The organism is Pseudomonas fluorescens, from assembly GCF_902497775.2.
Taxonomy (GTDB): domain Bacteria; phylum Pseudomonadota; class Gammaproteobacteria; order Pseudomonadales; family Pseudomonadaceae; genus Aquipseudomonas; species Aquipseudomonas putida_F.
The window spans coordinates 4,184,761-4,241,692 of record NZ_OZ024668.1 but is presented as its reverse complement, the minus strand read 5'-3'; the positions used below and the strand labels follow the sequence as shown (position 1 = coordinate 4,241,692).

53 protein-coding genes (2 of these 53 running past the window's edge) are annotated in these 56,932 nt (G+C 63.8%); 35 read left to right on the top strand and 18 right to left on the bottom strand.

Annotation, left to right across the window (positions count from 1 at the left end; genetic code table 11):
- Both purL and F8N82_RS19525 read left to right on the top strand, forming a co-directional pair.
- Positions 1-1,496 carry the 3' portion of a phosphoribosylformylglycinamidine synthase gene (gene purL, locus F8N82_RS19530; RefSeq protein ID WP_038996858.1) on the top strand. The gene continues 2,404 nt to the left of window position 1, outside the view, so the window shows 1,496 of its 3,900 coding nt (coding positions 2,405-3,900); its start codon lies beyond the left edge, outside the window; its stop codon occupies positions 1,494-1,496.
- A 2-nt stretch (positions 1,497-1,498) separates the two neighbouring features.
- Positions 1,499-1,810, top strand: a complete 312-nt coding sequence (locus F8N82_RS19525) for a YqfO family protein (protein ID WP_038996857.1) — start codon at positions 1,499-1,501, stop codon at positions 1,808-1,810.
- 61 nt (positions 1,811-1,871) lie between these two features.
- On the opposite strand, the gene nagE is transcribed toward F8N82_RS19525, so the two are convergent.
- The 8 genes from nagE to tatA all read right to left on the bottom strand — a co-directional run bounded on the left by nagE (position 1,872) and on the right by tatA (position 10,291).
- Entirely contained in the window at positions 1,872-3,539 is a 1,668-nt protein-coding gene (gene nagE, locus F8N82_RS19520) for an N-acetylglucosamine-specific PTS transporter subunit IIBC (protein ID WP_038996856.1), read from the bottom strand.
- Between the two features lie 12 nt (positions 3,540-3,551).
- Complete coding sequence (gene ptsP, locus F8N82_RS19515; protein WP_038996855.1) at positions 3,552-6,092, bottom strand: phosphoenolpyruvate--protein phosphotransferase; 2,541 nt, start codon at positions 6,090-6,092, stop codon at positions 3,552-3,554.
- Positions 6,093-6,111: 19 nt separating this feature from the next.
- Entirely contained in the window at positions 6,112-7,134 is a 1,023-nt protein-coding gene (locus tag F8N82_RS19510) for an SIS domain-containing protein (protein WP_095162461.1), read from the bottom strand.
- Positions 7,124-8,221 (bottom strand): N-acetylglucosamine-6-phosphate deacetylase, encoded by a 1,098-nt coding sequence (gene nagA / locus F8N82_RS19505; RefSeq protein ID WP_038996853.1) that lies wholly within the window; start codon positions 8,219-8,221, stop codon positions 7,124-7,126. The genes F8N82_RS19510 and nagA overlap by 11 nt, the downstream gene beginning before the upstream one ends.
- A gap of 10 nt (positions 8,222-8,231) precedes the next feature.
- Positions 8,232-8,963 (bottom strand): GntR family transcriptional regulator, encoded by a 732-nt coding sequence (locus F8N82_RS19500; RefSeq protein WP_038996852.1) that lies wholly within the window; start codon positions 8,961-8,963, stop codon positions 8,232-8,234.
- A 70-nt stretch (positions 8,964-9,033) separates the two neighbouring features.
- Entirely contained in the window at positions 9,034-9,789 is a 756-nt protein-coding gene (gene tatC, locus F8N82_RS19495) for a twin-arginine translocase subunit TatC (RefSeq protein WP_038996850.1), read from the bottom strand.
- The gene (gene tatB, locus F8N82_RS19490) at positions 9,789-10,067 is read right to left on the bottom strand and encodes a Sec-independent protein translocase protein TatB (RefSeq protein WP_038996849.1); all 279 of its coding nucleotides are present in this window, start codon (positions 10,065-10,067) and stop codon (positions 9,789-9,791) included. The genes tatC and tatB overlap by 1 nt, the downstream gene beginning before the upstream one ends.
- The gene (gene tatA / locus F8N82_RS19485; RefSeq protein WP_038996848.1) at positions 10,067-10,291 is read right to left on the bottom strand and encodes a twin-arginine translocase TatA/TatE family subunit; all 225 of its coding nucleotides are present in this window, start codon (positions 10,289-10,291) and stop codon (positions 10,067-10,069) included. Before tatA ends, tatB begins: the two co-directional genes overlap by 1 nt.
- 142 nt (positions 10,292-10,433) lie before the next feature.
- Here tatA and gspK point away from each other — a divergent pair, with 142 nt between their 5' ends.
- Entirely contained in the window at positions 10,434-11,399 is a 966-nt protein-coding gene (gene gspK, locus F8N82_RS19480; protein WP_150777013.1) for a type II secretion system minor pseudopilin GspK, read from the top strand.
- 24 nt (positions 11,400-11,423) lie between these two features.
- On the opposite strand, the gene F8N82_RS19475 is transcribed toward gspK, so the two are convergent.
- Complete coding sequence (locus F8N82_RS19475; protein ID WP_038996846.1) at positions 11,424-13,472, bottom strand: PhoX family protein; 2,049 nt, start codon at positions 13,470-13,472, stop codon at positions 11,424-11,426.
- Positions 13,473-13,709: 237 nt separating this feature from the next.
- Between F8N82_RS19475 and F8N82_RS19470 the strand changes: the two genes are divergently transcribed.
- The 12 genes from F8N82_RS19470 to gspN are packed head-to-tail and all read left to right on the top strand — an operon-like array spanning position 13,710 to position 24,349.
- The gene (locus tag F8N82_RS19470; protein ID WP_038996845.1) at positions 13,710-15,341 is read left to right on the top strand and encodes a lipoprotein UxpA; all 1,632 of its coding nucleotides are present in this window, start codon (positions 13,710-13,712) and stop codon (positions 15,339-15,341) included.
- Complete coding sequence (locus tag F8N82_RS19465; RefSeq protein WP_080764795.1) at positions 15,338-15,763, top strand: pilus assembly protein PilZ; 426 nt, start codon at positions 15,338-15,340, stop codon at positions 15,761-15,763. The genes F8N82_RS19470 and F8N82_RS19465 overlap by 4 nt, the downstream gene beginning before the upstream one ends.
- A gap of 3 nt (positions 15,764-15,766) precedes the next feature.
- Positions 15,767-17,719, top strand: a complete 1,953-nt coding sequence (gene gspD, locus F8N82_RS19460; protein ID WP_038999584.1) for a type II secretion system secretin GspD — start codon at positions 15,767-15,769, stop codon at positions 17,717-17,719.
- A gap of 5 nt (positions 17,720-17,724) precedes the next feature.
- The gene (locus F8N82_RS19455; RefSeq protein WP_080764867.1) at positions 17,725-19,173 is read left to right on the top strand and encodes a GspE/PulE family protein; all 1,449 of its coding nucleotides are present in this window, start codon (positions 17,725-17,727) and stop codon (positions 19,171-19,173) included.
- 2 nt (positions 19,174-19,175) lie between these two features.
- Positions 19,176-20,378 carry a type II secretion system inner membrane protein GspF gene (gene gspF / locus F8N82_RS19450; RefSeq protein ID WP_038996843.1) on the top strand — a complete coding sequence of 401 codons (1,203 nt, stop codon included), beginning with the start codon at positions 19,176-19,178 and terminating at the stop codon, positions 20,376-20,378.
- A 14-nt stretch (positions 20,379-20,392) separates the two neighbouring features.
- A complete protein-coding gene (gene gspG, locus F8N82_RS19445; RefSeq protein WP_038996842.1) occupies positions 20,393-20,827 on the top strand; it encodes a type II secretion system major pseudopilin GspG in 435 nt (144 codons plus the stop codon).
- Positions 20,828-20,829: 2 nt separating this feature from the next.
- A complete protein-coding gene (gspH, locus tag F8N82_RS19440; protein WP_038996841.1) occupies positions 20,830-21,264 on the top strand; it encodes a type II secretion system minor pseudopilin GspH in 435 nt (144 codons plus the stop codon).
- Entirely contained in the window at positions 21,261-21,629 is a 369-nt protein-coding gene (locus tag F8N82_RS19435) for a type II secretion system protein GspI (RefSeq protein WP_038996840.1), read from the top strand. Before gspH ends, F8N82_RS19435 begins: the two co-directional genes overlap by 4 nt.
- Positions 21,626-22,213: a prepilin-type N-terminal cleavage/methylation domain-containing protein gene (locus tag F8N82_RS19430; RefSeq protein WP_038996839.1), complete on the top strand. Its 588-nt coding sequence runs from the start codon at positions 21,626-21,628 to the stop codon at positions 22,211-22,213. Before F8N82_RS19435 ends, F8N82_RS19430 begins: the two co-directional genes overlap by 4 nt.
- On the top strand, positions 22,213-23,322 hold the full coding sequence (locus F8N82_RS19425; protein WP_038996838.1) for a GspL/Epsl periplasmic domain-containing protein: 1,110 nt from the start codon (positions 22,213-22,215) through the stop codon (positions 23,320-23,322). Before F8N82_RS19430 ends, F8N82_RS19425 begins: the two co-directional genes overlap by 1 nt.
- Positions 23,319-23,705 carry a type II secretion system protein GspM gene (gene gspM / locus F8N82_RS19420; RefSeq protein ID WP_038996836.1) on the top strand — a complete coding sequence of 129 codons (387 nt, stop codon included), beginning with the start codon at positions 23,319-23,321 and terminating at the stop codon, positions 23,703-23,705. The genes F8N82_RS19425 and gspM overlap by 4 nt, the downstream gene beginning before the upstream one ends.
- Complete coding sequence (gene gspN, locus F8N82_RS19415) at positions 23,702-24,349, top strand: type II secretion system protein N (protein ID WP_052251575.1); 648 nt, start codon at positions 23,702-23,704, stop codon at positions 24,347-24,349. The genes gspM and gspN overlap by 4 nt, the downstream gene beginning before the upstream one ends.
- Before the next feature lie 6 nt (positions 24,350-24,355).
- Here gspN and F8N82_RS19410 read toward each other — a convergent pair whose 3' ends face one another.
- Both F8N82_RS19410 and F8N82_RS19405 read right to left on the bottom strand, forming a co-directional pair.
- Positions 24,356-24,913, bottom strand: a complete 558-nt coding sequence (locus F8N82_RS19410) for a L,D-transpeptidase family protein (protein WP_038996834.1) — start codon at positions 24,911-24,913, stop codon at positions 24,356-24,358.
- 21 nt (positions 24,914-24,934) lie between these two features.
- The gene (locus F8N82_RS19405) at positions 24,935-25,489 is read right to left on the bottom strand and encodes an NUDIX hydrolase (protein WP_038996833.1); all 555 of its coding nucleotides are present in this window, start codon (positions 25,487-25,489) and stop codon (positions 24,935-24,937) included.
- A gap of 134 nt (positions 25,490-25,623) precedes the next feature.
- Here F8N82_RS19405 and F8N82_RS19400 point away from each other — a divergent pair, with 134 nt between their 5' ends.
- The 5 genes from F8N82_RS19400 to purT all read left to right on the top strand — a co-directional run bounded on the left by F8N82_RS19400 (position 25,624) and on the right by purT (position 28,804).
- Entirely contained in the window at positions 25,624-26,223 is a 600-nt protein-coding gene (locus F8N82_RS19400; RefSeq protein WP_010220257.1) for a CoA pyrophosphatase, read from the top strand.
- 43 nt (positions 26,224-26,266) lie between these two features.
- Positions 26,267-26,791 carry a gamma carbonic anhydrase family protein gene (locus F8N82_RS19395; RefSeq protein ID WP_038996832.1) on the top strand — a complete coding sequence of 175 codons (525 nt, stop codon included), beginning with the start codon at positions 26,267-26,269 and terminating at the stop codon, positions 26,789-26,791.
- On the top strand, positions 26,791-26,994 hold the full coding sequence (locus F8N82_RS19390; protein ID WP_038996831.1) for a DUF1289 domain-containing protein: 204 nt from the start codon (positions 26,791-26,793) through the stop codon (positions 26,992-26,994). Before F8N82_RS19395 ends, F8N82_RS19390 begins: the two co-directional genes overlap by 1 nt.
- 63 nt (positions 26,995-27,057) lie before the next feature.
- Positions 27,058-27,525, top strand: coding sequence for a VUT family protein (locus F8N82_RS19385; protein ID WP_038996830.1), 468 nt, complete (start codon positions 27,058-27,060; stop codon positions 27,523-27,525).
- Between the two features lie 97 nt (positions 27,526-27,622).
- On the top strand, positions 27,623-28,804 hold the full coding sequence (purT, locus tag F8N82_RS19380) for a formate-dependent phosphoribosylglycinamide formyltransferase (RefSeq protein ID WP_038996829.1): 1,182 nt from the start codon (positions 27,623-27,625) through the stop codon (positions 28,802-28,804).
- A 59-nt stretch (positions 28,805-28,863) separates the two neighbouring features.
- Here the strand turns inward: purT and F8N82_RS19375 are convergent, their stop codons facing one another.
- From F8N82_RS19375 to F8N82_RS19365, 3 genes are all read right to left on the bottom strand, one after another.
- Entirely contained in the window at positions 28,864-30,168 is a 1,305-nt protein-coding gene (locus tag F8N82_RS19375) for an MFS transporter (protein WP_038996828.1), read from the bottom strand.
- Positions 30,169-30,434: 266 nt separating this feature from the next.
- The gene (locus tag F8N82_RS19370) at positions 30,435-31,649 is read right to left on the bottom strand and encodes a transporter associated domain-containing protein (protein WP_038996827.1); all 1,215 of its coding nucleotides are present in this window, start codon (positions 31,647-31,649) and stop codon (positions 30,435-30,437) included.
- Between the two features lie 13 nt (positions 31,650-31,662).
- A complete protein-coding gene (locus F8N82_RS19365; protein WP_038996826.1) occupies positions 31,663-32,475 on the bottom strand; it encodes a cytochrome C assembly family protein in 813 nt (270 codons plus the stop codon).
- A 196-nt stretch (positions 32,476-32,671) separates the two neighbouring features.
- Between F8N82_RS19365 and ffh the strand changes: the two genes are divergently transcribed.
- The 6 genes from ffh to F8N82_RS19335 all read left to right on the top strand — a co-directional run bounded on the left by ffh (position 32,672) and on the right by F8N82_RS19335 (position 36,733).
- A complete protein-coding gene (gene ffh / locus F8N82_RS19360) occupies positions 32,672-34,048 on the top strand; it encodes a signal recognition particle protein (protein WP_038996825.1) in 1,377 nt (458 codons plus the stop codon).
- A gap of 238 nt (positions 34,049-34,286) precedes the next feature.
- Positions 34,287-34,538, top strand: coding sequence for a 30S ribosomal protein S16 (rpsP, locus tag F8N82_RS19355; RefSeq protein ID WP_038996824.1), 252 nt, complete (start codon positions 34,287-34,289; stop codon positions 34,536-34,538).
- 5 nt (positions 34,539-34,543) lie between these two features.
- Positions 34,544-35,080 carry a ribosome maturation factor RimM gene (rimM, locus tag F8N82_RS19350; protein ID WP_038996823.1) on the top strand — a complete coding sequence of 179 codons (537 nt, stop codon included), beginning with the start codon at positions 34,544-34,546 and terminating at the stop codon, positions 35,078-35,080.
- A 3-nt stretch (positions 35,081-35,083) separates the two neighbouring features.
- Positions 35,084-35,836 (top strand): tRNA (guanosine(37)-N1)-methyltransferase TrmD, encoded by a 753-nt coding sequence (trmD, locus tag F8N82_RS19345; RefSeq protein WP_038996822.1) that lies wholly within the window; start codon positions 35,084-35,086, stop codon positions 35,834-35,836.
- Between the two features lie 43 nt (positions 35,837-35,879).
- Complete coding sequence (gene rplS / locus F8N82_RS19340; protein WP_038996821.1) at positions 35,880-36,230, top strand: 50S ribosomal protein L19; 351 nt, start codon at positions 35,880-35,882, stop codon at positions 36,228-36,230.
- Positions 36,231-36,325: 95 nt separating this feature from the next.
- Positions 36,326-36,733 carry an acyl-CoA thioesterase gene (locus F8N82_RS19335; protein WP_010220243.1) on the top strand — a complete coding sequence of 136 codons (408 nt, stop codon included), beginning with the start codon at positions 36,326-36,328 and terminating at the stop codon, positions 36,731-36,733.
- Positions 36,734-36,807: 74 nt separating this feature from the next.
- Here the strand turns inward: F8N82_RS19335 and F8N82_RS19330 are convergent, their stop codons facing one another.
- Positions 36,808-38,604 carry a cation:proton antiporter gene (locus F8N82_RS19330; protein ID WP_038996820.1) on the bottom strand — a complete coding sequence of 599 codons (1,797 nt, stop codon included), beginning with the start codon at positions 38,602-38,604 and terminating at the stop codon, positions 36,808-36,810.
- Between the two features lie 76 nt (positions 38,605-38,680).
- On the opposite strand from F8N82_RS19330, the gene xerD reads away from it, so the two are divergent.
- The 8 genes from xerD to F8N82_RS19290 all read left to right on the top strand — a co-directional run bounded on the left by xerD (position 38,681) and on the right by F8N82_RS19290 (position 53,774).
- Positions 38,681-39,577 carry a site-specific tyrosine recombinase XerD gene (gene xerD / locus F8N82_RS19325; protein ID WP_038996819.1) on the top strand — a complete coding sequence of 299 codons (897 nt, stop codon included), beginning with the start codon at positions 38,681-38,683 and terminating at the stop codon, positions 39,575-39,577.
- 105 nt (positions 39,578-39,682) lie between these two features.
- Positions 39,683-44,056 carry an RHS repeat-associated core domain-containing protein gene (locus F8N82_RS19320; RefSeq protein ID WP_338918827.1) on the top strand — a complete coding sequence of 1,458 codons (4,374 nt, stop codon included), beginning with the start codon at positions 39,683-39,685 and terminating at the stop codon, positions 44,054-44,056.
- On the top strand, positions 44,053-44,511 hold the full coding sequence (locus F8N82_RS19315; protein ID WP_052251574.1) for a hypothetical protein: 459 nt from the start codon (positions 44,053-44,055) through the stop codon (positions 44,509-44,511). The genes F8N82_RS19320 and F8N82_RS19315 overlap by 4 nt, the downstream gene beginning before the upstream one ends.
- A 646-nt stretch (positions 44,512-45,157) precedes the next feature.
- A complete protein-coding gene (gene dsbC / locus F8N82_RS19310) occupies positions 45,158-45,886 on the top strand; it encodes a bifunctional protein-disulfide isomerase/oxidoreductase DsbC (RefSeq protein ID WP_038996813.1) in 729 nt (242 codons plus the stop codon).
- A 79-nt stretch (positions 45,887-45,965) separates the two neighbouring features.
- Positions 45,966-47,270, top strand: a complete 1,305-nt coding sequence (locus F8N82_RS19305; RefSeq protein WP_038996812.1) for a homoserine dehydrogenase — start codon at positions 45,966-45,968, stop codon at positions 47,268-47,270.
- A gap of 102 nt (positions 47,271-47,372) precedes the next feature.
- Positions 47,373-48,782 (top strand): threonine synthase, encoded by a 1,410-nt coding sequence (gene thrC, locus F8N82_RS19300; RefSeq protein ID WP_038996811.1) that lies wholly within the window; start codon positions 47,373-47,375, stop codon positions 48,780-48,782.
- 90 nt (positions 48,783-48,872) lie between these two features.
- Positions 48,873-52,469: a transporter substrate-binding domain-containing protein gene (locus tag F8N82_RS19295; RefSeq protein WP_371857304.1), complete on the top strand. Its 3,597-nt coding sequence runs from the start codon at positions 48,873-48,875 to the stop codon at positions 52,467-52,469.
- A gap of 84 nt (positions 52,470-52,553) precedes the next feature.
- Positions 52,554-53,774, top strand: a complete 1,221-nt coding sequence (locus F8N82_RS19290) for an EAL domain-containing response regulator (protein ID WP_038996810.1) — start codon at positions 52,554-52,556, stop codon at positions 53,772-53,774.
- Between the two features lie 7 nt (positions 53,775-53,781).
- Here the strand turns inward: F8N82_RS19290 and F8N82_RS19285 are convergent, their stop codons facing one another.
- Complete coding sequence (locus F8N82_RS19285; protein WP_038996809.1) at positions 53,782-54,444, bottom strand: response regulator transcription factor; 663 nt, start codon at positions 54,442-54,444, stop codon at positions 53,782-53,784.
- A gap of 138 nt (positions 54,445-54,582) precedes the next feature.
- Between F8N82_RS19285 and F8N82_RS19280 the strand changes: the two genes are divergently transcribed.
- Positions 54,583-54,879 carry a DUF3509 domain-containing protein gene (locus F8N82_RS19280; RefSeq protein ID WP_080764793.1) on the top strand — a complete coding sequence of 99 codons (297 nt, stop codon included), beginning with the start codon at positions 54,583-54,585 and terminating at the stop codon, positions 54,877-54,879.
- A 160-nt stretch (positions 54,880-55,039) separates the two neighbouring features.
- On the opposite strand, the gene F8N82_RS19275 is transcribed toward F8N82_RS19280, so the two are convergent.
- Together F8N82_RS19275 and F8N82_RS19270 are read right to left on the bottom strand one after the other, a co-directional pair.
- On the bottom strand, positions 55,040-55,927 hold the full coding sequence (locus F8N82_RS19275; protein ID WP_038996808.1) for a TIGR02285 family protein: 888 nt from the start codon (positions 55,925-55,927) through the stop codon (positions 55,040-55,042).
- 44 nt (positions 55,928-55,971) lie between these two features.
- On the bottom strand, positions 55,972-56,932 hold the 3' portion of the coding sequence (locus tag F8N82_RS19270) for a CaiB/BaiF CoA transferase family protein (RefSeq protein WP_038996807.1). Its footprint extends 239 nt past the window's final position; only the last 961 of its 1,200 coding nucleotides appear in the window; its start codon lies beyond the right edge, outside the window; it ends in the stop codon at positions 55,972-55,974.

Genomic DNA, 56,932 nt, shown 5'->3' with positions numbered 1-56,932 from the left:
GCTTCGCCCCGGTACTCGACGTGCGCAAGACCCTGACCCCGCAGCTGCGCATGGACAAGGGCGAGACCGACCTGATCCTGATCGACCTGGGCCGTGGCAAGAATCGCATGGGCGCCTCGATCCTGGCCCAGACCCACGGCAAACTGGCCACCGTGGCTCCGGATGTCGACGACGCCGAAGACCTCAAGGCCTTCTTCGCCGTGATCCAGGGCCTGAACGCCGACGGCCACCTGCTGGCCTACCACGACCGTTCCGACGGCGGTCTGCTGACCACCGCGCTGGAAATGGCCTTCGCCGGCCACTGCGGCCTGGACCTGGAACTGGACACCCTGACCAGCAAGCGCGAAAAAATCGCTGCCATCCTCTTCAACGAAGAGCTGGGTGCGGTGATCCAGGTGCGTCAGGACGCCACCCCGGACGTGCTGGCGCAGTTCAGCGCTGCCGGCCTTGGCGAAGACTGCGTCGCGGTGATCGGTCAGCCGATCAACAACGGCGAAGTGGTTATCAAGCTGGCCGGCGAGGAGCTGTTCAAGGGCGACCGTCGCCTGCTGCAACGCCAGTGGGCTGAAACCAGCTACCAGATCCAGCGTCTGCGCGACAACGCCGACTGCGCCGATCAAGAGTTCGACGTGCTGCTGGAAGAAGACAATCCGGGCCTGAGCGTCAAGCTCGGCTTCGACGTCAACCAGGACATCGCCGCGCCGTACATCAAGAAGGGCGTGCGTCCGCAAGTGGCAGTGCTGCGCGAGCAGGGCGTCAACGGCCAGGTCGAAATGGCCGCAGCCTTCGACCGCGCCGGCTTCAACGCCATCGACGTGCACATGAGCGATATCCTCGCCGGTCGTGTTGACCTCAACGACTTCAAAGGCCTGGTGGCCTGCGGTGGTTTCTCCTACGGCGACGTCCTCGGCGCCGGTGAAGGCTGGGCCAAGTCGGCGCTGTTCAACGCCCGTGCCCGTGATGCTTTCCAAGGCTTCTTCGAGCGTACCGACAGCTTCACCCTGGGTGTGTGCAACGGTTGCCAGATGATGTCCAACCTGCACGAGCTGATTCCGGGCAGCGAGTTCTGGCCGCACTTCGTGCGTAACCGTTCCGAGCAGTTCGAAGCCCGTGTGGCCATGGTCGAAGTGCAGAAGTCGAACTCGATCTTCCTGCAGGGCATGGCCGGTTCGCGCATGCCGATCGCCATTGCCCACGGTGAAGGCCATGCCGAGTTCGCCAGCGAAGAAGCCTTGCTCGAAGCCGACCTGTCCGGTTGCGTGGCCCTGCGCTTCGTCGACAACCACGGCAAGGTCACCGAGAGCTACCCGGCCAACCCGAACGGCTCGCCGCGCGGGATCACCGGCCTGACCAGCCGCGACGGTCGCGTCACCATCATGATGCCGCACCCTGAGCGGGTCTTCCGTGCCGTGCAGAACTCCTGGCGTCCGGATGACTGGAACGAAGACGCGGCGTGGATGCGCATGTTCCGCAACGCCCGGGCGTGGGTGAACTAAGGGTGTACAAGCTCGCCTTCTTTGTCCCGCCAAGCCATGTGGACGTGGTCAAGGCCGCTGTGTTCGCCGCAGGTGGCGGACGTATCGGCGACTACGACTGCTGTGCCTGGCAGGTGCTGGGCCAGGGTCAGTTTCGCCCGTTGGACGGCAGCCAGCCGTTCCTCGGGCAGACCGGCGTGGTCGAGCAGATCGAAGAATGGCGGGTCGAGCTGGTGGTGACCGACGAGCTGATTGGCTCGGTGGTCGCTGCCCTCAAGCTCAGCCATCCTTATGAGACACCGGCTTATGAGGTCTGGCAGCTAGCGGACTTCTAAGGACCTCATCGCGGGGCAAGCCCGCTCCCACAGTGGGAGCGGGCTTGCCCCGCGATGCTTTTCAGCCCTGCAACGCCTGGCTCAAGGCAGCAGCACGCTTGCCCATCAACAAATGCCAGGTCCCGTCCGCCAGCGGGCTGACCCCTTGGCACCCCAGCGCCAGCAGGCGCTCGCGCGCCACCTTGCGCGCATCCTTGAGCTCGACCCGCACCCGGGTCAGGGCCACGCAGTCCACTTTGAGCACATTGTCCTTGCCACCCAATGCACTCAGCCAGTCTTCAGCCGCCATGCTTTCGCTGGCCTCGGCTTTGGCCTGGGGCTGCTCGACCACCTTCGCCAGGGCATGAGGCAACTGGTTGCGAATTTCGTCGGCAATGGTATCGGCCAGCGGCCCGACCACTACCTGCAGGCTGCCACCGGAGCCCGGCCGCACCAAGGCCATGGCGCCGAGGGTTTTCAGCACGCCATCCTGAGCCAGGCTACGGTCTTTGAGCAGCAGGCGCAGGCGAGTGGTGCAGGCGTCCACCGAAAGCAGGTTGCCGGCGCCACCCAAGGCATCGATGTAGCGCTTGCCGCGGGGCGCGCTGCTGTCCTGGGCCGGTGCTTCTTCGCTGGGCTGATCTTCGCGGCCCGGGGTTTTCAGATTGAAGCGGCGGATACAGAAGTCGAAAACAAAGTAGTACACCAGTGCATACAAAAGCCCTAGCGGGAACACCATCCAGCCATTGGTCGAGCGACCCCAGCCCAGGGCCATGTCGATCGCGCCACCGGAGAAGGTAAAGCCCAGGCGGATGTTGAGCAGGTCGCACAGGGCCATGGCCAGCCCCGTGAGCACCGCGTGAATCAGAAACAGCAATGGCGCGAGGAACATGAAGGCGAATTCGATCGGCTCGGTAACGCCGGTCAGTGCCGAGGTCAGGGCCATCGACAGCAAAATCCCGCCAATCAACTTGCGCCGCGCCGGCAGGGCATGGCGGTACATGGCCAGACAAGCGGCAGGCAGGCCGAAGATCATCATCGGGAACATCCCGGCGAGGAACTGGCCGGCCCGGGGATCCCCGGCGAAATATCGGCTGATGTCGCCGGTCACTGTCAGGCCATTGGTACCCTGGAAACTGCCAAAGACGAACCACACCAGGTTGTTGAGGATATGGTGCAGGCCGGTGACGATCAGCAGGCGGTTGAGCACGCCGAAGAAGAACGCGCCGATGCTGCCGCTGTCGAGCATCAGCTTGCCGAGGCTATTGATGCTGTCCTGCACATGCGGCCAGATCAAACCGAACAGCAGGCCCAGGCCCACGGCCGACAAACCGGTGACAATCGGCACGAAGCGCCGGCCACCGAAGAAGGCCAGGTACTCGGGCAGCTTGATGTCCTTGAAGCGGTTGTACAGCGCACCGCCGAGCAGGCCGCAAAGAATCCCGGCGAGCATGCCCATGTCGATATGCGGGTCGATGACCTTGAGTGTCGACACCAGCACCAGGTAGCCGATGGCTCCGGCCAAGCCCGCGGTACCGTTGTTGTCGCGGGCAAAGCCGACGGCGATACCGATGGCGAAGATCAGCGCCAGGTTGGCGAAGATCGCATTGCCGGCATCGTGGATCAGGGCAATGTCCAACAGGTCGGTGTCGCCCAGGCGCAGCAGCAGGCCGGCAATCGGCAGGATGGCGATGGGCAGCATGAGGGCGCGGCCGAGTCGTTGCAGGCCCTGGATGAAGTGCTGGTACATGGTGCGCTCCGGTTATTGTTCTGTGCTGAGTGGGGAGTGGCGGTGTTGCAATGGGCGTGCGGCGAAATCGCGGCAGGCCTGGCGCACGGCGCGGGCGCTGGACAAGCCCAGCAGTTGCTGGCTGAAGGCGCGGCATTCGCTGCTGTCGAGTTGGCGCACGCGCTCCTTGATCTCGCCGACCTGCGGGGCGCTGACCGATAGCTCGCTGACCCCGAGGCCGACCAGCACCGAGGTGGCCAGCGGATCCGAGGCCAGGGCCCCGCACACGCCGACCCAGCGGCCATGGCGGGCGGCGCCCTGACAGGTCAGGTCGATCAGGCGTAGCAACGCCGGGTGCAGGGCATCGACGCGAGCGGCCAGGCCCGCATGGTCACGGTCCATGGCCAGGGTGTACTGGGACAGGTCGTTGGTGCCGATGGAGAAGAAGTCGGCGTGTTCGGCCAGGCGCTCGGCGAGCAGGGCGGCGGCTGGAACCTCGATCATGACCCCAAGTTCGGCGCGCTGGCTGATGCCCAGCTCGCTGGCCAGCCTGTCCAGGCGCTGGCGGATATCCAGCAGCTCATCGACTTCGCTGACCATCGGCAGCATGATCCGGCAGCGACGCTGCGGGCTGACCTGCAGCAGGGCACGCAATTGCAGGTCGAGCAGTTCGGGGCGCAGTTGGCTCAGGCGAATGCCGCGCAGGCCGAGCACTGGGTTGGCTTCGTGGGGCAGTGGCAGGTAATCCAGCTGCTTGTCGCCGCCAACGTCGATGGTGCGGATGATCACCGGCCGTTCGCCCATGGCATCCAGCACGGCCTGGTAAGCGCTGCGTTGCTCCTGTTCATCCGGGGCAGTGTGGCGGTCGACGAACAGGAACTCAGTGCGCAACAGGCCGACCCCATCGGCACCCAGGGTCAGTGCCTGGGCGGCCTCGGCAGCCGAGGCGACATTGGCGGCGACTTCGATCAGGCGCCCGTCACGGGTCTGGGCGCTGCCCTGGGCCGCAGCTTGCTGCTCATCACGACGCTGCTGGTGTTGCTGGCGCAGCTGCGCGACCTGGGCCAGGCGTTCGGCGTCTGGGGTGGTTTCCAGCCGGGCCTGTTCGCCATCCACGACCAGTACCTGGCCGGCTTGCAGATTCAGCAGGTCCGGGCCCAGGGCAACCAGGCAGGGCAGGCCGCGGGCGCGAGCGAGGATGGCGACATGGGAAGTGGCGCCACCGGCGACCATGCACAGCCCGGCCACCGCATGCTTGTCGAGCAGTAGCAGGTCAGAGGGCGTCAGTTCATGGGCAGCGATAATGGCCGAGGGTGGCAGGTCGAGCACGCGGGTCTCGCCGAGCAGGGCGCGCAGCACCCGTTGCTGCAAATCCTGCAGGTCGTTGGCGCGTTCGGCCAGCAGCGGCTTGTCGAGGGCCTTGAGGATCGCGCACTGGGCGTCGATGGCCTGGCTCCAGGCGTGACTGGCGGCGACGCCCTGGTCGATGCGCTGACGCGCGGCATCGATCAGTGACGGATCGTCGAGCAGTGCCAGGTGCGCTTCGAAAATGGCTGCGGCATCGCCCTGTTGCAGGTGCTGCAAATCACCCTCAATGGCGGTTTTGACGTTGGCGAGTGCGGCGTCCAGGGCCTGGTGCTGCGGGGCGGGTTGATGCCCGCCCGGATCTTGCGGCAGGCGTATCGCATCCAGGCGCGCCAGCGGTCCGCTGGCCAGGCCAGGTGATGCGCAGACACCATTGAGGATGCCGGGCTGCAGGTTGGCATCGGGTTTGGCCTGAACGCTGACGGCAGGGGCAGCATGCTGTTCGCCGACGGTCGCGGTGGCCACTGCCGCCAGCAGGGCCTGCAGCGCCGCGGCACTGTCGGCGCCTGTGCAGACAATCTCGACGTCATCCTCTTCGCCCACCCCCAATCCCATGATCGCCACCAGGCTGTTGAGCGGGGCGACCTGGCCGTTGAAGTGCAGTTCGGCGCGGCTGCTAAAACCCTGGGCAGTTTGGCGCAGCAAGGCCGCAGGGCGCGCATGCAGGCCGCCGTGATGAGCGACCCTGGCGCCACCGCGCACGGTCTCACCGCTGCTGGTGGCGGTGGTTGCACCGGCGCCGGCGTTGGGGATGACATCCAGCAGCGGTGCGCCCAGAGCCACCGAACGGGTGGTGCGCGGCAGCAAGCGGTAATCGCTGCTGTTGCTGAGGATTATCACGGTGATCAGGCTGGTGCAGTGTTGCGCAACCAGGTCCAGGTCAAAGCGAATCAGCGGCTGGCCACGCTCGACCCGTTCGCCATTGGTCACCAGCGCTTCGAAGCCGCTGCCCTGCAGTTGCACGGTATCAAGGCCGATGTGCATGAGGATCTCGGCGCCGTTGTCGGCCCGCAAGGTCAGGGCGTGGAGGGTTTTCGCCAGGTGAATGACGGTACCGGAGCAGGGCGCCTGCAGGCAGTCGTTGAGCGGGTCGATGGCGATGCCGTTGCCCAAGGTGCCACCGGCAAACACCGGGTCGGGCACCTGGTCGAGCGGCAATAGCGGGCCTTCGAGGGGGGCATGGAGGGTGATGTTCTTGTTGTTGGGCATGCGCAAGGTCCTCGGTGCCTCAGTGAGTTCGGGTCACTTTGCTCAAGTGACGGGGCTGATCCGGGTCCATGCCACGCGCCTCGGCCAGGCCTGCGGCCATGACATAGAAGCTCATGATCGCCAGCAGCGGATCGAGGCCCGGGTGGGCGGCGCTGCTCAAGGTCAGGTTGCGCTGAGGGATGTCCGCCGGCGCTGCCAGCAGCACCTTGGCGCCGCGCTGGCGCATGTCTTCGGCCAGTTGCAGCAAGCCTGCCTGCTCCACGCCGCGAGGGGCGAAGACCAGCAGCGGATAGTGGGCATCGATCAGCGCCATCGGGCCGTGACGCACTTCGGCGCTGCTGAAGGCTTCGGCCTGGATCGCCGAAGTTTCCTTGAACTTGAGCGCTGCTTCCTGGGCGATGGCAAAGCCTGCGCCCCGGCCGATGACCATCAGCCGCTGGCAATCGCGCAGTTGCTCGATGGCCAGGCTCCAGTCTTGCTCAGCGGCTTCGCGCAGTTGCCCGGGCAGGGCCAGGCCCGCTTCGAGCAGCGCCGGGTCTTGCTGCCAGTGGGCGACCAGGCGGGCGCTGGCGCTGAGGGTGGCGATAAAGCTCTTGGTGGCGGCGACGCTCAGTTCCGGGCCGGCGCACAGCGGCAGGTGGTACTGGCAGGCACGCTCCAGTGGCGAGTCTTCAGCGTTGACCAGCGCCAGGGTGGTGGCCCCGCGTTCGCGCAGGGTTTGCAGACTGTTGACCAGGTCCGGGCTCTGGCCCGACTGGGAAAAGCCCAAGGCCACCTGGCCGCGCACCTGCAGGGGCGAGCTCTGCAGGGTCACCACCGACATTGGCAGCGAGGCCACTGGCAGGCCAAGCTGCTGCATGGTCAGGTAGGCAAAGTAGCTGGCGGCGTGATCCGAGCTGCCACGGGCGACTGTCAGGGCAACCTGCGGCGCGAGGCTGCGCAGCTGTTCGGCGACGTTGGCGATACGCGCGTCGCAACGCTCCAACTGGGTTTGCACGACGGTGGTCGAGGTCAGGGCCTCTGCAAGCATCTTAGAGCTCAAGGTGTTCTCCTTCGACCATTACGCCGATCAGGTTGAGGTTGCGATCCAGGCTGACGGCGTCGGCCCAGCTACCGGGCTGCAGGCGCCCGCGTGCTTCCAGACCGAGGTAATCGGCGGGGAATTGCGACAGGCGCTGGGAGGCTTCGGCCAGGGGCAGGCCGATCTTCACCAGATTGCGCAGGGCCAGGTCCATGGTCAGGGTGCTGCCGGCCAGGGTGCCGTCGGGCAGGCGCACGCCGCCCAGGCATTTGGTCACGGTGTGGCTGCCGAGCTTGTACTCGCCATCGGGCATGCCGGCGGCGGCGGTGGAATCGGTCACGCAGTACAGGCAGGGGATCGAGCGCAGGGCCACGCGGATGGCGCCGGGGTGCACATGCAGCAGGTCGGGGATCAGTTCGGCAAAGCGCGCATGGGCCAGGGCCGCACCGACGATGCCCGGCTCGCGGTGGTGCAGCGGGCTCATGGCGTTGTACAGGTGGGTAAAGCTGGTGGCGCCGGCTTCAAGGGCCGCCACGCCTTCTTCGTAGCTGCCCAGGGTGTGGCCGATTTGCAGGCGCACGCCGCGTTCGCTCAAGGCGCGTATCAACGGCAGGTGGCCGGCGATTTCCGGGGCAATGGTGATCACTTTGATCGGTGCCAGGGCCAGGTAGGTGTCGACCTCTTCGAGCATCCCCAGGTGAGCGAAGTTCGGCTGTGCGCCGAGCTTGCCGGGGTTGATGTACGGACCTTCCAGATGCACGCCCAGGACCCGGGCGCCATCGCTGCGCGGCTGGCGGGCGTACTCGCCGAGCGCGCCGAGCACCCGGGTCAGCTCTTCCTTCGGCGCGGTCATGGTGGTGGCTAGCAGCGAAGTAGTGCCGAAGCGCACGTGGGTGCGAGCGATGGTGGCGAACGCCTGGGCGCCTTCCATGACGTCACTGCCACCGCCGCCGTGCACGTGCAGGTCGATGAAACCGGGCAGCAGGTAGGGCAGATCGTTGCTCTGCGGGTCGCATGGCTGGCCGTCGATGGCGGCGACGCGGCCGTCACGCAGCAACAGGCGTCCGCGTACCCAGCCCGTCGGGGTGAGTATGTTGTGTTCGCTCATGGGGGCTCCGCTAGCGTCGCAGCTCGGCGACAAAGTCGTAGTAGTCGTCGCGACAGTAGGTGTCGGTCAGTTCGATGGGGGTGTTGTCGTCGAGGTAGCCGACCCGGGTCATCAGCAGCATGGCGGTGCCCGGCTGGATGCCGACCCGCGCCGCCAGTTCGGCGCTGGCGTTGATCGCGCGAATATGTTGCAGGGCGCGCACCACCGGTTTGCCGATCTGGTCGAGGTACTGATACAGCGAATCGCCGATGGCTTCGGGGGTGCTCAGCAAGCGTGCGGGCAGGGTGCTGTACTCGACGGCCATGACAATGTCATCGGCCTTGCGCAGGCGTTTGAGGTGCACCACCTGTTCGTTGGGTGACAGGCTCAGGCGTACCAGCTCATCGGCAGACGGCGTATCGACGCTGCGTTCCAGCCACTGTGAACTGGGGGTGAAGCCCTTCATGCGCAGCATTTCGCTAAAGCTCGACAGGCGCGAGAGCGGTTGTTCAAGGCGTGGGGTAATGAACGTACCGGAGCCCTGGATGCGACGGATCAGCCCTTGCTCAAGCAGCACTTCCAGGGCCTTGCGTGCGGTCACCCGGGAGATGTCGAGGGCTTCGCTCAGGCTTCTTTCCGACGGCAATGCCTGTTCGGCTTTCCATTGCCCGGCATGAATGGCCTGTTCCAGATTGCGCGCCAACTGAAGGTACAAAGGGGTAGCCAGAGTGTCGTCGGGGCGCAGGGCGGTCAACGGAGGCATGGCGGTGGCTTCAGGTGGCGAGTGGTATTAAAAATTTAATACCACTTGCATACCACGTCAATACCACTTGTCAGCTGCCGCAGGCGACTTCCTGGTTGCCCTTGCGCTCGACGGCCGCACAAGCCAGCAAACCGACCTCAAACAAGATCCACATCGGCACCGCCAGCAGGGTTTGCGAAAACACGTCCGGCGGGGTCAGTAGCATGCCGACCACAAAGCAGCCGACGATCACATAGGGGCGGCTCTTGCGCAGGCTCGCAACGTCGCTGACCCCGGCCCAGACGATGATGAACGTCGCCACGGGGATTTCGAATGCCAGGCCAAAGGCCAGGAACAGGGCGAGGATGAAATCCAGGTACAGGCCGATATCGGTCATCATCGCCACGCCATCCGGGGTGACGCTGGCAAAGAAGCCGAACATCATCGGGAAGACCACGAAGAAGGCGAAGGCCATGCCCGAGTAGAACAGCACGATGCTCGACACCAGCAGCGGCAGGGCGATGCGCTTTTCCTGGCGGTACATGGCCGGGGCGATGAAGCTCCAGGCCTGGTGCAGCAGCACCGGCATGGCAACGAACAGCGCTGCCATCAGGGTCAGCTTGAACGGCGCCAGGAACGGCGAGGTGACGCTGGTGGCGATCATGCTCGCGCCTTCGGGCAGGTAGCGGCGCAGTGGCTCCGAGACCTGGGTGTACAGCGTCTGGGCAAACGGGAACAGGCCGAGGAATACCACGGCGATGGCCAGCAGGCAGCGTACCAGGCGCCTGCGCAGTTCGCGCAAGTGAGCGGTGAGCGGCATGCCGGGGTCGTGGGTTGCTGTGTTCATCAAAGGTTTCCGCTGGTTGGGCTATTGTCCGGCTGCAGGCTGACGCCGCGGCGCAGGTCCTGCTCCAGGCGCTGCAACGGCAGGGCATCGAGTTCCTGGCTCAAGGCCTGGGTGTCCAGTTCGCGGTCCACCTGGGCCTTGATCGAGGCCATGGCGCGCTTGGCCTGACCCAGGCCACGGCCCAGGGTGCGCGCCGCCACCGGCAGGCGCTCGGGGCCGAGCACCAGCAAGGCGACGATGCCCACCAGCAGCAGTTCGGTAAAACCGACTTCGAACATCAGCGCTGGCGTTCCGCGTGTTGCACGCTGTCAGCCTGCAGTGGCGCCTGGGGTTTGACCGGGCTGCTGGCCTCTTCCTCGGCCGGCCCGTTGCCCATGGATTTGCGAAAGCCCTGAATCGCATCGCCCACGTCCGCACCCAGGCCCTTGAGGCGCTTGGTGCCGAACAGCATGAACACGATCACCAACACGATGAGCAACTGCCAGATCCCGATACCACCCATGAAAACGCTCCAAGCTCATGAAAAAGAAGGCCTAATCCTGCCTGTGCTTTGTGACGCAAAAGTGACGTGCAGATGTATTTGCCATGTGCCTGCAACATCCGTTGTGTTGACTGACGCCTCATTTGCTCGGGATGTGCAGGTCATGGGTGCGAAGAGGCAACAAGGGGCGGCGCTGTTGATGGTGCTGGTGGTGCTGGCAATGCTCGCAGGTGGCTTGACCTGGCTGGTACAGGACGGTCGCCAGCAGATCGACGGCGTGCGCCTGGTGCAGCAAAGGGTGCAGGCCAGAGCGATGGAAGCTGCTGGCCTGGCCTTTGCCGAGCAGGCCCTGAAAGACCCGGCCTGGCGCGCCAGCCCGCTGTTCTGGCAGGCGCTGCGCGGTCAGTCGTTGGCCTATGCCTTCGTCGGCGGCTCGGCGGCCTTGCGTATCCGCGACCTGCACAGCTGCTTCAACGTCAATGCGTTGATTGGCGAAGAGAGCGAGCGGGCCGCGCGGCAATTGCGCTATCTGCTTGGCGATGACATGGCCGCCCAACGGCTGACCGATGCCTTGGCCGACTGGATCGACAGCGATGGCCAGACCCGTCTCAATGGCGCCGAGAGCGACCAGTACCTGCGCCAGGCGCCGCCGCGTCTGGCGGCCAACCAGATGATGGTCGACATGAGCGAACTGAACCTGTTGCTCGAACCCGACGCCCAGCGCCAACAACGCTATCCCCAGCTGTGTGCGCTGCCACAGACCAGCGGCTGGCGCCTGAACGCCAATGCCTTGAGCCTGGAACAGTTGCCGTTGCTCGAAGCGCTGTACGAAGGGGAGGTGTCGCGTTCGCTGCTGACCCGGATCATCACTGGCCGGCCCGCAGGCGGCTATCACGATGCGAGTGCATTGCGCCAGGCACTGGGGGCGATGGACGACGCGACGTTTGCGCGCCTGAGCGAGGGCTTGCTGCTCAACAGCGGTGATTTTACCCTGCAACTGGAGTTCGAACAGGACGGGCAGAAGATGCGCAGCGAATTTCAGCTGCGGGCACGAGGGATCGTGCAGTGGCACGCGCTGGTGCCAGCCCAGCAGGTGCAGGTGATCAGCCGTTCGCCGCAGCCCTGGTAGGGACTGCGGCAAGCGAGGCTTGGGTTAAACGCCGATTTCACCGCCATCGGCACGCTGGATCACCACGGTCGATGCCCGTGGGCGCACCTTGGTCCCGGCCGGGGTAACCGCAGTCGCCACATCGGTGGACGGCCAGTTATCCGGGTGCTGGATGTTGACGAAGATCGACTTGTTGTCCGGCGTGAAGGCAATGCCGGTAACTTCGCAGCCGTTGGGGCCGACGAAGAAGCGGCGCAGGTCGACCTGGTTCTTGGCGTTGACCGGCACCTGCTTGCCAGCGGCATCGACCAGGTCGGTCGGGATCACCGCGAGCATCTGGTCGTTGGTGTAGTCGGTCAGGGTCTTCTCGCCGTTGTCGGTCTGGAACCAGAGGATGCCGCGGCTATCGAAGCTCATGCCGTCGGGGCTGGCGAACTGGTTGAGTTCGGTCAGGCCCGAGCGGTTGATGTCGGCGGTGCCAGCAGCGTTGGCGCCAAACACGAAGATGTCCCAGCTGAAGCTCAGCTGGTCGTCGCTGTCGTGCCAGCGGATGATATGACCGTGACGGTTCGGCCCGCGCGGGTTGGCGGCATCGACCTTGGCCGCGGTGCGTGCGCTGTTGTTGGTCAGGGTCAGGTACACGTCGCCATTGAGCGGGTTGACCGTGGTCCATTCCGGGCGGTCCATCGGTGTTGCGCCGAGGGCGTCGGCAGCGCCGCGGGTGTTGAGGATGATGCCCGGCAGGTCGCCGTAGAGCGAGCCGAGGGTCTTGCCGCTGCTGGTCGGGGTGTTGACATCGAGCAGCAACCACACACCGGAGCCGTCGGCATTGAAGCGGGCGACATACAGTTTGCCCTGGTCCATGTACTTGTTGCCGGTGGCCAGGCGGTCGGCCGGGTTGGCATCGGCCGCTTGCCACAGCGCGGTGGAGACGAACTTGTACAGGTACTCGTTGTTGGAGTCGTCGCCCATGTACCAGACCAGCGGCTTGCCCACCACCGGCAGGCCCGGGCAGCAGCCTTCGTGGCGGAAGCGGCCGAGCGCGGTGCGTTTTACTGCCAGGGTATTGGCCGTGTACGGGTCGATCTCGACGATGTAGCCGTAGGTGCTGGCCTCGTTGCGAAAGTCATCGCTGGCGCTGGCGCCGCTCGGGGTGACGTTGAAGCGGCTGAATTCACCATCCACTTCGCTCGGATCGCCGGCCACGCTTTCCCACTTGTAGTTACCGGCCTTGGTGCTGACGCCAATGCGTTTCTGATCGGCCGGCAGGGTGGTGCTGGTGTTGACGAAAATCCCCGGCCAGTTCTCTTCGCAGGTCAGGTAGGTGCCCCACGGGGTGTAGCCGTTGCCGCAGTTGTTGTTGGTGCCGCGGGCCTGGGTGCCGTTCTTCGAGAAGCGCGTCTTGACGTGCTCGCTGCCGCGCAGGGGGCCGGCGATGTTCATTACCGTGGCGGTGGTGAAGCGGCGGTTGAGCGGGTCGTTGTCGACCACCTGCCAGCGGCCGCTGACTTTCTTCAGGCGGATGACCCCGGCGCCGTGGGCGTTGATCTCCTTGCGTACTTCTTCGACCGGACGTTTGCCGCTGCTGTCGCTGGTCGGGCCGTTGGGGTGCAGGGCGTCGGCGTCGATGTATTCGTGGTTGATCGCCAGCAGGCCGTCTTCGGAGCTGCCGTTGATGGGGAAGAAATGCATGCCGTCGTGGTGCATGCCTACCGAGTTGGCCTGGTCGGCGGAGGTGTTGCTGCCGTCGGCTTTCCAGGGGTTGGCGCTGGTGTTCAGCGGCGTGCCCCAAGGTGCCAGGACGTAGGCGGTATAACCGGCGGCGACCACACAGGCGTCGGTGCGCGAGCCTGGGATTGAAGTGAAGCCGAGCTTCAGTTTCGGCGGGGTTGGCGGCTCGACTACGGGTTCATCGTCATCCGAGTCACTGCTGTCAAAGCAGCCCGTCAGGCCAGTCCCGGCAATCATCGCGATCGCGGCGCCCAGGCCACCGCGTACCACGCTGCGGCGGCTCAGGTAAGACTCCAGAACGCTGTCCATGGGCAGGTTGCCACTTTGGTTGCGGTTCAGGTTGTCGCCGGTGTCTCGACTCATCAGTTCAGTTCCTTTTGTTCAATGATGCGGCGTGAAAGAAACCGGGACTTTAGTGAGCAAGTGTGATGATTGATTGGCAGTTTTGTTAAAAGGCGTTGAAGGAAATAAATCGTTACCACCTGATTTGTCTGAGGTTTTGCCTCAGCTGTCGATTAACTGCCATCAAACTGTAATCCAGGCGCCCCAATATCCCGGCCCGACAACCAATTAGCGCGAAGGCGACGGGACAGGCTGAACATGCACAGACGGGAAGTGTTGAACTGGATTGGCGTTGGCGCTGCGGCGCCGCTGCTCACGGCCTGTGCGGGCCTGGGCGGGACGTCGGCCGGCAACGATGCTTCGCTGGATGTGCTGTATTTCGCCGACACCCTCGACGCTCGCCAGGCGGGTAAGCCGGTGGTTCCGGCCACGCGCCTGGGGCCGGTCACGCACCTGGGCCAGGCACCCTGGATGACCGGCGCCAGCGCCCGCCAGGCCCGTGCCGAACTCAACCCGCTGCTCGATGCCAGCCTCGCCGATGGCGTGCATACCGGCGGCTACGCGGTGTTGGCGGCCTTGCTCGAGCAACTGCGCCAGGGCGCCGGGGCCGACCGCTGCCTCACCCTGGAAAACGGCCAGGGCTGGAATGGCAGTGGCCTGGCCTACCTGACTCAGGGCGGCAGCGGTGTTGAAGGCAGCCAGTTGCTGGGCAGCGACGTGCGGGTCAGCAGCGATGAGCGGGTGCTCTGGCCGCAGCGTTGCACAGGCCTTTACCGGCAATATGCCAAGACCGTGCTGGGTGCCGGCCTGGCTCCGGAGCTGTCCGCCGCGCTGGGTGTTTCGCCTTTCACGGTGATCCGCCGTGGTGGTGTGCGGGTTGCCGTGGTCGGCGTTACCGATCCCTATGCCCAGGACCAGAAAGCCTCGCTCAAACAGTGGTACCAGTCGTTGTTGCCGGCCTTCGAACAGGCCCGCGGGCAAGCGGACCTGGTGATCGCCCTGGCCGATGTCGGTACCGGCCCCGGCCTGTGGCTGGCCGAGCGCCTGAGCGATGCCGACCTGCTGCTCTGCGCCCGTGGTCAGGACTTCTGGCCGCAACCGGTCGCGGTGTTGCAAGCCAGCGGCAAGCGGGTGCCCGTGCTGTTTGCCGGCAATCGCGCCTGCGGTGCCTTTCAGGTGCGTTGCCGACGCCTGGCTGGCCAATGGCAGTTCAGCGCCGCATTTCACCCCGCGTTTGAAAGCAGCCTGACGCCCACTGCCCAGGCCCGTGCCTCGCAGTTGCGTGGGCTGCTGGCGCAGCAACGCGCCGGTCACGCGGCCTGGCTCGATCAACCGCTTGCCCGTGCGCCGCAAGCGCTATGGCGCCGTGATACCCGTGGCGGCAGTTGGGATCGCCTGCTGCATCAGGCGCTGGCTGCCGACAGCGGCTACCCGGTATTACTCCCGGGCCTGCGTTATGACAGCCCTCTGGCTGCGGGCCAAGCCATCACCCGCGAGCACCTGATCAGCCTGACTGGCAGCTACCCGGCACCGGTGGTCGAAGCGCCTGCCCGGCAAGTCGAGCAGGTGCTGGAAAACGCCGCCGAGCAGTTGTTCGGCGACCCTTTATTGCTCGACAACAGCCAGGACTTGCCGCGCTGGCTGGGCCAGCCCTGGCAGCTCAGCTATAGCCCGAGCGGCAAGCGCGTCTTCGGTTTCAGCGAAACCCAGGGCCAGTGCCGCACCTTCGGCCTGCAGTACGCCTCCAGCAGCGGCGAACCGTTGTGGCAACGGGTCGAAGCCTGGCTTGCACAGCAACCTGCCGACTGGCAATTGCCGGCGTTGCAACTGCCGCAGTTGCGTTATGTCCAGGGTCATCCTGGCTGGCATCCGCGTGAGCTGAACGCGTGATTGGTACTTCACGCCTGTGCAGCGCCGCGCTGCTGGCCCTGGCGGCCTGGCTCGCCGCCCAATGCGTGCTGCAGCTCAGCCATACGCCGCTGCCGGCCATGGCCCCGGTGCAGGAGGTGGCGCCATTGCCGGGCCTGATGGTCGGCCACTGGCAAGCCCGGGCCGACAGCGGCGCCGTGCCTTTGACCCGTTTACCGCTGGAGTATCTGGGCGGCCTGCGGGCCATGCCGGTCAGCGCCACGGTGGTGGTGCTGCGTTACGGCCAGGTCACGCGCACCTTGCGCCGTGGCCAGCGCCTGGCGCCGGGCATCGTGCTGGAGAGCATCGATGACCAGGGCCTGATTTTCGACAACCAGGGGCGGCGCGAACGCCTGCCCTGGCCGCCACGGCCTGCCGTGACCGGCTTCAAGCGCCAAGGATGAATGATGATCGCAAGACTCTGCCTGGTCAGCGTGCTGAGCCTGGGCCTCAACCTGGCCTGGGCCGAAGAGCCGGTGGCGCTGGATGACAACGAGACGCCGTTGTACGAAGTCAATTTCGTCGACACTGACCTGGGCGAGTTTATCGACAGTGTCTCGCAGATCACCGGCACCACCTTCATCGTCGATCCACGGGTCAAGGGCAAGGTCACCGTGCGCACCGTCGATCGCCACGACAGCGAAGCGATCTACGACATCTTCCTGGCCCAGTTGCGCGCCCAGGGCTTTGCCGCCGTCGACCTGCCCAACGGCAGCGTCAAAATCGTCCCCGACCAGGCTGCACGGCTTGAACCGGTGCCGGTGGAATCAGCGGGCAAATCGGCGCAAGGCAGCGACGGTGTCGCTACCCGCGTGTTCAATGTGCGCAATGCCGCCAGCGAGCAACTACTGGGCATTCTCAAGCCGCTGATTGATCCACGGGTCGGGGTGATCACGCCGTATCCTGCGGCCAACCTGCTGGTGATTACCGACTGGCGCAGCAACCTGGAACGCATCGACAGCCTGTTGCTGCAGCTCGACCAGGTCAGTGACGAGCCGATGCAGGTCATGCCGCTGCAACATGCCAGCGCCAACGACACCAGTAAGTTGATCAGCCAGTTGCTGGCCCGCGAGCAGGGCGCCGACAGCGCCCAGGTGGTGGCCGACCCACGCAGCAATGCCCTGCTGGTGCGCGGCAGCGCCGACAGCCGTGAGCGGGTGCGTGCCTTGCTGGCGCAACTGGACCGCCCCGGCGATAACCTGCGCAGCTCCAACACTCAGGTGATCTACCTGCGTCATGCCAATGCCAGCGAAGTGGTCAAGGTACTGCGCAGCCTCAGCCAGGACACGCTGCCGGCCGCAACCGGCGAGGGCAGCAAGGATGACAAGGCGCCGACGCCGGTCAGCAGCTCGGGGATTCGCCTGGAATATGAAGAAGGCACCAACGCCGTGGTCATGGTCGGCCCCGACAGCGAGCTGGCGGCTTATCGCAACATCGTCGAGCAACTGGACGTGCGCCGCGCGCAGGTGGTGGTCGAGGCGATCATTGCCGAAGTTTCGGATTCGCGCGCTGAGGAGCTGGGCGTGCAGTGGCTGTTCGCCGATGAGCACTTCGGTGCCGGCACGGTCAACTTCGGCACCGGCGGCGCCAGCATCGCCGCCATCGCCGGGGCGGCGGCGGGCAAGGACAATGCGGCATTGGGCAAGCTGCTGTCCGGTACCAACGGCCTGACCGCAGGTTTTGGCAACTTTGGCGGTGGCTTCAACTTCGCCGTGCTGGTCAATGCGCTGAAAAGCAAAAGCGGCTTCAACCTGCTGTCGACGCCAACCTTGCTAACCCTGGACAACGCCGAAGCGTCGATCCTGGTCGGCCAGGAAGTGCCCTTCGTCACCGGCTCCGTGACCCAGGACAACACCAACCCCTACCAGACCATCGAGCGCAAGGAAGTCGGGGTCAAGCTGCGCATCAAGCCGCAGATCAACATCGACAACACCGTGCGCCTGGACATCGTCCAGGAGGTCTCGTCGATTGCCGACAACGCCTCGGCCAGCGACGTGATCACCAACAAGCGCGAGATCAAGACCAAGGTCATGGTCGAGGACAACGGCCTGGTGATTCTCGGCGGCCTGATCAGCGACGAGGTCACCTCGAGCAAGCAGAAGGTGCCGTTGCTCGGCGATATTCCCTGGCTGGGGCGGCTGTTCAGCTCCTCCGGGCACCAGGGCGTGAAGCAGAATCTGATGGTGTTCATTCGCCCGCGCATCCTGCGTGACGGCCCGAGCCTGGCCAGCCTGAGCACCGAAAAATACCGCAACCTGCAACAGGACACGGCACTCAAACTGCCGGCCATCAGCGATGACGGCAAGCTGATGCAGGCCTTTCCGGCCAGCCGCCAGCGCCTGGACGAGGGCGTCTGGTGATGGAGCTGTTGCCCTATCGCCTGGCCCGCCAAGCCGGGCTTGCCGTGGCGCCTTCGGCGAGCGGCTGGAGCCTGTGGCTGCGCAGCGATGCCGACAGCGACCAGTTGCAGGAACTGCTGCGCGTGCAGGGCCAGCCGGATGAGGTCTGCCACCTCGACAGCGCCAGTTTCGACAGCCGCCTGGGTCAGTTGTACCAGGCCGGTGAAGGTGCTACCGCAGCGCTGATCGAAGGCATCGGCGAGCAGGTCGACCTCGACGGCCTGATGAGCGAGATGCCGCGCATCGAGGACCTGCTCGAAAGCGACGACGAAGCGCCGGTGATCCGCCTGATCAACGGCCTGTTCGCCCAGGCGCTTCGCCTGCAGGCGTCGGACATTCACATCGAGACCTTCGAGCAGAGCCTGGTGGTGCGCCTGCGCGTCGATGGCCATCTGCGCGAAGTGCTGCGCCCGCCGCGCGCGCTGTCGGCAATGCTGGTATCGCGGATCAAGGTCATGGCCCGGCTGGATATCGCCGAGAAGCGCCAGCCCCAGGATGGGCGTATTACCCTGCGCTCGGCCGGGCGCGAAGTGGATGTGCGGGTCTCGACCTTGCCCGGCATCCACGGCGAGCGGGTGGTAATGCGGGTACTCGACAAGCAGGCCAGCCTGCTGGCGCTGGCCAACCTCGGCATGCCGGCGGCGGTGGAGCAGGGCTTGCGCGGCTGCCTGGCGCGGCCCAACGGTATCGTCCTGAGCACCGGGCCGACCGGCTCGGGCAAGACCACCACGCTTTACGCAAGCCTCAACAGCCTCAACGACGGCAGCCGCAATATCCTCACCGTCGAAGACCCGGTCGAGTACGCCATCGCCGGCATTGGCCAGACCGCTATCAACCCGCGCGCCGGGCTGACCTTCGCCACCGGCCTGCGGGCCATCCTGCGCCAGGACCCGGACGTGATCATGCTCGGTGAGATCCGCGACCGCGAGACCGCGCAGATCGCCGTGCAGGCCAGCCTCACCGGCCACCTGGTGCTCTCGACCCTGCACACCAACAGCGCCGTGGGCGCGGTGACGCGCTTGCGTGACATGGGTATCGAACCGTTCCTGATTGCCTCGTGCCTGCGCGGGGTCATGGCCCAGCGTCTGGTGCGGCGCCTGTGCAGCTGTGCGCAGCCGCAACCCTTGCAGGCGGCCGAGCGGCTCCTGTGGCCGGAGCTGGCTGAGCTGAGCGAGACATTCCATGCCGTCGGTTGCGAGCAGTGCCAGGGCAGCGGCTATCGCGGCCGGCTTGGCCTTTATGAATTCATCGAGCTGGATGCGGGCTTGATCGGCTTGCTCTACGACGGCGCCAGTGAAGTGGCCATGCAGGAGCATCTGGCCGGTCGCCGCCAGAGCCTCGCCGGCATGGCCAGCGAGTGCCTGCGCCAGGGCTACACCAGCCTTGGCGAAGTGCTGCGCGCGGTGCAGGGCTAGCCATGCCGACCTTTCGCTACCAGGCGGTAGACCTCAGCGGGCGCGCACGCAAAGCCAGTATCCAGGCCGACAGCGAGCGCCATGCCCGTCAGTTGCTGCGTGAGCAGGGGCTGTTCACCCGGCAGTTGCAACGCCACGACACCGGCAATGCCCAGCCACGCCGCCAGCGTGTCAACCGTGCCCAGTTGTGCGAGCTGACCCGGCAACTGGCAACCCTGACCGGCGCCGGCATTCCGTTGGTAGACGCCCTGGCGACCCTGGAGCGGCAACTGGTGGAACCGGCCTTGCGCAACCTGCTGGTGGCGGTGCGCGGCTCGCTCGCCGAAGGCCTGAGCCTGGCCCGCAGCCTGGCGCGCCAGGGTGGCCTGTTCTCCGCTTTGTACTGCGCGCTGGTGGAGGCCGGCGAGCGCTCCGGGCGCCTGGCGCAAGTACTGGAGCGCTTGGCCGAGCACTTGGAGCAGGTCCAGCGCCAACAGCACAAGGCACGGACGGCGTTGATCTATCCCTGTGTGTTGATGGGCGTGTCGCTGGCGGTGGTGGTTGGCCTGATGACCTTCGTGGTGCCCAAGCTCACCGAACAGTTCTCCCATTCCGGGCAGAGCCTGCCGTGGATCACTTCGCTGCTGATCGGCATCAGCGACCTGCTGGTGCTGGTCGGGCCCTGGTTGCTGCTCGGCGGAGTGATGGCAGCGGTGCTCGGTGCCTGGTTGCTGCGCCGCCCGCACTGGTGTTTGCGCCGTGACGACCTGCTGCTGCGTATGCCGCGGGTTGGCAACCTGCTGGCAGTGCTCGAAAGCGCACGCCTGTCGCGCAGCCTGGCGATTCTTTGCGGCAGCGGCGTGCCGTTGCTTGAAGCCCTGCAGGTGGCTACGGCCACGGTCAACAACCGGCGCATTCATCTGGCCCTGCAACGGGTCAGCACCGATGTGCAGGGCGGGGTCAGCCTGCATCGGGCGCTGGATGCCAGCGGCCACTTCCCGCCCTTGCTGCTGAACATGGTCGCCAGTGGCGAGGCCAGCGGCACCTTGCCGGACATGCTCGAACGGGTCGCCGACAACCAGGAGCGCGGCTTCGCCCGCCAGGTCGACAGCGCCATGGCCCTGTTCGAACCGCTGATGATCCTGGTGATGGGTGCGGTGGTGCTGTTCATCGTCCTCGCCGTGCTGTTGCCGATCATGCAGCTCAACCAGGGCCTGACACTTTGAAAAGGAGCAAGACCATGCACAGCCCACGCGCGCGTCAGCGCGGTTTTACCCTGATGGAAATCATGGTGGTGATCTTCATCATCGGCCTGTTGATCGCCGTGGTCGCACCGAGCGTGCTCGGCAGCCAGGACAAGGCCATGAAGCAGAAGGTCATGGCCGACCTGTCGACCCTGGAGCAGGCGCTGGACATGTATCGCCTCGACAACCTGCGCTTCCCCTCGGCTGAGCAGGGGTTGTCGGCGCTGGTCAGCAAGCCGACGCTCGAACCGCTGCCACGCGCCTGGCGTACCGATGGCTATATCCGCCGTCTGCCGCAAGACCCGTGGGGCACGGCCTATCAGTACCGTGCCCCGGGCCAGCACGGGCGCATCGATATTTATTCGCTCGGCGCCGATGGCGTCGAGGGCGGCGAGGGTATCGATGCCGACCTGGGTAACTGGGAACTCTAGGCATGCGCGGCGAGCGTGGTTTTACTCTGCTGGAGATGCTCGTGGTCTTGCTGATCGCCGGGCTGATGAGCACCTTGAGTATTGCCTGGCTCGACAGCGGCAAGGCGCCGGTGCAGCAGGCGCTTGAACGCCTGGCCGGGGCCAGCCGCCAGCAGGCCGAGCTGGCGTTGCATGCAGGGGAGATTCGCGGCTTGCGCTGGAATGGCAGCCGCCCCGAGTTTGTCCGCCGGGTCGATGAGCGCTGGCAGGTCGAGCAGGTCGCCCTCGGTGACTGGCCGTCGGTATTGCAGGCTGACTGGCCCGCCAGTCGAGAGCCACGCCTGGTGTTCACGCCCTCCGGCGTAGCCCGCAGTGCCACCTTGAACTGGCACTGGCCAGAGGGAACCCAGCGTTGGCAATGGAGCAGCGCGGGCCAGTTGCACAGGGCGCCCCTGTGAAGCGCGCTCAACGCGGTTTCACCCTGCTGGAGGTGACCGTGGCCCTGGGGATTGCCGCCGCCCTGGCAATCATGACCAGCCAGGTGTTGCGCCAGCGCCTGGCGGTGCAGCAAAGCGTGCAGCAACACCGCTTGGGCGTGCTCTGCGCCCGCGAGCTGCAGGCGCGTTTTGCCGTTGAGCGGTTCTGGCCGCTGCAGAGCAGTGTCGCCGGGCAATTGCAGCAGGGCGATGGTCACTGTCACTGGCAACTGCAGCTGACCTCGACCGGTGTGCGCAACCTGCGTCGTGGGGAACTGCGCCTGTTTGCCGAGCGTGACGGGCGCGACCCCCTCGGCCAGTACCGCATCTTCCTGGTGCGCCCATGAAGCGCCGACAGCGGGGCCTGACTCTGCTTGAGCTGCTGGTGGCCCTGGCCCTGACTGCGCTGCTGGGGATCTTGCTGGCGGCGCTGGTCAACGCCTGGGCGGGCGTGCGCGAACGCCTGCAGCAACCGGCCCAGGGCTCGCCGGTGCTGGATTTCTGCCTGGCCCTGGAGCGGCGCTTCGACTCGACGGTGTTGCGCCAGCTCTACGAGCAACGCCTGCCCCTGGCAATCAACTGGATCGACTGGCAACCGGCCGCCTTGCAATTGCAATGGGTGGCCCGTGGTGCCTGGCCACAAGCTGAAGGCGGTTCGCGCTTGCAGCGCCAGCGCCTGAGCTACGACGCGCGCGGGCAGCGGCTGCTGCTGGAAACTTCCGCCGACCTGTATGCGCTGGGTAAACCGCAGTGGCGTGAACGCGACCAGCTCGATCAGGTCACGGCGCCGAGTTTCTCGTTTTTTCAATCGGGCCGCTGGCTGGCCTTTCCTTCTGCCGAGCGATCCGCCCCGGATCGCGGCGTGCGGCTTGAGTTCAAGCGTGATGGAGCACCTTATGTCTGTACCTTCGCCCTGCCGGAGGCACCCTGATGAACTGGCTTGAACGCTGGCAAACGCCACGCAGCAACAACTGGTTGCTGCTGCGCCCGGGCCAGGGGCAAACGCCCTGGAGCTGGCTGCACCTGACAGACGGCAGGCGCGCAGCCGGGGAGGGCACGCCGCCCAGCCCGGACGGCGCGCGCGTGGCGCTGATCCTGCCGGGTAACCACTGCAGTCATAGTCAGCTTGCAGCGCCGCCGGGGCTCAAACGTGACGAGTGGCCGCTGCTGCTCGAAGAGCGTTTGCTGCAACCGGCCGAGTCCATCCGTTGCGGCTGCGTTTCGCGCCAGGGCAACCAGCTGGAGTTGGTCAGCGTCGATCAGGCGTTGCTCGGCCAGTGGCTGGCGCAATGTGCGCACTGGGGGCTGAGCGTGGAGCGTTGCTGGGCCGAGTTTCAGTTGTTGGCAGATACCCCGGCGGGCACCGCCCTGTGCTGGCAGCGCAGCCCTGACTTGCTGCTGCTCAAGGGCGTGACCAAGCAATCACGACAGCATTGGCTGGCCTGGCCGACGCTGCTTGGATCGAACCTGCCGGCTCCCTGGCCGAGCCTGCAACCTGAAACGCTTGAAGGTGCCTGGCCAGCGCAATTTACGGCGCTGGAGCGTTTGCCCAGCCTGTTTGATCTGCGCCCGACGCGTCAGCTGCGGCTGCGGCTGTCCATGGCCCCTGGGCAAGGGCGCCTGATCGCCGCGTGTGCGCTTTTGGGCCTGCTGTGGTGCGGGCTGTGGTTGACCCAGCAATGGCGCCAGAGCGAGGTCTACAAGGCACAAGTGGTCGCGCTGACCGGCCCGGTCACTTCACCCCGGCAGGCGGCCCAGCTACTCAAGCGCCAGCACCAGGGCGAGGAGGATCGCCAACTGCGCCTGCGGCAAATCGCACAATTGCAGGCGGCGTTGCAGCAATGGCTGCAAGCGCAGCCCGCCTGGCACATCAGCGCCAGCGGCTTTGACGGGCAACGCTGGACGTTGCAACTGCGCGGCGATCAGCCGCCCGAGGCCGCAACCTGGGAGGCAATCGCCCGGCAGGTCGGTGTACCGGTTGCTGTGGCTGGCGGCGAAGATCAACTGCAACTGGTCTTCGACCTGGGAGCGGCCTCATGAGTGAGTGGATGCAGCGCCGCTGGCTGATGCCGGCAGCCTGGGCAATCGTTGCACTGTTGCTGCTGACCCTGTTGCTGCGTGAAGGTACGAATCGCTGGCAGGCCGCCCAGCAGTGGCAGGCCCTGGCCCGCTCGGCGGCCAGCTTGCAGGTGCAGACGCGCTTGAGCACCGAGCAACTGCAGCAATCAGCCCAGGCCAACAGCATCGTGCTCAGTGAAGTGTTGGCGCAAAACGACAGCTGGCAGATCAAGGGCCGTGCCGCCGATGAGCAGGGTATGCAGCGCTGGTTACTTGCCGTTCAGCGCGAGGGCGTGCGCCCGCTGCGCTGGTCACTGGAACAGGCCGAGTCGGGCATGAACTTCGAACTGGAGTTGCAGCCGTGAAGCGCATCGGCGGGTTCTGCCTGGTGTTCTTCTTGAGCCTGTTGGCCGGGTTGCCGGCGAACTGGCTGCTCGCCCCCGTTGCCGCTGAGGGGGTCTGCGGCACCGTCTGGCAAGGCCAGGCTCAACGGCTGGGGCAGGCAGGGCCGGTCGCCTGGCACTGGCAGCCCTGGCGCCTGCAGGCTCAGGTCGAGCTAGGGTTTCAGGGGCAAAGCTGGCAGCTCAAGGTGGCGGGCTGGCCGTGGAACTGGCACGCGGCTGTCGAGCCAGTGCAGCGCACGCTGACGATGCCTGCGTCCTATCGCCTGACGGGCGAGTGGACTGGCCGGATAGAAGTGCAGGGTAGCGGTCGGCAATGCCGGACCAGCCGGGGTGAGATCGCAGGCGGTAACCTGGCGCTGGTGGCGCCATGGTCAGTGCCTTTGGGCGCTGGCCGGGTGCGGGTTGATTGCTCGAGCGGCCTGCACCTGTTGGCGCACTTGCAATTGCAGGGTCAGCATCGGTTCGAACTGGACGCCGACCTGCGCCAGCGCCGGGGGCGTTTGCAAGGGGCTGTCGAACCCAGCGCAACCTTGGCCCCGGTGCTGCTCAGCGCCCAGTGGCTCAAGCCCGATGATTCGAGGTTGAGCCGCACGCTCAAATGGTGACGGCACTCAGGGGCGGATTTCGATCATGGTGCCGTCGGGGACCATGCTCCACACCTCGCGCATGTCGCGGTTGGTCATGGCGATGCAGCCTTCGGTCCAGTCCAGGGTGTGGAACACCTCTTCCGGATACTCCTCGCTCAGGGGCGTGCCGTGGATCATGATCATCCCGCCCGGCGGGACGCCTTCACGACGGGCGCGGGCGGCGTCGGTGATGTTCGGGTAGGACACGTGCATGGCCAGGTTGTAACGGTCGCTCTGCTTGCGCCAGTCGATCCAGTAGAAGCCTTCGGGGGTGCGCTTGTCGCCTTCGCGCAGCTTGGCGCCCTTGGGCTGCTTGCCCAGGGAGATGCGGTAGGTCTTCAGTGGCGAGCCATCGCTGATCAGTTGCAAACGACGTTCGGACTTGATCACCAGGATCTTGTCGATCATCGCAGGCTTGGGTGCTTGCGGTTGCAGTGGCGAAGGCGCGGTCTTGTCGACCGGCCGGGTGATGATGGTTTCGGTGAAACCCGCCTGGGACATCGAAGCCACACTGAGGCAGAAAAGGGCAAGCAACCAGCGCATGAAGCGATATCCCTGAAGAAGCTAGGTGTTGGGTGACGAGACGAGCATGGGTGAAAGGCATTCATTGCCGATCGGGAAGCGCTGCTCGATGCGGTCACGATAATAGCATTCTAGGGTACGACTGACGGTGCGGAAAGCCAGCTCGTCCCACGGGATTTCACTTTCGTCGAAAAGTCGCACTTCCAGGCTCTCGACGCCGACGGCGAAGTCCAGGTCGGCCAGTTCCGCGCGAAAGAACACATGCACCTGGTTGATGTGCGGCAGGTCAAACAGCTGGTACAGGCTGGTTTCGCCGACACGGGCACAGGCTTCCTCGATGGTTTCCCGGCGCGCGGCCTGTTCCACCGTCTCGCCGTTCTCCATGAACCCGGCGGGCAGGGTCCAGTAACCGCGGCGCGGTTCGATGGCGCGGCGGCACAACAGCACCTGGCTGCCCCAGGTCGGCAGTACCCCGGCAACGATATTGGGGTTCTGGTAATGAATGGTCTGGCAGTGATCGCAGACATAACGCAGGCGGCTATCGCCCTCCGGAATACGCTGAATCACCTGATTGCCGCACGCGCTACAGAATTTCATGCTTTTATTCCTGTTAGGTGCGCCTATCTTGGCGCCACTGTCACCGGGGCCGCAAGCCGGATCGTCGCCGGGACTTGGGCGGCCCGCGGCTTTGGTGCATCATGCAAGACAGGCTTTGGAATCGAGAGAGAGCAATGCTGGACGAGCTACTTCGCCGCGTGAGCAGTCATACGCCGAGTACCCTGGAGACGGACCGACGTTTTCCCGAGGCCGCCGTGTTATTGCCCATCACCCGCAGCGAAGAGCCGGAACTGGTGTTGACCCTGCGCGCCAAGGGCTTGTCGACCCACGGCGGCGAGGTAGCCTTTCCCGGTGGTCGGCGCGACCCGGAAGACCCCGACCTGATCTTTACCGCCCTGCGTGAAGCCGAAGAAGAAATCGGCCTGCCGCCGGGCCTGGTGGAAATCATCGGCCCACTGAGCCCGCTGATTTCCCTGCATGGGCTGAAAGTAACGCCTTTCGTCGGCCTGATCCCGGATTTTGTCGAGTACCAGGCCAACGATGCCGAGATCGCCGCGGTGTTTACCGTGCCGCTGGAGTTCTTCCGCCAGGACCCGCGCGACCATACCCATCGTATCGATTACCAGGGCCGCAGTTGGTACGTGCCCAGTTACCGCTATGGCGAGTACAAGATCTGGGGCCTGTCGGCGATCATGATCGTCGAACTGGTCAACTTGCTTTACGATGCCAACATCAGCCTGCACCAGCCGCCTGAACGCTTTACCCCCATTTGAGCGGGATCACCCGCCAGCCATGCCGCACCGTGAGGATCCACGCATGAAATACCGTCTGGGCGACCTGCGGGTCGAAACCCATCCGCGCAGTTGGGTTGCGCCGACTGCCACGTTGATCGGCAAGGTGCGCCTGCAGGCCGGTGCCAACGTCTGGTTCGGCGCTGTGTTGCGCGGTGATAACGAGCTGATCGACATCGGCGAGAACAGCAACGTTCAGGACGGCACGGTGATGCACACCGACATGGGCTCGCCGCTGACCCTGGGCAAGGGCGTGACCGTCGGTCACAACGCCATGCTGCACGGCTGCACGGTCGACGACTACAGTCTGGTCGGCATCAATGCGGTCATCCTCAATGGTGCGCGGATCGGCAAGTACTGCATCATCGGCGCCAATGCGTTGATCCCCGAAGGCAAGGAGATCCCTGACGGCTCGCTGGTCATGGGCTCGCCGGGTAAAGTGGTACGCGAACTGACCGATGCGCAGAAGAAAATGCTCGAAGCCAGCGCCGCCCACTACGTGCACAACGCCGAGCGATATGCCCGCGACCTGGCCCCGCAGGAGGATTGATGAGTACGCCTGAACGACCGGTGGGCTCGCCCTGCGTGCAGATCTGCGCGCTGGACGACGCTGACATCTGCACCGGCTGCCAGCGCACTGCCGCTGAAATCACCCGCTGGGGGCGGATGGACAACGCCGAGCGCCGGCAGGTGCTCAGGCTGTGCCATGAGCGCGCAGTCGCCGCCGGGCTGATCTTCAGCGTCGGCGCATGATCCTCCTCTTGGCCGCCGGCAGTCGCTGCAGTACCCTGTAGCGCTTGCCCAGCGGTCGATCCCATGTTCTTTCTGATTGCCTATATCAGCAGCGTAGTGCTGATCAACTACGCCTTCTCCAGTGCTCCGCACCTGGACGTCATCTGGTCCGCCTGGGGCGGCCTGGTGTTCATCTTGCGTGACATGGTCCAGACCCGCTTCGGCCACGGCGCGCTGGTCGCCATGCTGGCGGCGCTGGTGCTGTCCTATATCACCTCGGAGCCGGCCATCGCCCTGGCCAGTGCCACCGCCTTCGCCGTGTCCGAGCTGATTGACTGGCTGGTGTTCACCCTCACCAAGCGGCCGTTGCATGATCGGCTGTGGCTGAGCTCGGCGCTGAGCATCCCGATCGACACCTTTATCTTCTTCGGCATGATCGGCGCCTTGACGCCAGCGGTGGTCGGTACCGCCATGGCCTCGAAATTCGCCGGCGTCACCGTGGTCTGGCTGGCCATGGCCTGGCGCGCACGCAAGCGTGTCGTCACCGGCTGAGGCCGACGGCTGCGGTTCATGTAAAATGGCGCTCCTTTTCACCGGGTTGCACCGAGTACGGGGCGGCCCAGGATGTTCTTCCCTCTGAGGACCTGAAATGACCCGTATCGGAACCCCATTGTCGCCGACCGCGACCCGCGTACTGCTCTGTGGCTGCGGCGAGCTGGGCAAGGAAGTGGTGATCGAGCTGCAACGCCTGGGCGTTGAAGTGATTGCCGTGGACCGTTACGCCAATGCCCCGGCCATGCAGGTGGCCCATCGCAGCCACGTGATCAACATGCTCGACGGCGCCGCCCTGCGGGCAGTGATCGAGGCCGAGCAGCCGCATTACATCGTCCCGGAAATCGAAGCCATCGCCACCGCGACCCTGGTCGAGCTGGAAAACGAAGGCTTCACCGTGGTGCCGACCGCCCGCGCCGCGCAGTTGACCATGAACCGCGAAGGCATCCGTCGCCTGGCTGCCGAAGAGCTGGACCTGCCGACCTCGCCCTATCATTTCGCCGACACCTTCGAGGAGTACTCCAAGGCCGTTGACGACCTGGGCTTCCCCTGCGTGGTCAAGCCGGTGATGAGTTCGTCGGGCAAGGGCCAGAGCCTGCTGCGCAGTGTTGACGACGTACGCAAGGCTTGGGACTACGCCCAGGAAGGCGGGCGTGCCGGCAAGGGCCGGGTGATCATCGAAGGCTTTATCGATTTCGACTACGAAATCACCCTGCTGACCGTTCGTCATGTCGGCGGTACTACCTTCTGCGCGCCGGTCGGCCACCGTCAGGAGAAGGGCGATTACCAGGAATCCTGGCAGCCGCAGGCCATGAGCCCGGTGGCCCTGGCCGAGTCCGAGCGGGTCGCCAAGGCAGTGACCGAGGCGCTGGGTGGCCGTGGCCTGTTCGGTGTCGAGCTGTTCGTCAAAGGCGACCAGGTGTGGTTCAGCGAAGTCTCGCCGCGCCCGCATGACACCGGGCTGGTGACCCTGATTTCCCAGGACCTGTCGCAGTTTGCCCTGCATGCGCGTGCGATTCTGGGCTTGCCGATCCCGCTGATCCGCCAGTTTGGCCCGTCGGCCTCGGCGGTGATCCTGGTTGAAGGCCAGTCGCAGCAGACCGCGTTCGCCAACCTGGGCGCCGCCTTGAGCGAGCCGGATACCGCGATTCGCCTGTTCGGCAAGCCTGAGGTCAATGGCCAGCGGCGCATGGGCGTGTGCCTGGCCCGCGACGAGTCGATCGAAGCCGCTCGGGCCAAGGCGACCCGTGCTTCGCAGGCGGTCAAGGTAGAGTTCTAAGCAATCGCGGTGCAAGCCCGTTCCTACACCGGTAGGAGCGGGCTTGCACCGCGATGGTCTTACAGCTCCGTGTGTCGGGTCTCTTTCAGGCACAACACCGCAATCAGGCTCAGCACAGCCGCCGCCGACACATACCCGCCGACCCAGCTCAAACCGCCCATCGCTACCAGCTTCTGGGCAAAGAACGGTGCCGCCGAGGCCCCGACAATTCCGCCCAGGTTATAAGCTGCCGACGCCCCGGTGTATCGCACGTGAGTTGGAAACAGCTCAGGCAGCAATGCGCCCATCGGCGCAAAGGTCACGCCCATCAGGAACAGCTCGATAGCCAGGAACAGCGCTACGCCTGTGGTCGATCCCGAGGTCAGCAGCGGCTCCATGGTAAAGCCCGAGGCAATCGCCAGCACGCCGCCGACGATCAGTACCGGCTTGCGCCCGTAACGGTCGCTGAGCCAGGCCGACAGTGGCGTGGCCAGGGCCATGAACAGTACCGCAAAGCACAGCAGGCCGAGGAAGGTCTCGCGGCTGTAACCCAGGGTCGAGACGCCATAGCTGAGCGAGAACACCGTCGAGATGTAGAACAGCGCATAGCACACCACCATCGCCCCAGCACCCAGCAGGGTCGGCGCCCAGTATTGGGCGAACAGTTCGACCACCGGCATTTTCACCCGCTGGTGGCTGGCCACGGCCTTGGCGAAGACTGGGGTTTCTTCAAGCTTCAGGCGCACATACAGGCCGACCATGACCAGCGCGGCGCTGAGCAGGAACGGAATGCGCCAGCCCCAGCTGCGAAACTGCTCGTCGGTCAGCAGCATGGCCAGGGTCAGGAACAGGCCATTGGCCGCCAGAAAGCCGATCGAAGGGCCCAGTTGCGGGAACATGCCGAACCAGGCGCGCTTGCCCTTGGGCGCGTTCTCGGTGGCCAGCAGCGCCGCGCCGCCCCATTCACCGCCCAACCCCAGGCCCTGGCCGAAGCGCAGCACACAGAGCAGGATCGGCGCCCAGGCGCCAATGCTGTCGTAACCCGGGAGTACGCCGATCAGGGTGGTACACACGCCCATCAGCAACAAGGAGGCGACCAGGGTCGATTTACGGCCGATACGGTCGCCAAAGTGGCCGAACAGCGCCGAACCCAGAGGCCGGGCCAGGAAGGCGATACCGAAGGTCAGAAAGGCCGAGAGCATCTGCGCGGTGCCCGAGGTCTGTGGAAAGAACACCGGGCCGATCACCAGCGCCGCTGCGGTGGCGTACACATAGAAATCGTAGAACTCGATGGCGGTGCCGATGAAGCTGGCCGTGGCGACCCGCGCTGGCGAGTTTCCGGGGCTGGCCTGGGTGGTTTCGGAGTAGGTGCTGCTGGTCGTCATGCGATTATCCCTGACAGTCGAGTGCTCCATGGGCGTAGCCGCCGACCTGCTATGAACAGGCAGGCAAGGGCGTGCGCCGAAGCGAATTATTGTGCTCGCGTGACGAAACATACGCCCTTTGGGGATGGGGGCGGGCGCTGGCAAGGCTCGGGGTGTGAACCAGTACCACAATTCGCGCAATGTTCAGTCAGGCTGACTGGCCGTGTGACGCCGGTGCGGGTAGCGGGCGAGACGGCTGGGGCTGGGTAAGCGTGATGCCAGTATAGCTAGCGCTTGAGCGTCCAGACCAGTATGCGGCTGGCACAATTGTCCTCGGTTTCGAGAATTTCCAGGCGATAACGGCCGATTTTCAGGCAGACCGCGCTTGCCGGGATGCTTTCCAGGGCTTCGGTGACCAGGCCATTGAGGGTTTTCGGCCCGTCGCTGGGCAGGTGCCAGCCGAGGGTGCGGTTGAGCTCGCGGATCGACACGTTGCCTTCGATGACGAAACGTCCGTCCGCCTGCGGGTGGATGTGCGGATTGTCGAGGCTGTGTTCGTCTTCGAACTCGCCGACGATTTCTTCGAGGATGTCTTCCAGGGTGACGATGCCAAGCACTTCACCGTACTCGTCGACCACCACCCCCAGGCGCCGCTGCTGCTTGTGGAAATTGAGCAGTTGCAGCTGCAACGGGGTGCTTTCCGGCACGAAATAGGGCTCGTAGCAGGCCGCCTGCAGCGTTTCGCGGGTCAGCTCGGCCTTGGGCAGCAGGTGGCTGATCAGCTTGGTGTTGAGGATCGCTTCAACCTGGTTGATGTCGCTGTGATAGACCGGCAGGCGAGTGTGGCGGCTAATGATCAACTGCTCGATGATCGCCTCGATCGGCTCATCGAGGTTGATGCCGTCGACATCGTTGCGTGGCACCAGGATGTCGTTGACGGTGATCTTGTCTAGCGCCAGCAAGCTTTCCGGCAGGTTCAGGCGCTGGTCGGCATCCGGCTCGTCGGCGGCGTAGCTGTCGGCATCGTCGTTGTCGTGCACGGCCACCGCATGGCTTTGCACGCGGAACGGGCGCAGCAGCACCCGTGCGCAGCCATCAAGCAGCCAGGCTACCGGCTGCAACAGCTTGAGTGGCACTTTCAGCAGGCTGTTGCCCAGGCCGATGAAGGCCTGCGGATTACGCCGTGCCAGTTGTCGCGGCAGGTATTCGGCGATCACCAGCAGCAGCGCTGCGGCGCCCAGGCCGGCCAGCCAGAAGCCGTGCTCGCCGCTGTAGCGCTGGCCCATCAGGCAGGCCAGGGCCAGCACCAGCAGCTTGCCCAGGGTCGAACACAGCACCAGGGCTTGTGGGCTAACGGCAAGTTCCGGGTGTTCGCCGGTCTGCGGGTTGCGCCGGCCACCGTTGAGCTGCTGCTGGGCGGCGTCCACCGCAGTGAACAGCGCCGACCAGAGCAGTGCCAGTGCCAATACGCCGAGTAGCGGTCCTAACGGCAGAGCGTCCATTTACCTGTGCCCGTCAGATGTGCAGGATGAATTCGCGTACCAGCTTGCTGCCGAAATAGGCCAGCATCAGCAGGCAGAAGCCGGCCAGGGTCCAGCGGATCGCCTTGTGCCCGCGCCAACCCAGGCGGGTGCGGCCCCACAGCAGCACGCTGAAGACGATCCAGGCCAGGCAGGCCAGCAGGGTCTTGTGCACCAGGTGCTGGGCGAACAGGTTGTCGAGGAACAGCCAGCCGGAGATCAGCGACAGCGAGAGCAGGCCCCAGCCAGCCCAGAGGAAGCCGAACAGCAGGCTTTCCATGGTTTGCAGCGGCGGGAAGTTCTTGATCAGTCCGGACGGGTGCTTGTGCTTGAGCTGGTGATCCTGCAACAGCAGCAGCAAGGACTGGACCACAGCGATGGTGAACATGCCGTAGGCCAGGATCGACAGCAGGATGTGCGCGAGGATGCCCGGTTCTTCGTTGATCAGCGGTACCGTGCCGGACGGCGCGAACTGGGCGATCAGCGCCGTGGCCATGCCCAGCGGGAACAGCAACAGCAGCAGGTTCTCCACCGGGATGCGCAGGCAGGCCAGCAGGGTCAGGGCGATCACCGCGGTGGCGATCAGGCTGGCGGCGCTGAAGAAGTCCAGGCTCAGGCCCAGGGGCGTGAGCAGTTGCCAGAACAGCGCGGTGCCCTGGGCAATGACCGCCAGCGCGCCAAGCAGGCCGAGCAGGCGTTTGTCGGCCTTGGTGCCCTGGGCCAGGCGTGAGCCTTGATAAAAGGTCGCGGCGGCATACAGGCAGGCGGCGATGAGATTGGGTAGCAAGCTGGGTGACAAGGGGAGCATAAGTCCTGTTAGGCAAGCCCGAAAGGGACTGAGTTTGGCATAGATCGCGCCCGCCTAGGAAGACTGCCAGCCGACGGCATGGTGTGCGCTGGGCCAAGTCTTCGTTATAATCGCCGGCCTGCCCCTGCCCAAGGCCGGCCGAATACGCCAGAGGCAGCTGATAAACCTCGGTTCTACAGAGCCCGAAAGGATCACCATGTTTGAAAACCTGACCGACCGTCTGTCACAGACGCTGCGCCATGTCACCGGCAAGGCCAAGCTGACCGAAGACAACATCAAAGACACCCTGCGTGAAGTGCGCATGGCGTTGCTCGAGGCTGACGTCGCCCTGCCGGTGGTCAAGGATTTCGTCAACAAGGTCAAGGAACGTGCGGTCGGCACCGAGGTGTCGCGCAGCCTGACCCCGGGCCAGGCGTTCGTGAAGATCGTCCAGGCCGAGCTCGAAGGCCTGATGGGCGCCGCCAACGAAGACCTGGCGCTCAACGCCGCGCCGCCTGCGGTCGTACTGATGGCCGGTCTGCAGGGTGCGGGCAAGACCACCACCGCCGGCAAGCTGGCGCGCTTCCTTAAAGAGCGCAAGAAGAAGACCGTGATGGTGGTGTCGGCCGACGTCTACCGTCCGGCGGCGATCAAGCAGCTGGAGACCCTGGCGGGCGACATCGGCGTGACCTTCTTCCCGTCCGATATCAGCCAGAAGCCAGTGGCCATCGCTGAAGCGGCAATTCGCGAAGCCAAGCTCAAGTTCATCGACGTGGTCATCGTCGACACCGCCGGCCGTCTGCACATCGACGCCGAGATGATGACCGAGATCAAGGACCTGCACGCTGCGGTCAAGCCGATCGAGACGCTGTTCGTGGTCGACGCCATGACCGGCCAGGACGCCGCCAATACGGCCAAGGCGTTCGGCGATGCACTGCCGCTGACCGGTGTGATCCTCACCAAGGTCGACGGTGATGCCCGTGGCGGTGCCGCGCTGTCGGTGCGGGCCATTACCGGCAAGCCGATCAAGTTCATCGGTATGGGCGAGAAGAGCGATGCGCTCGAGCCGTTCCACCCCGACCGTATCGCTTCGCGCATCCTTGGCATGGGCGACGTGCTCAGCCTGATCGAGCAGGCCGAACAGACCCTCGACAAGGACAAGGCCGACAAACTGGCCAAGAAGCTGAAAAAGGGCAAGGGCTTCGACCTCGAAGACTTCCGCGACCAGCTGCAACAAATGAAGAACATGGGTGGCCTGGGCGGCCTGATGGACAAGCTGCCGAGCATCGGTGGCGTCAACCTGGCCCAGATGGGCAGCGCCCAGGGCGCCGCCGAGAAGCAGTTCAAGCAGATGGAAGCGATCATCAACTCGATGACCCCGGCCGAGCGCCGTGACCCTGAGCTGATCAGCGGTTCGCGCAAACGCCGTATCGCCCTCGGCTCCGGCACCCAGGTGCAGGACATCGGCCGTCTGATCAAGCAACACAAGCAGATGCAGAAGATGATGAAGAAGTTTTCTGCCAAAGGCGGCATGGCCAAGATGATGCGCGGCCTGGGTGGCATGATGCCCGGCGGCGGCATGCCCAAGCTGTAACCCCATTCGGATCGGCGGCCCGGAAACGCGCCGACGATCGGAACCCCGCCCCGGCGGGAACGACGCAGCCTTTATATAAAGGCTGCACAATCCGCAGATCTGCAGGCTGGCCTTTTTACCTGGCGTAAAAAGGCATTTGCAAAAGTCCGTGTATTCCTTGAGAATATGCGGCCTTTCGGGCACCCGTGTGCCCGCTGTGCATTATGATTTGCAGCACCGACTACAGGAACGATGTTCAATGCTAACCATCCGTCTTGCCCGTGGTGGCTCTAAAAAGCGCCCATTCTACACCCTGACCGTGACCGACTCGCGTAACCCGGTTACCGGTTCGCACATCGAGCAGGTTGGTTTCTTCAACCCTATCGCTCGTGGCCAGGAAGTTCGCCTGTCTGTTAAAGAAGATCGCGTTGCTCACTGGCTGAGCGTTGGCGCACAGCCATCCGAGCGCGTTGCAAAACTGCTGAAAGATGCTGCTAAGGCTGCTGCCTGAATAGTATGAGCGCGACGCCAGAAAAAGCGGATGACTTGATCGTCGTCGGCAAGATTTTTTCGGTTCACGGCGTTCGCGGCGAGGTGAAGGTCTATTCCTTTACCGATCCGATTGAAAACCTGTTGGATTACCCTAACTGGACGCTTCGGCACGAAGGGAAGGTAAAACAGGTCGAGCTGGTCAGTGGCCGTTCCACTCAAAAGGACCTGGTCGCCAAGCTCAAAGGCCTCGATGATCGTGATGAAGCCCGTCTTCTGAGCGGTTATGAGATTTGTATCTCGCGTAGCCTTTTGCCCAACCTGTCTGCCGACGAGTACTACTGGTACCAGTTGGTAGGTCTGAAAGTCATCAATCAGGACGAACAGCTGTTCGGCAAGATTGATCACCTGTTGGAGACCGGCGCGAACGATGTAATGGTGGTCAAGCCCTGCGCGGGCAGCCTGGATGATCGAGAACGCCTGTTGCCCTATACCGAGCAATGCGTGTTGAAGATTGACCTGGTTGCAGGCGAAATGAGGGTCGAATGGGACGCGGACTTCTAAGCAATGGCCAGCCTGCGCGTAGACGTCATCACGCTGTTCCCCGAGATGTTCTCGGCCATCAGTGAGTACGGCATTACCAGCCGCGCGGTGAAACAGGGGTTGTTGCAACTGACCTGCTGGAACCCGCGGGACTACACCACAGATCGTCACCATACGGTAGATGATCGGCCGTTTGGCGGTGGTCCGGGCATGGTGATGAAGATCAAGCCTCTGGAAGACGCCCTGGTGAATGCCAGGCAGGCAACCGGAGAGGCGGCAAAGGTGATTTACCTGAGCCCACAAGGCCGCAAGCTGACTCAGTCGGCGGTCAAAGACCTGGCGAAGCACGAATCGTTGATTCTGATAGCCGGTCGATATGAAGGCATCGACGAGCGCTTTATTGAAGCTCATGTCGATGAAGAGTGGTCGATTGGAGACTATGTCCTGTCTGGCGGCGAGCTGCCGGCGATGGTCCTGATCGATGCGGTTACACGACTGCTGCCTGGAGCTTTAGGGCATGCGGACTCGGCGGAGGAAGACTCCTTTACCGATGGTCTGCTTGATTGCCCGCACTACACCCGACCTGAGGTGTATGCGGATCAGCGTGTTCCCGACGTGTTGCTTAGTGGCAACCATGCACACATCCGGCGATGGCGTTTACAGCAGTCCCTTGGGCGGACCTATGAACGACGCGTCGATCTTCTGGAAAGTCGCTCACTTTCTGGAGAAGAGAAGAAGCTGCTGGCGGAATACCTCCGTGAGCGGGACGATAGTTAACGTATCGATGGTAAATCCAGTTGATTTACCTTAGGAGCACAGCATGACTAACAAAATCATTCTTGCACTCGAAGCAGAGCAGATGACCAAAGAGATCCCGACCTTTGCCCCGGGCGACACCATTGTCGTTCAGGTGAAAGTGAAGGAAGGCGATCGTTCGCGTCTGCAGGCTTTCGAAGGCGTTGTTATCGCCAAGCGTAACCGTGGTGTGAACAGTGCTTTCACTGTTCGCAAGATCTCCAACGGTGTTGGCGTAGAGCGTACTTTCCAGACCTACAGCCCGCAAATCGACAGCCTGGCCGTGAAACGTCGTGGTGACGTGCGTAAAGCCAAGCTGTACTACCTGCGCGACCTGTCCGGTAAAGCCGCTCGCATCAAGGAAAAACTGTCCTGAGGACAGCTTGACCGGTGGCTACGGCCACCATGCGAAAAAAGCAGCCTTCGGGCTGCTTTTTTGTTGTCTGAAATTTGTCGTCCTATGTGAAGCCCATGAGCCCCAGAGAGCAGGAAATCGAACGCCGCACCGAACTGTCGGTGACCCGCGTGACAAAGGCGGTATTCCCGTCCACCACCAACCATCACAACACCCTGTTCGGCGGCACTGCGCTGGCCTGGATGGACGAAGTCTCGTTCATTGCTGCCACGCGCTTCTGTCGCTTGCCGCTGGTGACCGTGTCGACCGACCGCATCGACTTCAAGCACCCGATTGCCGCCGGTTCCATCGTCGAGCTGGTCGGGCGGGTGGCCACAGTGGGCAATACCAGCCTCAAGGTCGAGGTCGAGGTGTTTGTCGAAAGCATGAGCTGCGACAGTCGTGAGAAGGCAATTCATGGCCTGTTCAGCTTTGTCGCCATTGACGAAGACAAGCGTCCGGTGCCGGTGTTGCCAGGGTTCTGACCATCCTGTAGGAGCGGGCTTGCCCCGCGATAATGGGCAGACTTCACCGGCCTCATCGGGGGGCAAGCCCGCTCCTACTGCGGCTGAATCAGCGCCACCAGCGTCCACCCAGGCCCCGGCTTGAGCACGCTGTCCGGCCCGAACACGTGCACCCAGCCGCTGCCGTCGCGGGCAAACAGCAGGTTCGCCCGGTCACCATGCAGCGCTTGGTAATCCGCCCAGCCGAAGCCTTCAGTGAGGTTGGTGCTGTACAGCTCGGCGCCGTTGTTCAGCAAACCGGCCAACTGTCCATAGGTCAACGGCTGGCTCCCTAGCGTCTGCCCACGGTGCTCGTCGCTGGCCCGGTGCTTGTCGCTGCGCTTGGCCTCCAGGCCACTGGCCAGGACAAACAGCCGCTGGGGGCCAAAATCATGGCGAAAGCGCGTGCAGGCCAGGGTGTTGAGTTCACCTGCCGGCGACAGCCCCAGCAGGTGCCCCAGCCCGACCAGGTCCAGATGGGCGTCGGCATGTTGCGAGGCCGGGTGGCCAAAGTAGGTCGGCAACCCCTCCATGCGCGCTGCGCGGATGTTCTCCCAGCTGGAGTCGGCCAGCAGCACCCGACAATCGAGTTGCTGCAAGGCCTTGGCCACGGCGCGGGCTGGCGGGTTGGCGCCGACGATCAGAAAGCCGCTGGGCGCCGGCTCCGCAACCTTGAGCAGGCGTGCCAAGGGCCGTGACGTAGCGCTCTGCAGCACCACGGTGCCGATGATCACGGCGAAGGTCAGCGGTACCAGCAACAGCGCGCCTTCATGCCCGGCCTCGTCCAGGCGGATGGCAAAAATCGCCGACACCGCTGCCGCAACGATTCCGCGTGGGGCGATCCAGGCCAGCAGGGCGCGTTCGCGCCAGTTCAGTTGCGAGCCGAAGGTCGACAGCGCGACGTTAAGCGGCCGGGCCACGAACTGAATGATCAGCAGCAGGGCCAGCACTGCCGGGCCCAGGCCGATCAAGGCGTTGAGGTCCAGCCGCGCGGCCAGGAGGATGAACAGCCCGGAGATCAGCAGCACGCTGAGGTTCTCCTTGAAGTGCAGGATCTGCCGGACATCCACGCCCTTCATGTTGGCCAGCCACATGCCCATGAGGGTGACCGCCAGCAGCCCGGACTCATGCATCACCTGGTTGGCGGCAATGAAGATCCCCAGCACCGCCGCCAGCGAAGCCAGATTGTGCAAATACTCCGGTAGCCATTGGTGACGCATCACTTGCCCGAGCAACCAGCCACCGGCCACACCAAAACCGCTGCCGCAGACAATCACCCCGGCAAAGGTCACCAGGCTATGGCTCAGGCCATCGCCGGCGGCGCTGGCGATGATGAAGCTGTAGACCACCACCGCCAGCAATGCGCCGATCGGATCGATGACGATACCTTCCCAGCGCAGGATGTTGGCGATCGTCGCTTTCGGCCGCACTACCCGCAGCATCGGTACGATCACCGTCGGCCCGGTCACCAGGGTCAGGGTGCCGAACAATGTCGCCAGCAACCAGTCGAAACCCAGCAACCAGTGGGTGGCCAGGGTGATCACCAGCCAGGTCGACAGCGCGCCGAGGGTGACCATGCGCTGCACCACGCTGCCGATGTCCTGCCACTGCGACAGGTGCAGGGTCAGGCTGCCTTCGAACAGGATCAGCGCCACCGCCAGTGACACCAGCGGCATCAGCAAGGGGCCGAACAGTGCTTGTGGGTCGAGCCAGCCGAGCACAGGGCCGGCGAGAATACCGCTGAGCAGCAGGAAAAGGATCGCGGGAAGTTTCAGGCGCCAGGCCAGCCATTGGCAGCACAGCGCTGCCAGACCTATCCCGCCAAATGCCAGCAATATCTGTTGTTCGTTCATTCGGGCTCCCTATGCCGGCAGTGTTGTGGAAGACTAGCGGCAATTCGTCGTTTTCGTCGCCTGCCGCAGAGTTGTCATGCCCGCTATTGAACATCCGCTTATCGATCAGTTCCTTGACGCCCTGTGGCTGGAAAAGGGCCTGGCCGACAACACCCGCGATTCCTACCGCAGCGACCTGGCGCTGTTCAACGGCTGGCTCACGGAGCAGGGCGTCGAGCTGCCCAACGCCGGGCGCGAACTGATCCTCGATCACCTGGCGTGGCGCCTGGCGCAGGGCTACAAGCCGCGTTCGACGGCGCGCTTTCTCTCCGGGGTGCGAGGCTTTTATCGCTACTTGCTGCGGGAAAAACTGATTGGCGTCGACCCGACCCTGCAGGTGGAAATGCCGCAACTGGGGCGGCCATTGCCCAAATCCCTGTCGGAAGCCGACGTCGAGGCCTTGTTGCAGGCGCCGGACCTGAGCGAGCCGATCGGCCAGCGCGACCGCGCCATGCTTGAAGTGCTGTACGCCTGCGGCTTGCGCGTCACCGAACTGGTCAGCCTGACCCTCGACCAGGTCAACCTGCGCCAGGGGGTGTTGCGGGTGATGGGCAAGGGCAGCAAGGAGCGCCTGGTGCCCATGGGCGAAGAGGCAGTGGTGTGGATCGAGCGCTTCCTGCGTGACGGCCGCAACGAGTTGCTCGGCGGGCGCCCCAGTGATGTGCTGTTCCCCAGCCTGCGCGGCGAGCAGATGACCCGCCAGACTTTCTGGCACCGCATCAAGCACCAGGCGCTGGTGGCCGGTATCGACAAGAGCCTGTCGCCGCACACCTTACGCCACGCCTTTGCCACCCACCTGCTCAACCACGGCGCCGACCTGCGGGTGGTGCAGATGCTGCTGGGCCATAGCGACCTGTCGACCACCCAGATCTACACCCATGTGGCCCGGGCGCGGCTGCAGGAGCTACATGCTTTGCATCACCCCCGGGGTTGACGCTCGGGCGCTCATCCAGCAAATTTCGACACCTCAAACGCTCGATATGGAAATCAAGCATGACTCGGTTCAAGTACCCTGTAGCCGCGCCGTTGCAGGCCAGTAATGTCTGACGCCTTGTGGGCCGCCCGCCAGGGCGATGCCCTGATGCACACCTCGATGATGGCCGACATCGTCAGCGGCGTGCTGGAAGTGGCCGCCAACGTCGCCATCGGCGTCCTGGCCACTGCAGCGGTGACCGCGGCGCTGGGCCTGACCGTGGTCACCGGCGGCCTGGGCTGCTTCGTGCTCGGTGCGGTGGTGGGCATCGTCGTCGGCGTGGCCATGAGCAAGACCGGGGCCGACAAGGGCTTGAGCCGTTTATGCGAGGGCATCGGCAACTTTCTGTTCCCGCCGTCGGTACAGGCCAACATTCTCACCGGCTCGAAGAACACCCACACCAACGGCAAACCGGCTGCCCGTGCCGCAGGCGTGATCGTTGCCGCCGCGGCGCCCGCTGGCAGTGACGCCGCTCAGCCGCCGGCCGAAGAGGAAGAAGAAAGCTTCCTCGACATGGCCAAGGGCTTTTTCTCGCAGATGTGGCGGCCCACGGTCGCCAGCCCCGCGCCGAACACCGAGCCTGCCGACGACGACAAGATCCTCTGCAGCAAGCATCCGCCGATGCCGCCGCAGTACCTGGCCGAAGGCTCGAGCAAGGTCACCATCAACGGCCATCCGGCTTGTCGCAGCGGCGATCGCAGCACCTGCGAAGCGGTGATCGTCGACGCCGGGCTGATCTCAAGCAACGTGCGCATTGGCGGCGGATCGATCGTGGTCCGCGAGATTCGCAGTGGCAAGACCCCGGGCATCGGCCTGGCGATTACCGCCTTGATGCTGCTGCGCGGGCGCGGCGGCAAGTTCTACAGCAAGTTCGGTTGCATGGCGATTGGAGGCATCGCCAGCGCGGTCACCAGCCAGGTCAGCGGAGCGATCACCAGTGCCATCGCCGGCTCGCTCAACCCGGTGCATGTACCCACCGGGGCGAAGATCCTCAGTGGCGAAGAGGAACTCGACTTCAGCCTGCCAGCGCTGATCCCACTGGACTGGCAACGCTATTACAACAGCCGCGATGAACGCCGTGACGGTCTGTTCGGTGCGGGCTGGAGCGTCGACTACGAAGTCTTCGTCGCCATCGAGGCAGACCCTGAAGGCGGCGAACGCTTGCTATTCACCGACGAACAGGCGCGGGTCGTCGACATGGGCAACATTCCCCGCGGCGATGCGGTGTTCAGCGCCGGCGAGGGCCTGAGCGTGCGCCGTGCCCTCAACGACGAGCTGCTGATCGAAAGCAGCACCGGCCTCTATCGCCTGTTCCAGCCAACCCCGGGCAACCCGCAGCGCCTGCGCCTGGCGCAACTGGGTGATCGTAACGACAACCGCGTCTACCTCGACTACGACGCCGGCGGCCGCTTGCTCAGGCTGCGCGACACCTTCGATGAGGTTCAGGTCCAGCTGGTTTACAGCAGCCAATGGCCGGCGCGGGTCAGCCATATCGAGCGCCTGTACAGCGACGCCTCGAGCGAGCTGCTGGTCAGCTATGCCTACGACAGCAACGGCGATCTTGCCGAAGTCCGCGACGCGAGCGGCCAGTTGCAGCGACGCTTTGCCTACGACCACGGTCGGCGCATGGTCGAGCACCAGTTGCCCAGCGGCCTGCGCTGCTTCTACGAATGGATTCATGCGGCCGACGACTGGCGCGTCGCCCGGCACTGGACCGACGACGGCGACGAGTACCGTTTCGACTACGACATCGACGCCGGTATTACCCGGGTCACCGACGGCCTGCAGCGGGTCAGCAGTCGCCACTGGAACCCGCAGTACCAGATCACCGAATACACCGACGCCATGGGCCTGACCTGGCGCTTTGAGTGGAACGACGAGCGCCAGCTGCTGGGCGCCACCGATCCGCAAGGCGGACAATGGCAGTATCTGTACGATGAGTCCGGCAACCTCTGCGAAAGCATCGACCCGCTGGGCCGCAGCGAGTCGACCCTGTGGCTGGAACACTGGTCGCTGCCCCGGGTACAGACCGACAAGGCCGGCAATCGCTGGAGCTACCGTTACGATCAACGCGGCAACTGCAGCAGCGAAACCGATCCGCTGGGCCACACCACCCGCTACCGCTATGACGAACGCGGCCAGGTGGTGGAGATCATCGATGCGGCGGGCAAGCACAAACACTTGCGCTGGAGCGACGTGGGTCAGCTGCTTGAGCAGGTCGACTGCTCAGGGTATCCGACCCGCTTCAGCTATGACCGGCGCGGGCATCTGCAGACTGTCACCGATGCCCTCGGCGAGCGCACCGGATACCAGTACGATGCCCAGGGCCGATTGCTCGGCTCGCAATTGCCCGATGGACGCAGCGAGCACTATCAGCTCGATCGCAACGGCCAGCTCAGCAGCTATACCGACCACGCCGGGCACACCACCCAGTACCGCTATAACCGGCGTGGCCAGGTGCAGCAACGTATCGATCCGCACGGTCGGCGGGTGCAGTTCAGTTACGACGCCTATGGTCGCCTGCAGGCGCTAAGCAACGAAAATGGCGAAAGCTACCGGTTCAGCTGGGACCTGGCTGATCGCCTGACTGAACAGCAGGATCTGGACGGCAGCGCCAGCCGCTATCACTACGACCGACTGGATAACCTCAGTTGCCTGGAGTACCTCCCCGCCCCCCAAGACGATGCTCAAGCGATCATCCATCAATTGCACCGGGATGCCGTGGGGCGCTTGATCAAAAAGCACACCGACGATGGCGAAACCCTGTACAGCTACGATTCCCTCGATCAACTGACGGCAATCAGCTTCACCGACAAGGCAGGCAACAGCGAGCAACTGGCCTTCGCTTACGATGCTCTCGGCCAACTGCTGGAGGAGCACAGTGCCAGCGGTGCGCTGCAGCATCACTACGATGAACTCGGCAACCTGACCCAGACCCAACTGCCCGATGGCCGCTGGCTCAACCGCCTGTATTACGGCAGTGGTCACCTGCATCAGCTCAATCTCGATGGCAAAGTGATCAGCGATTTCGAGCGCGACCGCCTGCACCGCGAAGTGCTGCGCAGCCAGGGCCGAATCAGTACGCGCAGCGAGTACGACCGTAGCGGCCGTTTGCGCTCGCGCCTGCGCCGCCCAAGCCACCAACCGCCACAACTACCGGCTCAGGTACAGCAGCGCTTCGATTTCGACCCGGCAGACAACCTGATCAGCCGCTTCACCCAGCAGCCCGGCAGCCAGCACCAGCAACTGCTGCACTACGATGCCAGTGGCCGGATCATGGCCAGCCAGGACGCTGGCCAGGGCCAGAGCGAAACCTTCGCCTACGACGCTGCTGCCAACCTGCTCGACGGCCCCCAGGCCGGCATCGGCCTGGTACGCCATAACCGCTTGCTCACCTACCAGGACAAACGCTATCGCTACGACGGCTTCGGCCGCCTGATCGAAAAGCGCAGCAGCCGGCGCGGCATCCAGCACTTCAGCTACGACGCCGAACACCGCCTGATCCAGGTGCGCAGCCAGCACGGCGGTCGTCAGCGAGTGCTGAACATGCGCTACGACCCACTTGGGCGGCGCGTCGAAAAGAGCGAACACGACGATCAGGGCAACCTGCTCGACCAAACCCGCTTCGCCTGGGATGGCCTGCGCTTGCTGCAGGAGCATCGCTACAGCCAGACCAGCCTGTACCTGTATGTCGAAGACAGCCACGAACCCTTGGCTCGGGTTGACGGTACGGGGCTGCACCAGCAGGTGCGCTACTACCATAACGATCTCAATGGCCTGCCCGAACAGCTGACGGATGACAGTGGCGAAGCGGTCTGGCAGGCGCGGTATCAGGTCTGGGGCAATACTCTGCAGGAAGTGCGTGAGGCGCATTTCATCGAAGAGCAGAACCTGAGGTTCCAAGGCCAGTACCTGGACCGTGAGACGGGCCTGCACTACAACACGTTCCGGTTTTATGACCCGGATATCGGGCGGTTCACGCAGCCGGATCCGGTAGGGCTTGAGGGCGGGCTGAATCTATACTATTACGCGCTTAATCCTTTTACCTGGCTTGACCCGCTCGGTTTGACCAGTTGCGGCACACCGAGGAAGTCCGCGAATCCGTCAAAAGTCATTAATGATCTTAAGGCATTCAGCGGTAGGCGTTTCCGTTTCGGTGGTAATACATTCAAACTTGACAAGAGTGGCATGAAGCATATTCTTGAGCGTCATCATCCTAAATACTGGGATGGCTCAGTCAAGGCGCGTCAAAGTTTCCTGTCTCCGAAACTATCGATCAAAGATGTTTCGAATGTTGTTCGCGATGTCATGAGGCAGAATAGAGGTGTATTGGTCGGTAAGGGTACTGTTGGTAAGTATCAGATCAGTGGTACTTCCGGGGGCGTAGAGTACGTGGTCGGGCTTAACAACGGCAGAGTAGGGCAATTATATCCAAAATGAAGAATAGAATTATTATTGAAACCTATGTGAAGACGGGTGAACGGTTTGCCGACTTCTTCGAATATCAAGGAGGATTCAATGGTCAGGCGTCTATCGAAGGGGCGCTGGTTCTTACGATTGATGGCACACCGCTTATTGACAAAAGCATGTTTGATTACGTCGACGACCTGTGGAGCTATTTGTCAGAAGGATTGCTACAGGTCAGTGAAGGCAAATCGTTTAGCTGTTTTTTTCCTGACCAGCCCATCGAAGTCAAGCTGACCCCCAGCAACGGTCGACTGCAGGTGAGCGTCACCTGCCATAGTGAGGTTTCTGTTGCAGTCGATAAAGATGAATTTGTCAGGGTCATGAGCGAGCACGCACGCAAATTTTTCACCCGGTTGCAGGCGATAGAGCCTGGCGCCAAAGGTACTTGCGACTACGCATTGGGACACCTGAACAAGATTCGTCGGTAAATGTCGATCAATGGAGCCTTCCGCACTAGTGGTGTTAACCCATAAGGGGCTCGCAGGAGAGCTTGTTGAGATCGATAGAATGGAAAAGAGCGTCGAAGTCAAAATTGATTGGGTCGGGGATCAGTTCGGCGGAAAACGCGTCCTCCCTCACGAGACACTCTGCTATGTTATGACCGAGTTGCTTAAAGGGGCGTCAGGGTGTAGAGGCGAACTGGAGCCTGGTGTTGCAAGTAGAGGGTAATGCCGAGGTTTGCGGCAACAGAGTCGGTTTTGGTAAAGCTTGGTTTCTCACGAAAGACGCGCCATTTTATCTCCTGAAGAAAGGGTATTCATTGGTTGTGCATGAGGGGTCAAAGTTAATTGCGACAGTTGAGGTGATTTGACCTTGTTGTCTTTTCTTACCCAACTAAAGAAACGACACCCCGGCCCCCAAGGCACGTGCAACTATGCCTTGGGCCATCTCGACAAAATTCGTCGGTAAACGCCGCCCCCTGACACACGCAGCCTTGTTCTCGCGATCGAGCACGCCTCCGACCGCCGCCGCTTCTGTGGTAGGCTTGGGCGGTTTGCACCGAGGGCCACAATGACACCCCGTTTTCAGTACGGGCGTGCTGCATCCGGCCCCTGTCCGCCTTCAGGAGTTCCCATGCGCGTGACCCAGATTTTCGCCGCCGCCGCCCTGGCGCTGGTCAGTACTTTTGCCGCTGCCACCGATAACGCCGAGCAGGCCATCCGCAAGACCCTGCAGTCCCTGGAACTGGGCGTGCCGGTCGACAGCGTTGCCAGCAGCCCGCTCAACGGCCTGTATGAAGTCAAGCTCGAAGGCGGCCGTGTGCTGTATGCCAGTGGTGACGGCCAGTTCGTGATGCAGGGCTACCTGTTCCAGATCCAGGACGGCAAGCCGGTCAACCTGACCGAAAAGACCGAACGGCAGGCCATCGCCAAGACCATCAATGCCATTCCAGCGGCGCAGATGGTGGTTTATCCTGCCAAGGGCGAGACCAAGTCGCATATCACCGTGTTTACCGACACCACCTGCCCGTACTGCCACAAGCTGCACGCCGAAGTGCCTGAGCTCAACCGTCGCGGTATCGAAGTGCGCTACGTCGCCTTCCCGCGTCAGGGCCTGGGTTCGCCGGGTGACGAGCAGTTGCAGGCGGTGTGGTGCTCGAGCGACCGCAAGGCGGCGCTGGACAAGATGATCGACGGCAAGGAAATCAAGGCCGCCAAGTGCGCCAACCCGGTCGGCAAGCAGTTTGCCCTGGGCCAGTCGATCGGCGTCAACGGTACGCCGGCCATCGTCCTGGAAAACGGCCAGGTGATCCCGGGCTACCAGCCGGCGCCGCAAGTGGCCAAGCTGGCCCTGGCCAAGTAATTCAATCGCAAGCCGTTGCCTTGGGGTGACGGCAGTTTCACGATCGGCTGCCAGCCGGTCGTTTCATGGGGAGTTCACAGTGAAACCGGTCAAAGTAGGCATCTGTGGGTTGGGGACCGTCGGTGGCGGTACCTTCAATGTACTTCAGCGTAACGCCGAGGAGATCGCCCGCCGTGCCGGGCGTGGTATTGAAGTGGCACAGATTGCCATGCGTTCGCCAAACCCGAATTGCCAGATTACCGGTACCCCCATTACCGCTGATGTGTTCGAGGTCGCAACGAACCCGGAAATCGACATTGTCATCGAGCTGATCGGCGGCTATACCATCGCTCGCGAGCTGGTGCTCAAGGCCATCGACAACGGCAAGCACGTGGTCACCGCCAACAAGGCGCTGATTGCCGTGCACGGCAACGAGATCTTCGCCAAGGCCCGCGAGAAGGGTGTCATCGTCGCCTTTGAAGCTGCCGTAGCCGGCGGTATCCCGGTGATCAAGGCGATCCGCGAAGGCCTGTCGGCCAACCGGATCAACTGGGTGGCGGGGATCATCAACGGCACCGGCAACTTCATCCTCACCGAAATGCGTGAAAAAGGCCGTGCGTTCCCCGACGTGCTGGCCGAAGCCCAGGCCTTGGGTTACGCCGAAGCCGATCCGACCTTCGACGTCGAAGGCATCGATGCCGCGCACAAGCTGACCATCCTGGCGTCCATCGCCTTTGGTATTCCGCTGCAGTTCGACAAGGCCTACACCGAAGGCATCACCCAGCTGACCACCGCTGACGTGAATTACGCCGAAGCGCTGGGCTACCGCATCAAGCACCTGGGCGTGGCCCGCAGCACGGCCAACGGCATCGAGCTGCGCGTGCACCCGACGCTGATCCCGGCCGACCGCCTGATCGCCAACGTCAACGGCGTGATGAACGCGGTGATGGTCAACGGTGATGCTGCCGGCTCCACCCTGTTCTACGGTGCTGGTGCCGGCATGGAGCCTACCGCTTCATCGGTGATTGCCGACCTGGTCGACGTGGTTCGCGCCATGACCTGCGACCCGGAAAACCGCGTACCGCACCTGGCCTTCCAGCCGGACTCGCTGTCGGCCCACCCGATCCTGCCGATTGAAGCCTGCGAAAGCGCCTACTACCTGCGCATCCAGGCCAAGGATCATCCGGGCGTGCTGGCCCAGGTGGCGAGCATCCTTTCCGAGCGCGGTATCAATATCGAATCGATCATGCAGAAGGAAGTCGAGGAACAGGACGGCCTGGTGCCAATGATCCTGCTCACTCACCGAGTGATCGAGCAGCGCATGAACGACGCCATCACTGCCCTGGAAGCCTTGCAGGATGTGGTCGGCAACGTCGTGCGTATCCGCGTCGAACAACTCAACTGACAACTGCGGCAAGCGGCAAGCTATAAGCTGCAAGATCACAGCGGGACGGTGACTTGCAGCTTGAAGCTAGAAGCTTGAAGCTCAAACCGAAGGTTTGCAAAAATGCGCTACATCAGTACCCGCGGCCAGGCACCGGCCCTGAATTTTGAAGACGTGCTGCTGGCAGGTCTTGCCAGCGACGGCGGCTTGTACGTGCCGGAAAACCTGCCGCGTTTCACTCAGGAAGAGATCGCTTCCTGGGCCGGCCTGCCGTACCACGAGCTGGCCTTCCGGGTGATGCGCCCGTTCGTTACCGGCAGCATCGCCGATGCCGACTTCAAGAAGATTCTCGAAGAAACCTACGGCGAGTTCGCCCACGCCGCGGTCGCACCGCTGCGTCAGCTGAACAGCAACGAATGGGTGCTGGAGCTGTTCCACGGCCCGACCCTGGCGTTCAAGGACTTCGCCCTGCAACTGCTCGGCCGCCTGCTGGACCATGTGCTGGCCAAGCGTGGCGAGCGCGTGGTGATCATCGGCGCCACCAGCGGTGACACCGGTTCCGCAGCCATCGAAGGCTGCCGCCGTTGCGACAACGTCGACATCTTCATCCTCCATCCGCACCAGCGCGTGTCGGAAGTTCAGCGCCGGCAGATGACCACCATCTTCGGCGAGAACATCCACAACATCGCCATCGAAGGCAACTTCGACGACTGCCAGGAAATGGTCAAGGCCAGCTTCGCTGACCAGGGCTTCCTCAAGGGCACTCGCCTGGTGGCGGTGAACTCGATCAACTGGGCGCGGATCATGGCCCAGATTGTCTACTACTTCCACGCGGCCCTGCAGTTGGGCGGCCCGGCTCGTTCGGTGGCGTTCTCGGTACCGACCGGCAACTTCGGCGACATCTTTGCCGGCTACCTGGCGCGCAACATGGGCCTGCCGATCAGCCAACTGATCGTCGCCACCAACCGCAACGACATCCTGCACCGCTTCATGAGCGGCAACCAGTACGTCAAGGAAACCCTGCACGCGACCCTGTCGCCGTCCATGGATATCATGGTTTCGTCGAACTTCGAACGCCTGCTGTTCGACCTGCACGGTCGCAACGGCGCGGCCATCGCCGGGCTGATGGACAACTTCAAGCAGGGCGGCGGCTTCAGCGTCGACCAGGATCGCTGGACCGAAGCGCGCAAGCTGTTCGATTCGCTGGCAGTCGATGATGCGCAAACCTGCGAAACCATCGCCGAAGTCTTCGCCCAGACCGGCGAAGTGCTCGACCCGCACACCGCGATCGGCGTCAAGGCCGCCCGCGAGTGCCGCCGTAGCCTGGATACGCCAATGGTGGTGCTGGGTACTGCGCACCCGGTCAAGTTCCCGGAAGCGGTGGAGAAAGCCGGTGTCGGCAAGGCCCTGGAGCTGCCTGAGCACCTGAGTGACCTGTTCGCTCGCGAAGAGAAGTGCACGGTACTGGCCAATGACCTGAAAGCCGTTCAGGCCTTCGTCAGCCAGCACGGTAATCGCGGCAAGCCGCTTTGATCGATTGATCGGCAGATGAAAAGCCCGTCTCTGACGGGCTTTTTTATTTCTACACTGGCATTGGCTTGCCGCAACGGATCAGGGGTATCAATGAGCACAGGACGTCGTCGCGCCGCAGGGCTGTTAATGGCCTGCCTGCTCGGGCTAGGCATGGGGCAAATGGTTCAGGCCGCGCAGAGCCTGTCCTTTACCCTGGCGCCGCCGTTCACCGCGCTTGAGCCGCTAGCGTTGAGCCGCGCGCAGCAGCAGTGGCTGGGGCCGTCGCGGGTGTTGCGGGTGGGGATCTCGTTTGCCGACTACGAGCCGGTGGACATCACCATTGACCGCAATCGCTACCAGGGCATCAGCGCCGACTACCTGAGTCTGGTGTCTGAACGCCTCGGGGTGAAAACCCAGGTGCTGGCCTTCGCCAAGCGCGAGCAGGCCATCGAGGCCCTGCACCATGGCGACATCGATGTGCTGACCAGCGCCAATGGCTTCGAGCGTAGCGTGCCAGGCCTGGCGTTTTCCGACGACTACATTCCAGATCGTTCGATGGTCGTGGTGCGCGGCGGCGCGCCAGTACCGCCGCCGTCGCTGGCCGGGATGAAAGTGGTGCTGCTCGACGGCTACGCCGACACCCAGGTGGTGCACCGGGTCTACCCTGACAGTCAGGTGCTTTTGGCGCCTAACCTGAGCAGTGCGCTGGAAGCGCTGAACCAGGGGGAGGTGGATGCGTTTGTCGGCAACGAAATCATCATTCGCGCCTTCAATGCCTTGCGCCCGTATCTGGGCTTGCAGGTGGTCGGCCCCAGTGCCTTGCCACCGATCGGCTTCGCCTTTGCCGTGCGCGCCGAAGATCGGCTGTTGCAGGAGATGTTCAACGATGCCCTGGCCAGCCTCGACGAGCCGGTGCGGCGCGAAATTCTCGGTCGCTGGACCTCCGGGCTGGGTTCGGATGTGGCGCATCACCGGGTCGAGTTGACGCTGGCCGAGCGTGAGTGGATTGCCCACCACCCAACGGTCACCGTGGTCGGCAGCCAGTATCCACCTTATCTGTTTCGCAACCGTCAGGGCGCCTGGGTTGGCCTTAACAGCGATGTATTGGCGACTGTCGCGCAAATGACCGGGCTGAAATTCGTCTATGCACCGTCCGAGTCAATAGCCCAGAGCCTGGAGCTGCTCAGGAGCGGCCAGGCCGACATGAGCACCACCTTGAGCGAAACCCCGGAGCGTCGCGAGTTTCTCGACTTCACCCATTCCATTGGCGGGCAGAGTTGGGTGTTCATCGTGCGCCAGGCGCAATTGGGCCTGGCGTCCCTGGATGAGCTGGCCGGACAGACCCTGGCGCTGCCGGCGCAGCACGCGCTGGAAGGCACCATTCGCCAGGACCACCCCGGTATTCGCCTGTTGCTGGTGGACTCGCTGGAGCAGGCCCGGGAAAAGGTCCGCAGCGGTGAAGCATTGGCGACTATCGACAGCGAAATCGGTGCCTACAGCGTGATCGGCAACGACCCTGTACTCAAGGTCGGACGCGGGGTCGAGGGCAAATGGGCACCGGACAGGTTTTCGGTACGGCGCAGTGCTCCGGAGCTGGAAAGCATTCTGAACAAGGCCCTGGAAGCCTTCCCGGTTGCCGAGTTGCGTGCTGTGCGCATGAAGTGGCTGGGCGCGCTGGCGCCGCCAGCGCCGGCCTGGCAGCGGATTGCGCCGTGGATTTACTGGACTGTGGCTGCAGCTGTGCTGTTCGGGCTGGTGTCGCTGGTTTGGAGCAGCCGCCTGCGGGCGCAGATCAGCCAGCGGCAAAAGGCCGAGCAAGCGCTCAACGACCAGTTGGCCTTCAAGCGCGCGTTGCTCGACGGTATTCCCAACCCGATCTATGTACGCGACCTGGAAGGGCGGTTGATCACCTGCAACAAAAGCTATGAGCAAGCCTTCTCGTTACGCCTGGAAGACGTCAAGGGCCGGCGTCTGACAGACATTGAAGTTATTCCCGAGGCGCTGGGCAAGCAGATGCATGCCGATTACCTGAGCCTGCTTGAAGATCCGAAACCGGTGTTCGTTGATCGGCGCATCGAGTTTCAGGGCCGGCGCACCGATGCCTATCAGTGGACCGTGCCGTTCTACAGTGCCGATGGCCAACTGCAGGGCCTGCTGGGCGGCTGGATCGATATTACCGAGCGCAAGCAGCTGGAAGCAGCGCTGGTCGAAGCCCGGCACCAGGCCGAGCAGGCCAACCAGGCCAAAAGTGCGTTTCTGGCCACCATGAGCCACGAAATTCGCACACCCATGGCGGTGATCATTGGCTTGCTTGAACTTGAGCGGGAGACGACCCTGGCGCGTGGCCAGGAGCCTTCGCAAGGTCTGGAAACGGCGCATCAGTCAGCCCGCGAGCTGATTGCCCTGATCGGCGACAGCCTGGATCTCGCCCGTATCGAGGCCGGTAGCCTGCAACTGGAACCGCAGGCGCGGGCGCTCAAGCCGTTCCTCAATGCAATCGTCGAGCAGTTCCACGCCCAGGCCCTGGGTCAGGGGCTGGACCTGCGCCTTCAACTGGCCAGTGATGTGGAGGGGGTGTACTGGTTCGATCCGCTGCGCTTGCGTCAGGTGCTGACCAACCTGCTGGGTAACGCCCTGAAATTCACCCACCTGGGCCTGGTGGAGCTACAGGTCAGTCGCAGTGGGCACGACAGCTTGCATGGCGTCGGCCTCAAGTTGTGTGTGCGCGACACTGGTATCGGTATCAGCGCACAACAGCAGAGCGAGCTGTTCCAGCCCTTTGCCCAGGCGGGGGCGGGTGCCGAATATGGCGGCTCGGGCCTGGGCCTGAGTATTTGCCGGCAGTTGGTCGAGCTGATGGGCGGCAGCATTGCCTTGCGCAGCGTGCTGGGCAAAGGCACCGAGGTCACTGTCGAATTGACGCTCGAAGCGCTGGCCACTGAACCCGCGCCGTTGGCGCAAGCCCCCGGCCTGTCTACCGGGCCGGCACGGCGGATTCTGGTGGTCGACGACCTGTCTGCCAGCCGCCTGGTGCTCAGCCAGCAACTTGAGTTCCTCGGCCATGAGGTGCTGGCCGTGGAAAACGGCGAGAGTGCTTTGCAGGCCTGGCAGGGCGGCGAGTTCGACCTGGTGCTCAGCGACTGCAACATGCCGGTGATGAACGGCTATGCGCTGGCCCGTGGCATCCGCCGCCTGGAACGCAGCAGCCAGCGGCCAGCCATCGCCATCGTCGGTTGCACGGCCAATGCCATGAAGGAAGAGCGTGCCCGCTGCCTTGAGGCCGGTATGGATGAATGCCTGGTCAAGCCAGTGGCGCTCGCGCAGCTGGATGCGCTGATCAAAAAGCTGGCTGCGCCGCACAGTTTCCGGATGCAGACCCTGCAGAAGATGACCCAGGCCAACAGCGCCGTGCTGCGGCGCATGCTGGAGGAGTTGCTGAAAAACCTGCGCGAGGAGTCCGCCTTGCTGACATCTGCCGTTCAGACGCAGGGCTGGGAGCGCATTGGCGTGGCCTTGCATCGCCTCAAGGGCGTCGCCTGCCTGATTGATGCGCTGCCCCTGGCGCAGGCCTGCGCGCAACTGGACAGTGCCAGCCAGGCGCGTTCCACAGTGTTGGCGACACCGGCATGGATAACGCTGAAAGCGGCGATAGAGCAGTTGCAGGAGGATATTCAACAGGAGCTGTGGAAAATGTGGCCTGAACTTTAGGACATGTCCTATGGGCGTCCTAGGTCAATTTTCCTAGAGTGGCAGGGTGCTGTCGTACAGATCGGCTACTGCGGGGAATATTTCATGCGCTCACTGAAGGTCCTGATCCTTGAGGATCATCCTTTCCAACTGATGGCTTTGCATCAGATGCTCAACGCCAACGGCGTCTTCGATGTGCTGACGGCGGAGTCGGTCGACGGCGCGCGGCAAACCCTGTCCCGGCGTGGGCGGGTCGACATCGCCATCTGCGACCTGCACATGGACGGGCAGGACGGCCTGGAGTTGATCCGCCACCTGGCCGACAGTGGCCTGGCGGCGGCGCTGATCATCCTCAGCAGTGCCGAGCGTGGGGTACTCGATAGCGTTGCCGACCTGGCCCGGCAGTTGGGCTTGCGGGTTCTTGGCAGCCTGCAGAAGCCTGCCTGCAGCGTCTCCCTGCACAAGCTGTTGCGCCGCTACCTGGATGAGCCCGGTGATACGCCCCAGGCGCTCGCCGTGCCGGCCCATGCCGAGTTGTTGGCCATGTCGCCGGCCGAAGTGGCGCAAAGCCAGGCGCAATGGGTCGTTCACTATCAACCCAAGGTTGGTTTCGACGGCGCTTTGGCCGGGGTCGAGGCGCTGGTGCGCTGGCAGCACCCGAGCCTCGGTCTGCTCAGCCCCGGGCAGTTCTTCCCGTTGATCGAAGGCGCCGGATTGCTGGAGATGCTCAGCTGGCATGTCCTTGACCAGGCCCTGGCGTTCAGTGCCCAGGCCCGGCTTGGCAGTGGCCAGCCACTGCCCGTGGCGGTCAACATTGCCCCACAGATGCTCACCCGCGACGATTTCGCCGTGCAGGTCGTCGCTGCCCTCAAACGTCATGATGTGCCGGCCACTGCCCTGACCCTGGAAGTCATCGAGACCCATGGCTGCCAGCTCGACAGCAGCCAGCTCGAAGGGTTGCTGCACCTGCGCATCCAGGGCTGCCAACTGTCGATCGATGACTTCGGCATGGGCGTGTCCAACCTGCAGCGCCTGCTGGAGCTGCCGTTCAGCGAACTGAAGCTGCCCAGCGAATTCGTCCGTGGCATGGCCGACGACGGCCGCAAGGCGGCAGTGGTAGCCGGTGCCCTGATCATGGCCCGGCGCATGGACCTGAAGGTGGTGGTCGAGGGGGTCGAGACGGTGGATGACCTGATGGCGATCAAGGCCCTTGGCAGCCCGGTGATGCAGGGTTACTTCATTGCCCGGCCAATGGCAGGGCAAGACCTGCGCCAGTGGATGCTGGAGCGTGAGCCGGGCGAAGCCAGGCAGCGGCGCCGGGCGTAGGCCAGCTTCAGCCCAGGCCGTGTTCCTGCAGATAAAGGTACAGCGCCGCGTCGTTGGCCAGACCCAGCTTGCGCATGGCACTGACTTTCTGGCTGCTCACCGTCTGTTTGCTGCGGTTGAGCAGGGCGGCAATCTGGCCGACCGTGTGGCCAGCGGCGAGCAGGCGGGCGACTTCCAGTTCACGGGGCGACAGTGCGGTCTGGTCATGAGCCAGGTCTTCGCGCACGGCGCCTTCCTGCAACAATAACTGCTGCACCGAGTCGGCCAGGTAGACTTTGCCGCAGCGCAGGCGCGCGATAGCCTGGGGCAATTCGTCGGCCAGGCTGGCCTTGCTCAACAGGCCGTTGACGCCCAGGGCCAACATCGCCCGGAACAGCCCGGCGTTGTTGAGCATGGTCACGACCAGCAGCGGCAACTGCGGATGGTGGCGGCGCAGTTGTTCGAGCAGTTTCAAGCCATCGTTCTGCTGCTCCAGCGGCATCATGAAGTCGGTCACCAGTACATCGCATTCCTGGCGTTGCAGCAAGGTCGTGAGCTCCAGCGGACCGCCGGCTTCACCCACCACGCAAATACCCGGGATCTGCTCCAGCACGGCACGCAGGCCGATGCGAAAGATCGGGTGGTCGTCGGCCAGGATGATGCGCAGTTCACCAGGGGCAGGGGCTGTCACAGGCAGGCTCCGATCAATGCGCTGGATTTCAATCTGTCATTTTTGCCGGGCATGCTGGGTAGAGGAAATCGCACTGAGAGAACTTTTCCGGCTGCCTCAGGGTCAGTGAAAGACCCCTTCTCGACAGGTAGGTAAACAATGAATGAGATGGAATGTATCAGATTGTTGCTCGGCGAAGCATTGGCACCGTACCGGGTCAGGCTGGTGCGCCTGAGCACGGGCTGTGATTTCGACCTGCGCCTGAACGATGAAGCGAACCGCACCGTGCTTCAGCGTACGGTCAAGCCCAGCCAGTTGCAGGACCAGCGCTTGCTGGTCGACCTGGTCGATGGCTTGCAGCGTGACCTGTTGATCGTCGAAGGCCGCCTGCAACCTTGCGTGATCGCGGCGCAGCGCCACCTGCAGCAAGGTAGGTCGATAAGCGCCAGGGCCTGACGGAACCTTTGCCGGAGGGAGCAATCAGACCTTACAAGGACAGCTGATCGGGATTTTGCTCCGATGTCGTGAAGCTGTCGTGCGAAGCCCCTATGGGCTTTTGTTTAGCCCCGGGCGGCCTCCCCACCGTTCGGGGTTTCTTTTTGCCTGCGATTGCGCCTCAGGGGTGCTCGCCAAACAGGTGCAAGCTGTCATGCATGTACTGCTCGCGCATTTGCGGGGCCAGCCACTGGGCGTACAGGTCGGGCAAGGTGTCGTTGCGTAGCGCCAGCAACAGCTTGTTGATATGGCTGATGGCTTCGCGCCCCAGGGGCGTGTCGGAGCAGCCGACCCGCAGCAACTGGTACTGCTCGACCCCCTGGATCGGGTAAAAGGCATAGTCATCGGTAGGCCAGCCCTGCTGTTGCAGCAGGTAGCGCACTTCGGGCCAATAGCCGAGCACCAGTTGCAGGCGGTCATGTTGCTGCATCTGCAACAGGCTGGTCACCGCGTCATTGCCGTAGTGACGGCTGAGGGTGGTGTCGGGCAGGGTCTTGAGCAACTCATCAACGGCCGGGCTGTAGCTGCGCTGGGCGACGACACCGAGCTTGAGCGGGATGTTGCCGAGTAGTGCCTGCAGGTCGACCTGACTGTTGTGCAGATAGGGCTGGAGCAGTTGCTGGTCCTTGCGCCGAACCACCAGGCCACTGCTGAGCACGCCCAGGCTGGGGATCGAGAAATGCACGTAGCGCGCCCGCTCCGGCGTCCACAGCAGGGTAGGGTCGCAGGTGAAGCTGGATTCCTGGAGCATCTGGATGCCCCGGGCGCGGTTGACCCGGACAATGCTGTGATCGTATTCGGGCATCTGTTCTATCAGCAGCGGCAGCAAGCGGTCGATCACCCCCTGGCCCTTGCCGGTGCCTTCAAAAATGGTCAGCGGCGGCAAGTCGCGCAACAACCAGAACAACCGCTCCTTGGCCCAGGCCGACCCGGGCAGGCCAAGGCTCAGCAGCAGGCCTAGCAACAACGGCAATCCACGGCGCACGCTTGCTTGCCTGTGATGGGTCATGTCCGGGTCTCCACCGTTGCCACGCAATTCAAGTCATGCCTTGTTCAGACTGCGCCCTGTGTGCGGAGCCGGGCAATCGCCGCAGCGTCATAACCCAGCCCGGCCAGTACCTGCTCGGTGTGGGCGCCCAGCTCCGGGCCGACCCACTCGCTGGAGCCCGGGGTATCCGAGAGTTTGGGAACGATGCCCGGCATCTTGAAGGGCTTGCCGTCGGGCAGTTTGGCCTGCAGGAACATCTCGCGGGCCAGAAACTGCGGATCGCTGAACATGTCTTCGGCGCTGTAGATGCGGCTGGCCGGTACCTGGGCGTCATTGAGTACTTGCATCAGCGCATCCAGCGGCAGGGTCCGGGCCCAGCGGTCGATCACGCCATACAGTTCGTCGCGGCGCAGGTCGCGGCCGTCATTGCTGGCAAGCGTCGCATCGTCGGCCAAGTCGGTGCGGCCGATGGCCTGCATGAAACGCTTGAAGATCGCATCGCCATTGGCGCCGATCTGCACATGCTTGCCATCGGCGCTGGTGTGGATCGAGGAGGGGGTGATGCCAGGCATGATGTTGCCGGTGCGCTCGCGGATAAAACCGAAGACGTCGAACTCCGGCACCATGCTTTCCATCATGGCGAAGATCGCTTCGTACAGCGCCACGTCCACCACCTGGCCCTGGCCGCCGTTGACCTCGCGATGACGCAGGGCCATCAAGGCGCCGATCACACCCCACAAAGCGGCAATCGAGTCGCCGATGGAGATACCGGTACGCACCGGCGGGCGGTCCTCGAAACCGGTGATGTAGCGCAGCCCGCCCATGGACTCGCCAACGGCGCCGAAACCGGGTTGGTCTTTCATCGGCCCGGTCTGGCCGAAGCCGGACAGGCGCACCATTACCAGTTTCGGGTTGAGGACGTGCAGCACGTCCCAGCCCAGGCCGAGTTTCTCCAGGACCCCGGGGCGGAAGTTCTCGATCAGGATGTCGGCTTCGGCCAGCAGCTTCTTGAGAATCTCCAGCCCT

Coding starts and splice junctions, on each gene's coding strand:
- F8N82_RS19290 (WP_038996810.1), top strand. CDS start 52,554: ATGCGCTCACTGAAGGTCCTGATCCTTGAGGATCATCCTTTCCAACTG.
- F8N82_RS19320 (WP_338918827.1), top strand. CDS start 39,683: ATGTCTGACGCCTTGTGGGCCGCCCGCCAGGGCGATGCCCTGATGCAC.
- ptsP (WP_038996855.1), bottom strand. CDS start 6,092: ATGCCCAACAACAAGAACATCACCCTCCATGCCCCCCTCGAAGGCCCG.
- F8N82_RS19375 (WP_038996828.1), bottom strand. CDS start 30,168: ATGACGACCAGCAGCACCTACTCCGAAACCACCCAGGCCAGCCCCGGA.
- tatA (WP_038996848.1), bottom strand. CDS start 10,291: ATGGGTGGTATCGGGATCTGGCAGTTGCTCATCGTGTTGGTGATCGTG.
- F8N82_RS19430 (WP_038996839.1), top strand. CDS start 21,626: ATGAAGCGCCGACAGCGGGGCCTGACTCTGCTTGAGCTGCTGGTGGCC.
- F8N82_RS19335 (WP_010220243.1), top strand. CDS start 36,326: ATGAGCCCCAGAGAGCAGGAAATCGAACGCCGCACCGAACTGTCGGTG.
- xerD (WP_038996819.1), top strand. CDS start 38,681: ATGCCCGCTATTGAACATCCGCTTATCGATCAGTTCCTTGACGCCCTG.
- tatB (WP_038996849.1), bottom strand. CDS start 10,067: ATGTTCGAAGTCGGTTTTACCGAACTGCTGCTGGTGGGCATCGTCGCC.
- gspF (WP_038996843.1), top strand. CDS start 19,176: ATGCCGACCTTTCGCTACCAGGCGGTAGACCTCAGCGGGCGCGCACGC.
- F8N82_RS19475 (WP_038996846.1), bottom strand. CDS start 13,472: ATGAGTCGAGACACCGGCGACAACCTGAACCGCAACCAAAGTGGCAAC.
- purT (WP_038996829.1), top strand. CDS start 27,623: ATGACCCGTATCGGAACCCCATTGTCGCCGACCGCGACCCGCGTACTG.
- gspK (WP_150777013.1), top strand. CDS start 10,434: ATGGGTGCGAAGAGGCAACAAGGGGCGGCGCTGTTGATGGTGCTGGTG.
- F8N82_RS19400 (WP_010220257.1), top strand. CDS start 25,624: ATGCTGGACGAGCTACTTCGCCGCGTGAGCAGTCATACGCCGAGTACC.
- F8N82_RS19280 (WP_080764793.1), top strand. CDS start 54,583: ATGAATGAGATGGAATGTATCAGATTGTTGCTCGGCGAAGCATTGGCA.
- ffh (WP_038996825.1), top strand. CDS start 32,672: ATGTTTGAAAACCTGACCGACCGTCTGTCACAGACGCTGCGCCATGTC.
- gspM (WP_038996836.1), top strand. CDS start 23,319: ATGAGTGAGTGGATGCAGCGCCGCTGGCTGATGCCGGCAGCCTGGGCA.
- F8N82_RS19395 (WP_038996832.1), top strand. CDS start 26,267: ATGAAATACCGTCTGGGCGACCTGCGGGTCGAAACCCATCCGCGCAGT.
- F8N82_RS19330 (WP_038996820.1), bottom strand. CDS start 38,604: ATGAACGAACAACAGATATTGCTGGCATTTGGCGGGATAGGTCTGGCA.
- F8N82_RS19365 (WP_038996826.1), bottom strand. CDS start 32,475: ATGCTCCCCTTGTCACCCAGCTTGCTACCCAATCTCATCGCCGCCTGC.
- rplS (WP_038996821.1), top strand. CDS start 35,880: ATGACTAACAAAATCATTCTTGCACTCGAAGCAGAGCAGATGACCAAA.
- gspG (WP_038996842.1), top strand. CDS start 20,393: ATGCACAGCCCACGCGCGCGTCAGCGCGGTTTTACCCTGATGGAAATC.
- F8N82_RS19315 (WP_052251574.1), top strand. CDS start 44,053: ATGAAGAATAGAATTATTATTGAAACCTATGTGAAGACGGGTGAACGG.
- F8N82_RS19410 (WP_038996834.1), bottom strand. CDS start 24,913: ATGCGCTGGTTGCTTGCCCTTTTCTGCCTCAGTGTGGCTTCGATGTCC.
- tatC (WP_038996850.1), bottom strand. CDS start 9,789: ATGAACACAGCAACCCACGACCCCGGCATGCCGCTCACCGCTCACTTG.
- rimM (WP_038996823.1), top strand. CDS start 34,544: ATGAGCGCGACGCCAGAAAAAGCGGATGACTTGATCGTCGTCGGCAAG.
- F8N82_RS19470 (WP_038996845.1), top strand. CDS start 13,710: ATGCACAGACGGGAAGTGTTGAACTGGATTGGCGTTGGCGCTGCGGCG.
- trmD (WP_038996822.1), top strand. CDS start 35,084: ATGGCCAGCCTGCGCGTAGACGTCATCACGCTGTTCCCCGAGATGTTC.
- F8N82_RS19295 (WP_371857304.1), top strand. CDS start 48,873: ATGAGCACAGGACGTCGTCGCGCCGCAGGGCTGTTAATGGCCTGCCTG.
- F8N82_RS19275 (WP_038996808.1), bottom strand. CDS start 55,927: ATGACCCATCACAGGCAAGCAAGCGTGCGCCGTGGATTGCCGTTGTTG.
- F8N82_RS19390 (WP_038996831.1), top strand. CDS start 26,791: ATGAGTACGCCTGAACGACCGGTGGGCTCGCCCTGCGTGCAGATCTGC.
- nagE (WP_038996856.1), bottom strand. CDS start 3,539: ATGTACCAGCACTTCATCCAGGGCCTGCAACGACTCGGCCGCGCCCTC.
- gspD (WP_038999584.1), top strand. CDS start 15,767: ATGATCGCAAGACTCTGCCTGGTCAGCGTGCTGAGCCTGGGCCTCAAC.
- F8N82_RS19425 (WP_038996838.1), top strand. CDS start 22,213: ATGAACTGGCTTGAACGCTGGCAAACGCCACGCAGCAACAACTGGTTG.
- F8N82_RS19370 (WP_038996827.1), bottom strand. CDS start 31,649: ATGGACGCTCTGCCGTTAGGACCGCTACTCGGCGTATTGGCACTGGCA.
- F8N82_RS19405 (WP_038996833.1), bottom strand. CDS start 25,489: ATGAAATTCTGTAGCGCGTGCGGCAATCAGGTGATTCAGCGTATTCCG.
- thrC (WP_038996811.1), top strand. CDS start 47,373: ATGCGCTACATCAGTACCCGCGGCCAGGCACCGGCCCTGAATTTTGAA.
- rpsP (WP_038996824.1), top strand. CDS start 34,287: ATGCTAACCATCCGTCTTGCCCGTGGTGGCTCTAAAAAGCGCCCATTC.
- gspH (WP_038996841.1), top strand. CDS start 20,830: ATGCGCGGCGAGCGTGGTTTTACTCTGCTGGAGATGCTCGTGGTCTTG.
- F8N82_RS19500 (WP_038996852.1), bottom strand. CDS start 8,963: ATGCCTCCGTTGACCGCCCTGCGCCCCGACGACACTCTGGCTACCCCT.
- nagA (WP_038996853.1), bottom strand. CDS start 8,221: ATGAGCGAACACAACATACTCACCCCGACGGGCTGGGTACGCGGACGC.
- dsbC (WP_038996813.1), top strand. CDS start 45,158: ATGCGCGTGACCCAGATTTTCGCCGCCGCCGCCCTGGCGCTGGTCAGT.
- F8N82_RS19385 (WP_038996830.1), top strand. CDS start 27,058: ATGTTCTTTCTGATTGCCTATATCAGCAGCGTAGTGCTGATCAACTAC.